Source organism: Streptococcus sp. 2022WUSS135 (genome assembly GCF_044427045.1).
GTDB lineage: Bacteria > Bacillota > Bacilli > Lactobacillales > Streptococcaceae > Streptococcus > Streptococcus hashimotonensis.
The window spans coordinates 1-57,671 of the sequence record NZ_JAOTGL010000005.1; the positions used below are offsets into that span (position 1 = coordinate 1).

The 57,671-nt window shown below is 42.0% G+C and carries 58 protein-coding genes and 1 pseudogene; 16 read left to right on the forward strand and 43 right to left on the reverse strand.

Translation table 11 applies throughout. The annotated features are described in order from the left end of the window. Positions 1 to 255 (forward strand): annotated as a pseudogene (locus tag ODU45_RS02720) (IS4 family transposase); the annotation flags it as partial. A 150-nt stretch (positions 256 to 405) separates the two neighbouring features. On the opposite strand, the gene ODU45_RS02725 reads toward ODU45_RS02720, so the two are convergent. Continuing rightward, the gene (locus tag ODU45_RS02725) at positions 406 to 1,311 is read right to left on the reverse strand and encodes an AEC family transporter (protein WP_398580717.1); all 906 of its coding nucleotides are present in this window, start codon (positions 1,309 to 1,311) and stop codon (positions 406 to 408) included. A gap of 403 nt (positions 1,312 to 1,714) precedes the next feature. On the opposite strand from ODU45_RS02725, the gene ODU45_RS02730 reads away from it, so the two are divergent. From ODU45_RS02730 to ODU45_RS02745, 4 genes are read left to right on the forward strand one after another with little or no spacing between them, the layout of a single operon-like run. Beyond that, positions 1,715 to 2,032: a PadR family transcriptional regulator gene (locus ODU45_RS02730; RefSeq protein WP_002940906.1), complete on the forward strand. Its 318-nt coding sequence runs from the start codon at positions 1,715 to 1,717 to the stop codon at positions 2,030 to 2,032. Next, the gene (locus tag ODU45_RS02735) at positions 2,029 to 3,141 is read left to right on the forward strand and encodes a DUF4097 family beta strand repeat-containing protein (protein WP_398580718.1); all 1,113 of its coding nucleotides are present in this window, start codon (positions 2,029 to 2,031) and stop codon (positions 3,139 to 3,141) included. The genes ODU45_RS02730 and ODU45_RS02735 overlap by 4 nt, the downstream gene beginning before the upstream one ends. Before the next feature lie 11 nt (positions 3,142 to 3,152). Beyond that, a complete protein-coding gene (locus ODU45_RS02740; protein WP_136670392.1) occupies positions 3,153 to 3,731 on the forward strand; it encodes a DUF1700 domain-containing protein in 579 nt (192 codons plus the stop codon). Continuing rightward, positions 3,718 to 4,572, forward strand: coding sequence for a DUF4097 family beta strand repeat-containing protein (locus tag ODU45_RS02745; RefSeq protein WP_398580719.1), 855 nt, complete (start codon positions 3,718 to 3,720; stop codon positions 4,570 to 4,572). The genes ODU45_RS02740 and ODU45_RS02745 overlap by 14 nt, the downstream gene beginning before the upstream one ends. 36 nt (positions 4,573 to 4,608) lie before the next feature. Here the strand turns inward: ODU45_RS02745 and ODU45_RS02750 are convergent, their stop codons facing one another. Both ODU45_RS02750 and ODU45_RS02755 read right to left on the reverse strand, forming a co-directional pair. Continuing rightward, a complete protein-coding gene (locus ODU45_RS02750; protein ID WP_398580720.1) occupies positions 4,609 to 4,968 on the reverse strand; it encodes a DUF1304 domain-containing protein in 360 nt (119 codons plus the stop codon). A gap of 19 nt (positions 4,969 to 4,987) precedes the next feature. Then, complete coding sequence (locus ODU45_RS02755) at positions 4,988 to 5,413, reverse strand: MarR family winged helix-turn-helix transcriptional regulator (protein WP_253212830.1); 426 nt, start codon at positions 5,411 to 5,413, stop codon at positions 4,988 to 4,990. Positions 5,414 to 5,575: 162 nt separating this feature from the next. Between ODU45_RS02755 and ODU45_RS02760 the strand changes: the two genes are divergently transcribed. Genes ODU45_RS02760 through ODU45_RS02770 form a run of 3 tightly spaced genes read left to right on the forward strand, consistent with a single transcriptional unit; the run spans position 5,576 to position 8,085 of the window. After that, entirely contained in the window at positions 5,576 to 6,334 is a 759-nt protein-coding gene (locus ODU45_RS02760) for a threonine/serine exporter family protein (protein ID WP_105151258.1), read from the forward strand. A 3-nt stretch (positions 6,335 to 6,337) separates the two neighbouring features. Then, positions 6,338 to 6,790: a threonine/serine exporter family protein gene (locus ODU45_RS02765; RefSeq protein WP_024400719.1), complete on the forward strand. Its 453-nt coding sequence runs from the start codon at positions 6,338 to 6,340 to the stop codon at positions 6,788 to 6,790. Between the two features lie 56 nt (positions 6,791 to 6,846). After that, entirely contained in the window at positions 6,847 to 8,085 is a 1,239-nt protein-coding gene (locus ODU45_RS02770) for a cation diffusion facilitator family transporter (protein ID WP_398580721.1), read from the forward strand. Positions 8,086 to 8,367: 282 nt separating this feature from the next. On the opposite strand, the gene ODU45_RS02775 is transcribed toward ODU45_RS02770, so the two are convergent. The 5 genes from ODU45_RS02775 to folE are packed head-to-tail and all read right to left on the reverse strand — an operon-like array spanning position 8,368 to position 11,953. After that, positions 8,368 to 9,678: a GntP family permease gene (locus tag ODU45_RS02775; RefSeq protein WP_398580722.1), complete on the reverse strand. Its 1,311-nt coding sequence runs from the start codon at positions 9,676 to 9,678 to the stop codon at positions 8,368 to 8,370. A gap of 50 nt (positions 9,679 to 9,728) precedes the next feature. Then, the gene (gene folK, locus ODU45_RS02780; RefSeq protein WP_398580723.1) at positions 9,729 to 10,217 is read right to left on the reverse strand and encodes a 2-amino-4-hydroxy-6-hydroxymethyldihydropteridine diphosphokinase; all 489 of its coding nucleotides are present in this window, start codon (positions 10,215 to 10,217) and stop codon (positions 9,729 to 9,731) included. Next, the gene (gene folB / locus ODU45_RS02785) at positions 10,214 to 10,576 is read right to left on the reverse strand and encodes a dihydroneopterin aldolase (protein ID WP_398580724.1); all 363 of its coding nucleotides are present in this window, start codon (positions 10,574 to 10,576) and stop codon (positions 10,214 to 10,216) included. Before folB ends, folK begins: the two co-directional genes overlap by 4 nt. Next, a complete protein-coding gene (folP, locus tag ODU45_RS02790) occupies positions 10,569 to 11,381 on the reverse strand; it encodes a dihydropteroate synthase (RefSeq protein WP_398580725.1) in 813 nt (270 codons plus the stop codon). The genes folB and folP overlap by 8 nt, the downstream gene beginning before the upstream one ends. 8 nt (positions 11,382 to 11,389) lie before the next feature. Beyond that, a complete protein-coding gene (gene folE / locus ODU45_RS02795) occupies positions 11,390 to 11,953 on the reverse strand; it encodes a GTP cyclohydrolase I FolE (RefSeq protein ID WP_002938082.1) in 564 nt (187 codons plus the stop codon). A gap of 166 nt (positions 11,954 to 12,119) precedes the next feature. Here folE and ODU45_RS02800 point away from each other — a divergent pair, with 166 nt between their 5' ends. After that, on the forward strand, positions 12,120 to 12,602 hold the full coding sequence (locus ODU45_RS02800) for an 8-oxo-dGTP diphosphatase (RefSeq protein WP_024400725.1): 483 nt from the start codon (positions 12,120 to 12,122) through the stop codon (positions 12,600 to 12,602). Positions 12,603 to 12,819: 217 nt separating this feature from the next. On the opposite strand, the gene ODU45_RS02805 is transcribed toward ODU45_RS02800, so the two are convergent. After that, complete coding sequence (locus tag ODU45_RS02805) at positions 12,820 to 13,323, reverse strand: DUF4956 domain-containing protein (RefSeq protein ID WP_398580726.1); 504 nt, start codon at positions 13,321 to 13,323, stop codon at positions 12,820 to 12,822. Beyond that, positions 13,310 to 14,053 (reverse strand): polyphosphate polymerase domain-containing protein, encoded by a 744-nt coding sequence (locus tag ODU45_RS02810; protein ID WP_398580727.1) that lies wholly within the window; start codon positions 14,051 to 14,053, stop codon positions 13,310 to 13,312. The genes ODU45_RS02805 and ODU45_RS02810 overlap by 14 nt, the downstream gene beginning before the upstream one ends. Positions 14,054 to 14,245: 192 nt before the next feature. Between ODU45_RS02810 and ODU45_RS02815 the strand changes: the two genes are divergently transcribed. Next, on the forward strand, positions 14,246 to 14,548 hold the full coding sequence (locus ODU45_RS02815; RefSeq protein ID WP_174853705.1) for a hypothetical protein: 303 nt from the start codon (positions 14,246 to 14,248) through the stop codon (positions 14,546 to 14,548). Between the two features lie 125 nt (positions 14,549 to 14,673). Here ODU45_RS02815 and ODU45_RS02820 read toward each other — a convergent pair whose 3' ends face one another. The 28 genes from ODU45_RS02820 to ligA form a co-directional block, all read right to left on the reverse strand. Continuing rightward, positions 14,674 to 14,940, reverse strand: a complete 267-nt coding sequence (locus tag ODU45_RS02820) for a DUF2087 domain-containing protein (protein WP_136581391.1) — start codon at positions 14,938 to 14,940, stop codon at positions 14,674 to 14,676. Between the two features lie 54 nt (positions 14,941 to 14,994). Beyond that, entirely contained in the window at positions 14,995 to 17,394 is a 2,400-nt protein-coding gene (pheT, locus tag ODU45_RS02825) for a phenylalanine--tRNA ligase subunit beta (RefSeq protein WP_398580728.1), read from the reverse strand. 353 nt (positions 17,395 to 17,747) lie between these two features. Next, entirely contained in the window at positions 17,748 to 18,791 is a 1,044-nt protein-coding gene (pheS, locus tag ODU45_RS02830) for a phenylalanine--tRNA ligase subunit alpha (RefSeq protein ID WP_002939760.1), read from the reverse strand. A 481-nt stretch (positions 18,792 to 19,272) separates the two neighbouring features. Continuing rightward, positions 19,273 to 20,997, reverse strand: a complete 1,725-nt coding sequence (locus tag ODU45_RS02835) for a glycoside hydrolase family 3 protein (RefSeq protein WP_398580729.1) — start codon at positions 20,995 to 20,997, stop codon at positions 19,273 to 19,275. Between the two features lie 10 nt (positions 20,998 to 21,007). Beyond that, positions 21,008 to 22,798 (reverse strand): glycoside hydrolase family 3 protein, encoded by a 1,791-nt coding sequence (locus tag ODU45_RS02840; RefSeq protein ID WP_398580730.1) that lies wholly within the window; start codon positions 22,796 to 22,798, stop codon positions 21,008 to 21,010. Positions 22,799 to 22,847: 49 nt separating this feature from the next. Beyond that, positions 22,848 to 23,648, reverse strand: coding sequence for an HAD family hydrolase (locus ODU45_RS02845; RefSeq protein ID WP_398580731.1), 801 nt, complete (start codon positions 23,646 to 23,648; stop codon positions 22,848 to 22,850). After that, a complete protein-coding gene (locus tag ODU45_RS02850; RefSeq protein ID WP_398580732.1) occupies positions 23,648 to 24,487 on the reverse strand; it encodes an SDR family oxidoreductase in 840 nt (279 codons plus the stop codon). Before ODU45_RS02850 ends, ODU45_RS02845 begins: the two co-directional genes overlap by 1 nt. A gap of 1 nt (position 24,488) precedes the next feature. Then, a complete protein-coding gene (locus tag ODU45_RS02855; RefSeq protein WP_029188531.1) occupies positions 24,489 to 25,589 on the reverse strand; it encodes a mannonate dehydratase in 1,101 nt (366 codons plus the stop codon). A gap of 13 nt (positions 25,590 to 25,602) precedes the next feature. Next, positions 25,603 to 27,003 carry a glucuronate isomerase gene (gene uxaC, locus ODU45_RS02860; RefSeq protein WP_398580733.1) on the reverse strand — a complete coding sequence of 467 codons (1,401 nt, stop codon included), beginning with the start codon at positions 27,001 to 27,003 and terminating at the stop codon, positions 25,603 to 25,605. A gap of 1 nt (position 27,004) precedes the next feature. Continuing rightward, on the reverse strand, positions 27,005 to 27,625 hold the full coding sequence (locus tag ODU45_RS02865; protein ID WP_105179492.1) for a bifunctional 4-hydroxy-2-oxoglutarate aldolase/2-dehydro-3-deoxy-phosphogluconate aldolase: 621 nt from the start codon (positions 27,623 to 27,625) through the stop codon (positions 27,005 to 27,007). Between the two features lie 122 nt (positions 27,626 to 27,747). Continuing rightward, positions 27,748 to 28,464: a FadR/GntR family transcriptional regulator gene (locus tag ODU45_RS02870; RefSeq protein WP_002938037.1), complete on the reverse strand. Its 717-nt coding sequence runs from the start codon at positions 28,462 to 28,464 to the stop codon at positions 27,748 to 27,750. Between the two features lie 45 nt (positions 28,465 to 28,509). Beyond that, positions 28,510 to 30,309, reverse strand: coding sequence for a beta-glucuronidase (gene uidA / locus ODU45_RS02875; RefSeq protein ID WP_398580734.1), 1,800 nt, complete (start codon positions 30,307 to 30,309; stop codon positions 28,510 to 28,512). A 15-nt stretch (positions 30,310 to 30,324) separates the two neighbouring features. Beyond that, on the reverse strand, positions 30,325 to 31,353 hold the full coding sequence (locus ODU45_RS02880) for a PfkB family carbohydrate kinase (protein ID WP_398580735.1): 1,029 nt from the start codon (positions 31,351 to 31,353) through the stop codon (positions 30,325 to 30,327). A 55-nt stretch (positions 31,354 to 31,408) separates the two neighbouring features. Then, positions 31,409 to 32,962, reverse strand: coding sequence for an MFS transporter (locus tag ODU45_RS02885; RefSeq protein WP_024394643.1), 1,554 nt, complete (start codon positions 32,960 to 32,962; stop codon positions 31,409 to 31,411). Between the two features lie 186 nt (positions 32,963 to 33,148). Then, positions 33,149 to 33,988: a DNA/RNA non-specific endonuclease gene (locus tag ODU45_RS02890; protein ID WP_398580736.1), complete on the reverse strand. Its 840-nt coding sequence runs from the start codon at positions 33,986 to 33,988 to the stop codon at positions 33,149 to 33,151. A gap of 29 nt (positions 33,989 to 34,017) precedes the next feature. Beyond that, entirely contained in the window at positions 34,018 to 34,209 is a 192-nt protein-coding gene (locus ODU45_RS02895) for a DNA-directed RNA polymerase subunit beta (protein WP_002936005.1), read from the reverse strand. Continuing rightward, the gene (gene murA, locus ODU45_RS02900) at positions 34,202 to 35,485 is read right to left on the reverse strand and encodes a UDP-N-acetylglucosamine 1-carboxyvinyltransferase (protein ID WP_105249204.1); all 1,284 of its coding nucleotides are present in this window, start codon (positions 35,483 to 35,485) and stop codon (positions 34,202 to 34,204) included. The genes ODU45_RS02895 and murA overlap by 8 nt, the downstream gene beginning before the upstream one ends. Positions 35,486 to 35,508: 23 nt before the next feature. Beyond that, a complete protein-coding gene (locus ODU45_RS02905) occupies positions 35,509 to 35,733 on the reverse strand; it encodes a DUF1146 family protein (protein ID WP_012775178.1) in 225 nt (74 codons plus the stop codon). 59 nt (positions 35,734 to 35,792) lie between these two features. Then, positions 35,793 to 36,209, reverse strand: coding sequence for a F0F1 ATP synthase subunit epsilon (locus tag ODU45_RS02910; RefSeq protein WP_002936007.1), 417 nt, complete (start codon positions 36,207 to 36,209; stop codon positions 35,793 to 35,795). Between the two features lie 9 nt (positions 36,210 to 36,218). Further along, positions 36,219 to 37,625 (reverse strand): F0F1 ATP synthase subunit beta, encoded by a 1,407-nt coding sequence (gene atpD / locus ODU45_RS02915; protein ID WP_024407431.1) that lies wholly within the window; start codon positions 37,623 to 37,625, stop codon positions 36,219 to 36,221. A gap of 19 nt (positions 37,626 to 37,644) precedes the next feature. Beyond that, positions 37,645 to 38,523 (reverse strand): F0F1 ATP synthase subunit gamma, encoded by an 879-nt coding sequence (locus ODU45_RS02920; protein WP_002936012.1) that lies wholly within the window; start codon positions 38,521 to 38,523, stop codon positions 37,645 to 37,647. Between the two features lie 11 nt (positions 38,524 to 38,534). Beyond that, positions 38,535 to 40,055 (reverse strand): F0F1 ATP synthase subunit alpha, encoded by a 1,521-nt coding sequence (gene atpA / locus ODU45_RS02925; RefSeq protein ID WP_044761584.1) that lies wholly within the window; start codon positions 40,053 to 40,055, stop codon positions 38,535 to 38,537. Between the two features lie 3 nt (positions 40,056 to 40,058). Continuing rightward, positions 40,059 to 40,592 carry a F0F1 ATP synthase subunit delta gene (locus ODU45_RS02930; protein WP_024400742.1) on the reverse strand — a complete coding sequence of 178 codons (534 nt, stop codon included), beginning with the start codon at positions 40,590 to 40,592 and terminating at the stop codon, positions 40,059 to 40,061. Then, complete coding sequence (gene atpF, locus ODU45_RS02935; protein ID WP_024407434.1) at positions 40,593 to 41,099, reverse strand: F0F1 ATP synthase subunit B; 507 nt, start codon at positions 41,097 to 41,099, stop codon at positions 40,593 to 40,595. Positions 41,100 to 41,116: 17 nt separating this feature from the next. Beyond that, a complete protein-coding gene (atpB, locus tag ODU45_RS02940) occupies positions 41,117 to 41,833 on the reverse strand; it encodes a F0F1 ATP synthase subunit A (protein WP_024407435.1) in 717 nt (238 codons plus the stop codon). Positions 41,834 to 41,869: 36 nt separating this feature from the next. Next, the gene (locus ODU45_RS02945) at positions 41,870 to 42,070 is read right to left on the reverse strand and encodes a F0F1 ATP synthase subunit C (RefSeq protein WP_002936021.1); all 201 of its coding nucleotides are present in this window, start codon (positions 42,068 to 42,070) and stop codon (positions 41,870 to 41,872) included. Positions 42,071 to 42,206: 136 nt separating this feature from the next. Next, positions 42,207 to 43,250 carry a diacylglycerol kinase family lipid kinase gene (locus tag ODU45_RS02950; protein ID WP_105134223.1) on the reverse strand — a complete coding sequence of 348 codons (1,044 nt, stop codon included), beginning with the start codon at positions 43,248 to 43,250 and terminating at the stop codon, positions 42,207 to 42,209. A 10-nt stretch (positions 43,251 to 43,260) separates the two neighbouring features. Then, entirely contained in the window at positions 43,261 to 45,219 is a 1,959-nt protein-coding gene (gene ligA, locus ODU45_RS02955) for an NAD-dependent DNA ligase LigA (RefSeq protein ID WP_398580737.1), read from the reverse strand. A gap of 122 nt (positions 45,220 to 45,341) precedes the next feature. Between ligA and ODU45_RS02960 the strand changes: the two genes are divergently transcribed. The 5 genes from ODU45_RS02960 to ODU45_RS02980 all read left to right on the forward strand — a co-directional run bounded on the left by ODU45_RS02960 (position 45,342) and on the right by ODU45_RS02980 (position 49,490). After that, a complete protein-coding gene (locus ODU45_RS02960) occupies positions 45,342 to 45,488 on the forward strand; it encodes an SPJ_0845 family protein (RefSeq protein WP_002936026.1) in 147 nt (48 codons plus the stop codon). Between the two features lies 1 nt (position 45,489). Then, positions 45,490 to 46,395 (forward strand): permease, encoded by a 906-nt coding sequence (locus ODU45_RS02965; RefSeq protein WP_105139844.1) that lies wholly within the window; start codon positions 45,490 to 45,492, stop codon positions 46,393 to 46,395. After that, positions 46,392 to 47,207 (forward strand): TIGR03943 family putative permease subunit, encoded by an 816-nt coding sequence (locus tag ODU45_RS02970; RefSeq protein ID WP_398580738.1) that lies wholly within the window; start codon positions 46,392 to 46,394, stop codon positions 47,205 to 47,207. The genes ODU45_RS02965 and ODU45_RS02970 overlap by 4 nt, the downstream gene beginning before the upstream one ends. 77 nt (positions 47,208 to 47,284) lie before the next feature. Then, positions 47,285 to 48,772, forward strand: coding sequence for a glucose-6-phosphate dehydrogenase (gene zwf / locus ODU45_RS02975; protein ID WP_024407440.1), 1,488 nt, complete (start codon positions 47,285 to 47,287; stop codon positions 48,770 to 48,772). Positions 48,773 to 48,815: 43 nt separating this feature from the next. Next, positions 48,816 to 49,490 carry a DNA alkylation repair protein gene (locus ODU45_RS02980; RefSeq protein WP_105148362.1) on the forward strand — a complete coding sequence of 225 codons (675 nt, stop codon included), beginning with the start codon at positions 48,816 to 48,818 and terminating at the stop codon, positions 49,488 to 49,490. 45 nt (positions 49,491 to 49,535) lie between these two features. Here ODU45_RS02980 and ftsY read toward each other — a convergent pair whose 3' ends face one another. The 5 genes from ftsY to rnc are packed head-to-tail and all read right to left on the reverse strand — an operon-like array spanning position 49,536 to position 56,642. After that, the gene (gene ftsY, locus ODU45_RS02985) at positions 49,536 to 50,810 is read right to left on the reverse strand and encodes a signal recognition particle-docking protein FtsY (RefSeq protein ID WP_398580739.1); all 1,275 of its coding nucleotides are present in this window, start codon (positions 50,808 to 50,810) and stop codon (positions 49,536 to 49,538) included. Position 50,811: 1 nt separating this feature from the next. Beyond that, complete coding sequence (locus ODU45_RS02990) at positions 50,812 to 51,624, reverse strand: Cof-type HAD-IIB family hydrolase (protein ID WP_105212150.1); 813 nt, start codon at positions 51,622 to 51,624, stop codon at positions 50,812 to 50,814. Continuing rightward, positions 51,614 to 52,423 carry a Cof-type HAD-IIB family hydrolase gene (locus ODU45_RS02995; RefSeq protein ID WP_398580740.1) on the reverse strand — a complete coding sequence of 270 codons (810 nt, stop codon included), beginning with the start codon at positions 52,421 to 52,423 and terminating at the stop codon, positions 51,614 to 51,616. Before ODU45_RS02995 ends, ODU45_RS02990 begins: the two co-directional genes overlap by 11 nt. After that, complete coding sequence (gene smc / locus ODU45_RS03000) at positions 52,420 to 55,953, reverse strand: chromosome segregation protein SMC (protein WP_398580741.1); 3,534 nt, start codon at positions 55,951 to 55,953, stop codon at positions 52,420 to 52,422. The genes ODU45_RS02995 and smc overlap by 4 nt, the downstream gene beginning before the upstream one ends. Positions 55,954 to 55,955: 2 nt before the next feature. After that, entirely contained in the window at positions 55,956 to 56,642 is a 687-nt protein-coding gene (gene rnc, locus ODU45_RS03005; RefSeq protein ID WP_012028264.1) for a ribonuclease III, read from the reverse strand. 188 nt (positions 56,643 to 56,830) lie between these two features. On the opposite strand from rnc, the gene ODU45_RS03010 reads away from it, so the two are divergent. After that, positions 56,831 to 57,265 (forward strand): acyltransferase family protein, encoded by a 435-nt coding sequence (locus ODU45_RS03010; RefSeq protein WP_238143058.1) that lies wholly within the window; start codon positions 56,831 to 56,833, stop codon positions 57,263 to 57,265. The last annotated feature ends 406 nt before the right edge of the window (positions 57,266 to 57,671 follow it).

The window sequence follows — 57,671 nt, forward strand, 5'->3', positions numbered from 1 at the left end:
CGCTTTATCAATTTTAATGTTTGTAAATGGCTAACCTCATACGTTGCTATTAAAACATCAAAGTTAAAACAGGCTTATAAAATTTGTTTTTCAGACGCTGTTTATGCCTGTCGAAAATTTCTTAGAGAAGAACTTACTTCCTTCCAATTAGAAACCTACATTGCTAAGCATTTATCCATTATTCGACCCAATCGAACCTTCCAAAGAAAGATAAAAAGCCAGGCTCCCGTAAGCTTCACTTATAGAATATCATAATAGTTAAAAAATTGAGTTAAAAACTTCCTTTTTGTGCGCCCTAAATACAAAAACTATTCCCGTCTTATCATCAACTGCTCGGACGGGAATAGTTTCTTTAGCTACTTAAATGCTTAACTTAATGACATTGCCGCACACGCGGAGGCTTTTTTAAACGAATAGAAAAATAAGAAGAACCATCATGACTAGGCTGACCAAAATAGATAAGGAGTTAACATTGGCAGGTTCAGCTGAGCGACTACCTAACTTTAATGCATAAATTGGGGACATGACTGAAATCGGAGAGACTAGACAGACCAGCAACATGATTTTCATCGTTTTATCAATAGGTAGAAGAAAATAAATGACTCCTGCTATTAGAATATTCGCACCCAGCCTCAAAGAGAGAAGATGGACCAATCGACTAATTTCTTTCCAATTCAATTTTAAATCAAGCAAGATTCCCAACATGAGCATGGCTAAAAAAGGATTAGCGTTACTGGCTATCGTCAGCGCAGAGATAAGTTCGCGTGGAAGTTTGATAGAGCAGATTGCTAACGATAGGCTAACTAGATAGACTACTAGTGGAACTGAGCGTGAAAGACTCTTTATAAAAGTTGCAACGGTCATTCTTTCCTGCTCTTCATCCACACCAGCTGCGATACTGTAATTCCCACCTAGAACCATGATTGCATTCCCCGCATCAAATACGATGACGCTTAGTAGACTAGAGAGCGGAAAAAAAGCTTGCACAAATGGGAGTATAAAGGTTCCGATATAATAGCCTGATAACTGCATAAGACCGACGGAAGTCTGTTGACCAGACTTCTTTGCCTCCCAGTATCCCACCATATCCAAAAAAAGATTACAAAGAATCCCTAATAAAAAGGGAACGTATAAATCTATAGATACTTGGGCTGTCGCTGAAGCTACAAGGAGAGAAGCTGGTAGCGTAATATTCATCACTAAGCTAGAAAAGATTGTCGCATCCTCCCTTCGAACAATCCCTTTGACTTTTAATGTATAACCTAAACCGATAACAAAGATAAAACCAAGAGCACGAGCTATTATAGTCATTTAGTTTGCTTTTAGTACAAGGCAACGAGCTGCAGGCTGTACTGAAGTACGGCAAAGCGAGTTCAAACAATCCAGTGGAGTGTTTGAAGTTGGAAATAAGGAAACGGAGTTTCCTCTTACGTCGAAGTAATCAAAGATAAACTAGTGACTATAATTCAAGTTCATTCATGAAACTAGTCCAGCACATAGAAAAGAATTTTGATGATATATAAAAATTTTATATAATCGCTTGATTTTGCCAAATAATAGGTATATAATTTATATATAAAATAATTATACATAACCTTTCAGTTTGCTTTTAATACGAGGCAACGAGCTGTAGGCTGTACTAGCGTACGGCAAAGCAAGTTAACGAAGTAGTAAAAGATAAACTGGATGGCTATAAAGATAAAGAGGTGAGTTTATGTACTACCCCGTATCCTCTATCTTGATAGAATTTCTGGTCTTAGCCATCGTGGAAAAGCAGGATTCCTACGGCTATGAAATCAGTCAAACCATCAAGATAGTTGCTGATATAAAGGAATCCACACTCTACCCTATTTTGAAAAAATTGGAAAAGGCTGGCTATGTCACCACCTATACCCAAGAATTTCAAGGGAGAAAGCGGAAATACTATACCATCACTCCTGCTGGACGTGAGCACATCCCCTTCCTGCAGGGTGAATGGAATAGCTACAAAGACCATATTGACGGAATTATAGAAGGGAGCTTACGAAAATGACACGCGCAGATTATTTGAACCAACTGGAACAAGCATTATTTCAACTTCATCCAAGTGCCAGACAGGAGGCTTTAGACTACTTCAATGAATATTTTGACGAAAAGGATAACGATGAGGAAGCTATTATAGAGCTAGGAACACCTGATGAAGCAGCAAAAGAAATCATTGCCAATCTACCTGAAGATGCCCTAATCACCGAGAAAGACCAAGCAAGTCCACATTCATCTAAACCATTTGATTTCAACTTTGATTTTGACTTTCAATTTGACTGGGAGAATTTTTTCAACAATTTCAAACATTCAGCCTATCAAGCTAGAGAAAGGATTGAATTGAAGGCGAAGATTGAAGAATTACCTGATTTTTCAAATCTACAGATTGTTCTCGAAAATCAGGCTCTTAGTGTTCAAAGTTACGACGGAGAAGCTGTCTTATTGCACAATCCTGTTTCAGAAGATGGCAGCTACCAGGCTTTTGACTATCAACTAGTCCAAGATAGTTTGTACCTATCTAGCAAGCCACTCCCAGACCACCTCTACTTTTCCAACCAGCAAACCAGCTCTGCTATTCTCAAAATCCCTAAAAGACTCCTGCCCCTTACTAGTCTCAATCTGAGAACGACAGATAGCAGTCTGACGATGGCGGCTGTGCAGGCGAGCGAACAGCTAGTCATCAATGCTGAAGATAGCAGCATCAGCATGACGAAACCGAGCTGTCCAAGCTCTGCTCTACGTTTAGAAGACTCTACACTAACTATCTCAGATGGACAGCTGAGCGAGTTAAAATTGGAAGCCAGCGATGCTGTTATCACTCTCTCAAGCATGAGCCTTTCACATGCAAGGATAACATTAGAAGACTGTGTCTGGAAGTTGAAGGATTTTGTCCTTGAAAAGAGCCTTAACTGCCAGGCTGAAGATTCTGTCCTAACCTATCAACCAAGTACGGATATCAGTTTGGACATCTGGGAGGAAGATTCTAGCCTTAAACTTCCAAAGGATAAGGCGTTTACAATGATGAAAGAGGGTGACATCACTCATCTCAGCTACAAGCAAGAAAATAGCCCTGCTCAGCTAGTTATTCATTGTCAAGACTGCCAGCTTACTGTAGGATAAAGGAGGTTCCTATGAATCGCAAGGAATATTTACAGAAACTTGAAAAACATCTCAAACACCTACCTAAAGAAGATTTTCAAGATACCTTGGACTATTTCAATGAATATTTTGACGAAAAGGAAAACGATGAGCAAGCTATTCAAGAGCTAGGCAGTCCCAAAGAAGCAGCCCGTGAAATCCTAGCAAATCTCTATGATAAAGAGAGGATTGAAGATAAGCCAAATACAAGCAATATGGTCTGGTTGACCATCCTCGCTATCCTTGCCGCACCAATCGGCGTCCCCCTAGCAATCACTTTGGTCGCCCTCTTCATCACCCTACTCCTGCTCATCCTCAGTGCCTTTCTACTCCTAATATCACTTTGGATTGTCCTCCTCAGTCTAGCAATCGCCCAGCTTCTCCTCGCCTTCGACCTATTCACACTCTCATGGTCATCCTCTCTCCTCTTCACAGGCCTCGCCTTCATCTGTTTGGCACTCACCCTCTTGGGTAGTAAATTCACTCTAGACCTTGGAAGCAAAACCTTCTTGCTTGTTTTACACTGGATACAAAGAACGATCCGCAAAGGAGGCTATCATGAAACAGCTTAAGCCATTTACGAAAATCAGTCTGAGCCTGCTAGGTCTTGGAGCCATTCTAAGCCTCATCGGCTACTTTGCTGGCGGTTGGACAAATATGAAAACTGTTGCAGAAAACTATTTTCAGCCCCAAACAGCCAGTTTTAGTAACATTAGGGCTATAGAAGTTAATGAAAAACTGTCCATTATGCCCTCGCCTGACAAACAATTTCACCTCCACTATTACCGAAATCAGCACAAAGGCATTGACCTCCTCAGCCACCAAGTTCAAGATGGAAAATTAACCATTTCTAGTGCCTATCAAGGCATCGTTACTTATGATGGTTTACTCGAACCTATCTTAAATCTTGTCAATGACCAGAATGTTGCCTACTACCAACCTGTCTTACAGGTCCCTAAAAATAGCACAATCGAAACACTCTCAGGGAGCATTCAAGGAGATGTCTATCTGGATAAAGTGACTATTCAAGATTTCCAACTCTTTGTTGAAAATGGGGACATGTTGATTGAAAACAGTCAAATCAGCCTGAGTCGTCTATTACACATCAATGGAGAAGTAGCAATCAATCATTCCACATTAACAAGTCCAGCGGACATCACCGATACTACCGGAAGTATTCTAACTGTTGAGGATGGGGATTTTAAAGCTGAAAACCTAAAACTAGAAGGAAGGCATAGCATCAGCAATTACGATGGCTCAATCGATATTTCTCTTCATTCACAAACAAAAACAGACATCTACATAGATGCCAGTCAAAATAATAGCGGAATTGACCTTCCAAACTATATTATTCCCAAAGCTACAAATTACCTCTATATCTCTACACTAGATGGGGAACTGAATATTCGGTAATTGCAAAAAGCCCTCCTCAACGGAAGGCTTTTTAACTTATTTAAACAACAAAATAGAGATCAGTGCCAAGATGGCTGGTCCACCTTGGGTCAAGATAATTTTTGGACTAGATGTCACAGCTCCATAACCTGCTGCTCCAATAACAAACAAGACAAAAATAGTTGTAATTTCCAGGTTTCCTGTGAAAATTCCATATAAGAGGAAAATAGCCAACAAACCATTGTAAATACCTTGGTTTTTGAAAAGTGTCGTCACAAACTTACGTTGCAATTCATCCTTTGTCATATTAAAGACACGACTAGTAGAATCTGAATGGGTCGCAAAGGTTTCCAAATACATGATATATAGGTGCTCAATAGCTACGATACTAGCTAGAATAGTGGTAAAAATAGACATAATGTCTCCTCTCAAAAAATTATATAGGTAGATTTTGCAAGCCAATCAACAGTTTATCAAGAGTGGCTAGGAATTGCTCGCTCTCCTCAACGGTTAGAATCTGATTCATCGAAGCTTTAATAGCTAGGTGGTGAGCAGAAGGACTCGTGACTAGCACTTCCCTAGCCTGCTCAGTTGGCCAGACAAGTACTTCTCTCTGATTGTCAGGATTTCGCTTGCGAATGATATAGCCGTTCTCCTCCAACAATTTGAGATGACGTGTAACCGCTGCGCGGTCTATCTGAAGCCTCTCCTGCAAAGCCAACTGATGCAGGGGTGCATCTTTTAATAATGCTTGCAATATTGAATAGCGTGTCAAACTGATTCCCAACTGCTTTTCAAAAAGATTGGAAATCGTCTCATCTGCCACTTTCAGTCTGTATAACAAATCTTCCATCTCTTGCATTATCTACCTCTTTTTGATTGATTAATCAATCATTGATAAGTCAATTATACTACAATCCGAACAATTTTCAACTATTTTGCCTATCTATTAAAAAAATATGTTGCCTACACCTATATTTTGTTATAATTAAGAAAATAACTAGCAGAGGGATGGGACTTACTTATGGAAAACACTCCTAGACTAAACTTGGTCATAGATGTGCTCATGCTCGCTGGTGCCATTTTGGCACAAAGCGGTGCAGAAATTCACCGAGTTGAAGATACCATGATTCGGATTGCACACTCACAAGGAATTGAACAGGCCAATGTCCTTGCCATCCCTGCTGCTATCTTTTTCTCCATCGACCATACGAATATTTCGCGTATGAAACGCATCGTAAATTCAAATTACGACATGCAGAAAGTTTGTGACGTCAACCAAATCTCCCGTTCCCTAGCCAATAAAGAAATCAGCCTAGAAGACGCTTGGAGCCAATTAAATGCAATCAAACAACAAAAGCCACCTTATAACAATATCCAAATAACCTTAGCTGCCGTAGTAGCCGCACCATTTTTTACCATTATGTTCGGAGGTTCTCTTTTAGATGCAGCAGGTGCTGTCCTCGCAACGGCTTTGGCTTTCCCTATCTCACTGATTGTCGAGCGCTACGTTGGAATTGATTTTGTTACCACCTTCGTTGGCGCCTTTATCTTCTCACTTACCTCTTACTTATTAAGCGCAACCACTACTCTCCCCATTAATCCCAACTTAATTAACGCAGGGGCAGTCATGCCTTTTGTACCAGGGATTGCTTTTACAAATGCTGTAAGAGACCTTATGACCAATCATATCAATACAGGGATGACCAAATTTTTCCAAACAGCGCTTATTATTTTATCGCTCGGTGCAGGTACAACTGTGGCCTTTATGCTTGTGAGGTAATCTATGACACCAGTTAACTTCTTATTACAGGCACTCGCCTCTTATATCGCTATCGCAGCCTTCTTAATTGTTCTCAATGTTCAAAGAAAAATGCTAGTCCCTGGTGGACTCCTAGGCATGCTAGTCTGGCTCATCTATCTTTCATTATTAGGACCAACTAATGTACTGATTGCAACCTTCCTTGCAGCAATTATCGGATCTTGCATTAGTCAAATCATGAGTATTTTACTTAAAACACCATCTGTTATTTTTTCACTTGCTATCCTAGCACCGCTTGTTCCAGGCTATCGAGCCTACATGACCACGACTTATTTCGTTTCTGGTGACCACGCTCAAGCCCTAACCAATATCACTACCGTCTTAACTTTAGCCTTAGTCATTCCCATCGGTATGGCCAGCGGAACAATATTATTACGCCTTTATAAGGTTCTTCGAACAGGCAAAAAAACAGCCTAACCCCTTGAAAATAAGGGGCCTTTTTGTTAAAATGAAAACTTATCAAAGGAGATGCTATGAACCAAAACGTAACCAATTTAAAACTTGCTGAACGTGGTGCCTTGCTATCTATCGGTGCCTATATTATCTTATCAGGTATCAAACTCGTTGCAGGACAGCTCTTTCATTCAGATGCCTTACGAGCAGATGCCTTCAATAATATTTCTGATATTATCGGTAATATCGCTGTACTTATTGGACTAAAAATGGCACAGAAACCAGCTGATACCGATCATAAATTTGGACACTGGAAAATGGAAGATTTAGCAAGCTTGATTACATCCTTCATCATGTTTGTCGTTGGTTTCCAAGTACTCTATGATACCCTCCAAAAACTAATCAGCAATTCTTCTATCGAAGTAGACATTATGGGGGCCATTGTCGGAATCTTTTCTGCACTAGTTATGTTAGCTGTTTATTTATATAATAACCGCTTGGCAAAAAAAGTACGTTCCAAGGCCTTAGAAGCAGCTGCCAAGGATAATCTATCCGATGCAGTCACTTCCATAGGAACTTCTATCGCAATCTTTGCTGCAGCTTTCAACTTCCCTATTGTCGATAAAATTGCAGCCATCATCATTACCTTCTTTATCCTAAAAACAGCCTACGATATTTTTATGGAAAGCTTCTTTACCCTATCTGATGGATTTGATGAAAATTTATTGAAAAAGTACGAGGAAGATATTCTCAAACTCCCAAAAATCGTTTCTGTCAAATCACAACGTGGTCGGACTTATGGAGCCAATATCTATCTTGATGTTGTTTTAGAAATGAATCCAGACTTATCCGTTTATGAAAGTCATGAAGTGACTGAGCAGGTTGAGCAACTCCTAACACTCAAACATGGAGTTTTTGATGTGGATATTCACGTAGAACCATCTGAAATTCCACACGATGAGATGTATGAGCATGTGTACGATAAACTCTTCCGTTTTGAAACAGAGATACAAGCGCATGCTAATGGGTATGAAGAATTGATTGACGACCAGTATCTCTTAATTGATGCCAAAGGCCGCTACCGAAATAAAACTCAGATGCTTGCCGACCACCCCATCCAAACGACGTATTTATCCAATTACCAAATGACCTCCATTAGCCAAAATTCAAAATTAGTTACGTTTGAAATTGGTGATTATGTTCATACATCACTTTGGCGCCGTCATGAAAATTGGACTGTTATTTTCCATCAAATTTCAAAGAAGCAAGCCTCTCAGAACGAATCTACTGAAAAAATCTCTGATTTGCATAATCCATAATAAAAAATAGGAATTTTCCCTAAATTATAGGAAGAATTCCTCCTTTTTTAACCTTCCTTTTGAGCTATTATAGTCTTTTATACTCAATTTGTAGTTATTTAGTTTTTATTTAGTATATGATAAAAGCTAAATAACTATAGAAGATTAGAGCTTACTGTTTTTGGATTTCATTGATTATTATATTATAAAGAAAAAGCCTCTACCCGAATAAATATTGGAGTAGAGGTTTTAACTGAATGATATTGCCCATTGGCAGGGCTTTTATTTGTTTGTTAATCAATTCTAATATAGCAAAGGCGCCAACAGTAAAATCACAAGTAAGGCTAACAAATGCCCAACTGTCACTAGGATAAACGAATACTTGAGGCCACGTTTCATACTTAATTTCGAAAGATTGTGGAAGGTAATCATCACACCAGACTGAGGCATAACTGTCAAGATAGCCGATGCAACAACTACTACACGATGCAACAACTCCGGATTAATCCCCATTTCCAAATAGGCAGGAAGGAAATTACTTGAAGCAATACCTACCGCACCAGAAGATGAACCGATAATGCCACTAATCAATGCTGTCGAAACAGATAAACTGATTAGAGGTGATCCTGGTATTTGTTGAATCCATTCTTGAATGACTGCAAAACCTGCTGACAAGGTTAACACCGTCCCAAATGCTACGGTACTAGAAGTTGCAAAAGCAGGCACTATAGATGCTGTTGTCGCAGCATTCAAAATTTCTTTTTGATTTGGCAGATATGGATAAAAAATCAAGGCTGATAGAAGGATAGAAACCAACAAGCCAATTGCTAGGACATTCGGAGTTTTACTCATTAGGAAAATCGTCCCAATAAGACTGAATAGAGGCAAGACTGATAAAAATAGATTTGGTGTCTTATCAACTACCACTACTGCAGTTTCATCCTCTTCTTCCGTATACGTCTCTCCATTTGCTAGACTTTTCTTGAGGCAGTAGGCCATGTAGAGCAAGCCAAATACTAATAGCGTCAAGCTGGCTGCCAAACTGATAACGGGGGCCGCGGTCAAGCTAGTTCCCAAAACTTTTGTCGGAATGACATTCTGGATGGAAGGTGCCCCAGGAAGAGTTGTCATCGTATAGGTACCTGCTCCCAAAAAGACAGGAATCGGAAAAAGTGCCCAGTTGATATTCAACTCTTTAAAGAGTGGGCGTGAAAGGGGAAGCAAGGTAAAAATGACTACAAAAATACTCACACCACCATAGGTCAGAATGGAAGCAATCAAAGTGATGGCTAACAAGCCCTTATAGGGACTATCTTTTCCCATTACTTTCAAAATGCTATTGGCAATCGTCTGCGTAGCTCCACTTGCCTCCATATAACGTGCCAATATAGACCCCAACATAAAGATGGCAAAATTATTAATCAAAAAAACTGCTAAGCCCGCCATATAAGACTGCTCTTTGCCCAACATAACTTCCAAAACATTCATCTGATTGGTCAGAATGATGATTAAACTAGCTAGTGGTGCAGCAATGATAACATGTAAATTTTTTGATGTCCAATAAATAATGGCTACAATAGCCAATAAAACTCCTAAAGTTGCTAAAATTGTCATAAAACTCCTTTATCTATTCTATCCTCTAATAAACCTAGTATCAGAGGCAACTATTTGAAAATTTTTATATCTTTTTGTTCCCCTAGTTCTGCAAGTAAGTCCGATACCACTTTTTTCAAAATTGGGTGACGGTAATCAGAAGCAATCTCAGCAAGAGGCTTGAGAACAAATGCTCTTTCATGGGCGTAGGGATGAGGAACAATCAGATTCTCTTCTTGAATCTTCTCCTCATCCCAAAAAATAATATCCAAATCAATGGTCCGTTGTCCCCATTTTTCAATCCGTACTCGGTCCAACTCTTGTTCAATGTTCTGGCAAACGCTTAGAAAATCCTGAGCAGACAAATCAGTATACACTTGACAGGCTAGATTGAGGAAATCAGCCTGATCTGTCTTGCCCCAAGCTGGAGTTTCATAAATTTTAGAAACTAAGCCAAGCTGGCAACCTGGATGACTGGCTAATTTGTCTAGGGCTGCCTGTAAATAGGCTTGCCGATTCCCCATGTTCCCTCCGATACTGAGATAGGCTAGATGCTTCATGGTCGTTCACGCTCCAATTCAATTCCGACAGAATCATAGTGTCCAGCAATGGGCGGATTTTCCTTGTAAATGGCCAAGCGAATCTTCTCCACCTTTGGAAATTGTTCAAAAATTTCCTGACAAATAACACCTGCTACCTTTTCTATAAGGATGTAGGGCTTGCCTTCCACAACTGCTTTAATGGATTCAAAGACCATACCGTAGTGAACTGTGTCTTCTAAATTGTCAGTTTGTGAAGCTGCTGTCAGGTCAACAAACAAATCACAGTCAACTGTGAAAATTTGACCAAGAACTTGTTCTTCTTTGAAGGCACCATGGTAGCCGTAAAAGCGACATTTATTAAGAGAAATCTTATCCATGTTGACCTCCAGAAGTCAATTGGTCCCAAACTTTAACGATGTCACGGTTGGCAGCAACATTGTGAACACGGACCATTTTACAGCCTTTTTGGACTGCCCAGGCAGACAAGGCTGCCGTTGCTTGATCGCGGTCAGTCGGTAAGCTATTTCCACCAAGCAGATAATCTACCACGCGCTTACGAGATATTCCAAATAGAACGGGATAACCAAGAGCAGTAATCTGTTCCAGACCTTGCAAGAGGTCCAGATTATGTTGGACATTTTTTGAAAAACCAAATCCTGGGTCTAACCAAATCCGGTCTGCGGAAACACCAGCATCAAGTGCTGCTTGGGCACGCTCGGCTAGAAAGTTTTTGACCTCTATGACAACATCCGCATAGCTTTCTTCTTTCTGGTTGTGCATGAGAATAATTGGTACCTTGTACTCCGCAGCCAGGGCTAACATATCTCCATCATAAAGTCCTGCCCAGACATCATTTAAAATATCTGCTCCTGCTTCCAAGGCTGCACGTGCTGTGCCTGTTTTATAGGTATCGATGCTGACCAAACAATCGTAGTTTTCTTTGATAGCGCGGATAATCGGAACCACGCGAGCAATCTCGTCTTCTTCAGACACAAATGTTGCACCTGGACGAGTGGACTCCCCACCAACATCAATGACGGTAGCACCCTCAGCCAACAACTTTTCTACTTGTATCAAGGCAGACTCCACCTCATTATAGTGACCACCATCTGAAAATGAATCTGGCGTCACATTGAGAATCCCCATAATGGTTACTTGATTCGCTAACTGTTCGATTGACATAGAACCTCCTATTTATTGTGAATCATGGACAAGAGTTCACGGCGCAAGATGGCATCTTCCTTGTATTTGCCAAGGGCAACTGTGGTCACTGTCTTACTACCTGGCTTGCGAATACCACGCATACTCATGCACATATGCTCTGCTTCGACCATGACAAAAACGCCTTCTGGTTCAAGGGCATCTTGAAGTGCATGAGCCACTTGATGAGTTAAGCGCTCCTGCAATTGAGGACGACGGCTCGCCACCTCTACTGCACGCGCCAATTTACTAAGACCTGTCACACGCCCCTTACTCGGAATATAGGCTACATGTGCAATACCATAAAATGGGACAAGATGGTGTTCACACATAGAATGAAAAGGAATATCCTTCACCAAAACAACCTCTTCATGTCCCTCTGAAAAGACAGCTGTAAATTGGTCTTTGGGATCCTCTTCTAGGCCGTTAAACATTTCTAAATACATCTTAGCGACCCGTTTAGGCGTATCTAATAAACCTTCACGATTCGGGTCCTCACCCAATAATTCCAATAATTGATAAATTGTTTGTTCGATTTGTTCTTGTTTTGACATAGTGCATCCTAAATAGTTTGATGTTCTTATTATACCTCAAAAACTGTTTTCAGAAAAGGGCTTTCAATATTCTAATCCCAAAACTGTCCCCTACCAGAGCACCAAGCAGGTGTCCCTACTACCACCTTTGTGGTATAATAGGATAAATCAACTACAAGGAGCCTTTATGACCAAGAAACCCGTCCAACTCGCTACGATTTGCTACATTGATAATGGTAAGGAATTTCTTCTCCTTCATCGAAACAAGAAAGAAAACGATGTCCATCAAGGAAAATGGATTGGAGTTGGTGGTAAACTAGAACCTGGCGAAACACCACAGGCTTGTGCCATTCGAGAAGTCTTTGAGGAAACTGGGCTTACTGTAACAAAGCATGCTCTAAAAGGAGTGATAACCTTCCCAGACTTTACTCCAAACACAGACTGGTACACCTATGTCTTTAAGATAACTGGTTTTGAAGGAAGTTTGATTGATTGCAACGAAGGCGATTTAGAATGGGTTCCTTATGACCAAGTGCTCTCCAAACCAACTTGGGAGGGCGATCGCCATTTTCAAGCATGGCTATTAGAGAACAAACCCTTCTTTTCCGCTTGCTTCCGCTATGACGGGGATAGCTTGCTGGATTACAGCGTTGATTTTTATGAGGAGTAATTCTATAAATAGAAAAAGCCTTGGTTTTCAAGGCTTATTTTCGTTATAAGAATTTTTTCTTAGGCATTTGCTTGTTCAATACGACATCCAAGGGACCAGCTGATAATACTGTATCTACCAAACGTTTGTCTGTAATCTTCTTATCGAGGAGAACTTGATATTCTAAAATTAGTGCTTCTTTTTTCTTCTTGTATTTGAGGGAAATTAAGTCGGCTTGCTAGCAAGATTTACCAAATTGATTTTCAAAAAATTGATCATAGTCAAAATTCATTGGCACTGTCACCAAGAGATGACGACGATTTTGATTGACTTGAGCAAAGCTGATGTTCTCAAAAATCAAGATACAAGCAGATAGGATGACCGTCATAAAGACAGCCAAACCTAGGAAGCCCATTCCTGTCGCTAGACCGATAGCCATCGCTAAGAGGACTGCAAGCATTTCCTTCGAAGAACCTGCTGCTGAGCGGAATTTAATTAGACTGAAAGTCCCTGCTACCGCAACACCCGCTCCCAAGTTACCATTAACTAATGCAATGATAACAGCAATCAAAGCTGGCATTAAACTTAGTGTGATGACAAATTCCTTTGTATAATTAGATTTATATTTATAAACAGCCGCTAAGAGTACCCCCATGGCTAGACTAACTCCAAAAACCATGGACATCTGCGCTAAGGTAATATTGCTATTTGCCGTTGAAAAAATGCTATTAAACAGCTGCATGTTGGCTTACTTCCTCTCCAGTGATGTTGTGGGCAAGCTTATAGGCATTGCCATATTTTGAAAATGATTGTTTTTTGATCTGGTATTTTTCAAGCAAGGCTACTAACCATTCTGGTCGCTCTTCTGGAACTTTTACTTCCATGATTACTTTGGTTAGGTCTAATAGGTTCTTACCAAATTTACCTTCCACTGCATCCACATCGTAGTCTCGATACAGTAAGTTCTTATCGATTGTGAGACGAACTTTTTTGTCTTCGATTCCTTTATAGGATACGCGATCGTAGTAGATATACATCTTCGGCTTAATAGTCCCGTAGCGTTCTCTCAACATTTCGAGTTCTGAGGTTACCTTATCATCCTTGATTGTAGAATCAATCACTCCATTTTCGATATAATTTGTTACAGAAACAGGGTTTGAAGTTAAACGGTATTTATAGCCAATTTTATTTTCTTTTTTCTTGATTTCAAGAAAGGCTTGACTCGATTCAGATGGTGTCGCATCATAGACACGCATACGAATTTTCTCACGTCCATTCTTTTTGGCAAGTGAATCTTGAATCATATCAAAATCTTCATTATCAAAGTAGATATTGGTAATCGTTGATGTCGCAAATTCATCTGCCATCATGTACTGACGAAGTTCCTTTTCTAAAAATTCAAAAGTTTTTTTATCAACGATATATTTAGTCTCTTTACGCTTAAACTGCTTTTGTACGATTCTTGTTTTCATTATTGTGCCTCTTCTATCCTAAATTTTGACAGGTCCCTGTCTTGTTTACAAGATATAGTTTACCGACCAAGCTTTAAATGAAACTGAAAATAAAATTAAACAAAACTTAAACTACAATAAAGTTGAAATTCTTTTGTCACATTCTAATCTATGCTACAATAGTCCTATCAATAGTAAGGCAAGGAGAAACCCATGTACGAATTTGTCCTAGAATACGGCTCTTTTCCCGTAAAACTCATCGACGGTTTTGTCAACAATCGCTCAGAAATTCCTGATTTTCTCAAAGAAGACGAAGAAATGATTGCCCGATTGAATGAGATTAACGAACTCTTCCACCAACTTTTCTTAACCATCGAATGCAAGTTTGACTACATCGGCAAGCAATTCCCTGACAAGATTGAACAACTACGAGCACTCTATCATCCCCTGGCAGACGATTTACTAGCCAAGTATGGAAACCAGATAGAGTTGAATATTGAACCTTTTATTTTGTAATACTCAATGAAAATCAAAAGTAGCCTAGGAAACGAAGGCGAAGATAGAACTAGAGTTCATCAAGGCAAGTTGACAACGGATAATTTTGATTTTCGAAGAGTATAAGACAAAAGAGATGACCGCAATCATCTCTTTTTTTCTATTCTGTATTCCAAACCATACTGATCACGCGATAAGTAACCATAATCCACCAAGTAGCGTCTCAATATAGCATAGTCATCATAAATCTCAGCTAGAAAGGCATTAACCTCTTTTTCGGTGAATGTTGAACCTTTCTTAGCTAATTCTTCTTGTAAATAAGCAAACAAAACCTGCTTACTTTTCAGCTTTTTCGGAATGACAAGCAATTTCCCATCTCGGAAAAATTTTTCTTGAATATCTTGAGTACTCATATCTCCCTCCCAAAAATCCTAGCCCGCAGGCTAGGATTTCATAATATATACAAATTAACGAATCTCAGCACCAAGTGCTTCGAGCGACTTACTGATTTTCTCCATGTACTTCGCCACTTCTTCATCCGTCAGGCTGTCCGCAGGATTTTGGAAGGTCAGGTTGTAAGCCATAGACTTTTTACCAGCCTCAATATTGCTACCCGCGTAAACGTCAAAGAGGGTCACCTTGGTCAAACGATTGACACCGGCACCAGCAATCGCATCCAGGACATCCTGATGCTTGACATCACTGCTCAAAAGTAGAGCAATATCACGGCTAACCGCTGGGAATTTGGAGATTTCGGTAAATGGCTGAGCAGGCTGGAGAGCTTCTTCAATCGCATCCAGATTGATTTCAGCAACATATGTTTCAGGAATACCGTAGTCCTTAGCCGTTTGAGGGTGTACCTGACCGACAAAGCCGATTACCGCCCCATTCAAATGAATTTCAGCTGTACGACCTGGGTGCAGGGCAGCAATCTCACTGGTTGCCACAAAGTCAACTGCCAACTTATAATGACCAAAGATAGCTTCCAAGATACCTTTGGCATGGAAGAAATCAACAGGTACTGCTGGTGTCTGGAAGTCTTTCTCAGCCACCAAGCCAGTCAAGACAAGGGCAAACTTATTGATTTCTTGCGGCAGGTCCTCTTTTGGATTGCCAGACTGTTCAAAGATTTTACCGATTTCATAGAGGGCCAAGTTCTTGTTCTTACGAGCCACGTTGTAGGCTACCGTTTCCAGCATACCAGATACCATGTTCTGACGAAGGGCAGAGCGGTCAACGGTCATCGGCCACATGAGTTCGGTCACTGTGGTTGGACGAGCCACAAACTCCACAGCCTTTTCAGGCGTTGTCAAGGCATAGGAGATGATTTCTGTCAGGCCTGCACCTTCTGCCAGGCTACGCACTAGGCGACGGATTTTCTGGGTCAGGGTCAACTCACCTGCTGTTCCGTCCTCTTTCGGAAGAGTGGTCGGTAGATTATTATAGCCATAGATACGAGCGATTTCCTCTACCAAGTCTGCTGGAATGCGAATGTCCCAACGACGACGCGGTACTGCTACTGTAAACTGACTTGCATCGCCAGTTGTTTCCATACCTAAACGACGGAAAATGTCTGCGATTTGGGCATAGTCCAGATTGGTCCCGAGCGAGCGGTTAACGTAATCAATGGTCGCTGTGACTGGGACATCAGAAGTGTCCACGCTACCCGCAGAAACGATACCAGACAAGACCTGACCGCCAGCTAGTTCCGCAATCATAGCGGCTGCTGTGTCCATAGCCTCCGTCAAGGTTGACACGTTGATGCCTTTTTCAAAGCGAGAAGAGGACTCTGAGCGAAGGTTGAGACGACCTGAGGTCTTGCGGATAGACTTGCCGTCAAAAAGGGCAGCTTCCAGCACAACCGTCTTAGAGTTGTTGTCAATTTCTGTGTTGGCACCACCCATGACACCACCAAGGGCAACTGCCTTGTCCGCAACGGAAATGACGATGTCATCAGTAATCAAGTCACGCTCTTCGCCGTCAAGAGTTACCAAGTTTTCACCCTCTTTTGCCTGACGAGCTACGATTTTCTTACCGCCAAACTTGTCAAAGTCAAAGGCGTGCATTGGCTGACCGAAGTAGAGCAAGATGTAGTTGGTGATGTCCACCACGTTGTTGAGCGGGCGGATACCTGCGTTCATGAGCAGGTTTTGCAACCACTGTGGGCTCGGTGCGATAGTCACATTTTCTATGACACGGGCTGTGTAGGCAGTCACCTTGTCTGACTCAATGGCCACTTCAATCACATCGCTGGCCTTCTTGTCGCTTTCCTCCAAGGCTACAGGCTTGAAGTTGACCTTGCTGTCATAGATAGCAGCCACTTCGTGAGCCACACCACGCATAGAGAGGGCGTCGGCACGGTTTGGCGTGATAGACAGCTCGATAATCTCATCGTCGAGGTCAAGATATGAAAAGACTGGCTCACCTACGACTGCATCTTCAGGCAGGTGGTAGATTCCGTCCGCATAGACTTTTGGCACCACAGAGTCGGACACGCCGATTTCGCTCAATGAGCAGAGCATCCCCAAGGACTCAACTCCGCGGATTTTGCCTTTCTTGATCTTGTAGTTTCCAGCGATACGCGCACCTGGCAGAGCGACGATCACCTTGATGCCTGGCTTGACATTTGGAGCACCGCAAACGATTTGCGTAACTTCCTCACCGACATTGACCTGGCAGATGTTGAGGTGGGTATCAGGAATTGGCTCAGCAGACACAACCTGACCCACAACCAACTTAGACAGGCCAGCACTCTTTTGCTCAACCCCTTCTACCTCAATCCCTGTTGTTGACATTTTTTCAGACAAGTCATGGCTTGTCGCATCAAAGTCAACGAGTTCTTTTAACCATTTGTAACTTACTAACATAACTTTTCTTTCTTTATTTTTTTAGAAAACACTACTTTTTCAGCTGTAAACCTAGTGAGAGGAGTAGGTAGACCGCTATGGCAGCTACCGTTTCTCTCAAACAACAATTTACTAATTTTATCGAATTACGACGGATTTCAAGCAAAACGATATTTTTTGCTTGAAATCCTAGTAAGGTAACTAGGAAAGTCGCTTAATACGATTTCCTTCTACTCACTCCTGCGGAGTTACGACGTTCTAAGGTTGAAAACGATACTTTTTCAACCTTAGAACTAGTGAGGGGAGTAGGTAGACCGCTATAGCGGCTACCGTCCTGTTTCTAGATACTTTCAGTATCAGAAACAGGGCTCACATCAAAATTGCTCCGAGAATCGTACATCGCCTTGATAGAATCCACGAATATCGTTGATACCGTAGCGGAGCATGGCAATGCGTTCCTGACCAAGACCGAAGGCAAAGCCAGAGTACTTGGTTGAGTCAATGCCGCTCATTTCCAATACTTGTGGGTGGACCATGCCGGCACCGAGGATTTCAATCCAACCTGTTTTCTTACATACGTTACAGCCGTCACCACCACACTTGAAGCAGGAAACATCCACCTCAACTGAAGGCTCAGTGAATGGGAAGTATGATGGACGGAGACGAATTTGACGCTCTTCACCAAACATTTTCTTGATAATCATTTCAAGCGTACCTTTGAGATCGCCCATGGATACATTTTCACCGACAACCAAGCCTTCAATCTGGTGGAACTGGTGGCTGTGGGTCGCATCGTCCGTATCACGACGGAAAACACGGCCTGGCGAAATCATCTTCAAGGCACCTTTTGAGAAATCATGCTGGTCCATGGTCCGTGCCTGAACAGGCGACGTATGGGTCCGCATAAGGATTTCTTCTGTGATGTAGAAGGTATCCTGCATATCACGTGCTGGGTGGTCTTTTGGCAAATTCATGCGCTCAAAGTTGTAGTAATCTTTTTCCACTTCAAATCCGTCAACGATTTGGAAGCCCATGCCCAAGAAAATATCTTCGATTTCTTCAGAAGTCTGGGTCAAGACATGACGTTTTCCGACCTTGACCTGACGACCTGGCAAGGTCACATCAATAGTTTCTGACGCTAATTGCTGTTGAATTTTTGCGGCTGCAACCTTCTGAGCGGTTTCTTCAAAGGCAGCCGTCAGCACATCACGCACCTCATTGACCTGCTTACCAACGATTGGTTTCATGTCGTTAGATAGGTCTTTCAGACCTTTCAACAAGTCAGTCAAGGACCCTTTTTTACCCAAAACCGCAACACGCAGGTCTTGTAGTTCTTTTTCTCCTTGGTGCTGGATTTCTTTTAACTTTTCAAGTGTAGTTTGGCTTAATTCAGCTAACTGTTGTTCAATGTTTGACATAATTCCTCCAATAAAAAAACGCATGACACCACTCGTATCGGAGCGTTGTCACGCGGTACCATCCGTTTTCATCTGCTAGGCAGACCTTAGTTCCATGAACCAGTATTCACAAGTGAAGTGTCGCACGGTGAATAAAGGTTCTAAGTCCTTGCGTGAGTGAATTCGACCAACTTTCACTGATTGAGCTTGCAGTCACGGCTCAACTCCCTGGGCAGTTTCCATAGGTGTACTAGTCTCACAGACTTCTATTCAATTAAGAATATTCTATCAAAAATAAGAAAGTTTGGCAAGAAATCTTCCCATAAAAACTCCTTCTATCTAGGATAGAAAGGAGTTTACATTTAGAATATGTATTCACAAGCGAAGTATTTTAAATAAGAACTAGTTTTTCGATCATAAAGATAGTATTTTGAAGGAATTCTGACTGTATTTTGAAAAAAACTAGCCTTAGATGGAAGTACTGAACTGTTGATACAGGTTCTTATAGTTTTGCCTGCCATTTATTGGCCCAAACATTCTCATTTGGCACACCATAGAATGCAGCTTTTCCTTCTAATTTATCAAGGAGGGATTCAATCGTGTTTTTATTATGATGGTAGGCATTGATAGCAGTTTTGACCATGGTAACATCGTGAAGGTGAGTTGTATAGTTTAGTGAAACGAAAATAGTTGGAACTTCATGTACATACCAAGGAACTTCATTGGACATGGCTGTTCTCCACTGGATGCGGTAATTATTCTGCGCTCCATATCCAATGACATTGGCAACAATCAAGGCTAAATCAACTTCTTCTCGGTATTGCAGCGTTTTTCCTTTGATTCGAGTCGTACCATCATTGACGGTCACTTCATAACCACGCGCTTCCAAGGCAGCTTTAAGGTTATCAACCACTTCTGTACTTGCCGCCATAATCCCTTCTTTTTCACCTTCTAGGTAATACAAACGGATTCTGCGATGGGTTTCTGGACTGATTGGAAGATTTTTCTGTGTATCTTTCAACAGCGTAATTGCTTTGTCTGCTGCTTCACGTTGCCAAGCCAAGTGTTCTTCACAGCCGATAATAGCCAATTCATCGGCTGATTTTAGTAAGGTTCCTTCTGCTTGCTTGATATGCAGATTGAGTTTGGCTTTCAGACCTAAAATGCGACGAAGAGCATCATGAAGGCGTTCTTCAGTAATCACTCCCTTGCGGTAGCCATTGAGCATAAATTCAAAATCTTCTTCTAAATTATTGAAGAATAAGAACATATCGCAACCCGCAGCAATGGCTGCAGGTACGTAGTCTTCACGACGCATCGCTGCTGTCATCCCCAACATGTGGCTGGCATCTGTTATGACCAAGCCATTGAATTCCAGTTTTTCTTTCAATAAATCTTGAATCAATTCGGGAGCCAGCGTTGCAGGCAAAATATCTTCATCTTTCAAACTTGGATTCAATGTTTGTTGATAGTAGGGCAAGGCTATATGACCCGCCATAATCATCTCAACACCAGCTTCAATATGATGACGATAGACACGACCAAAACTCTTGTCCCATTCTTCTGGAGAGAGCTCATTGACACCGAGGACTAGGTGCTGATCACGTTCTTCTGTACCATCTCCTGGGAAATGCTTGATACATTGAATCACATCTCTTTCAGCAGTCAATCCTTCTAAATAGGCACTGGTATAGGCAATCACATCATCAGCATTGGTGCCGTAGGCTCTGGTATTGACAATAGTATTGCGCCAATTCTGAACAATGTCCACGCAAGGGTCAAAGTTGACATTTACACCTAATGCAGTCTCCTCTCGCGCAGATACGAGACCTGCTAGGTAGGGAATACGAGGATCCCGACTGGCTTCCGATTGAGCGCCTGAGGAAATATAGGTTCCTCCTTTCACAGCTCCATCTCCACCTGAGTCACAGTTCGCTGCAACTAAGAGAGGTACTTTTGAATAGCTTTGCAACTCGTTAATCAGTCCTTGTACCTGTTCTGGACTGCCATTCATATAGCGGGCGCCACCTATGTGGTATCGATTAATCAGTTCCTGATTACTCAGATTATTTCCGCTAAAAGCGTCTCCTCCGAAGAAGAATAGATTGACAAACAATTGACCGATTTTTTCTTCATCAGTCAGATGAGCCAAGGTATTTTCCACCCAAGCAATCTGCTCTTCATTCAAACAATAGGGTTTCTTCCGCAAATCAACCAATCTAGGCATTATTTCCTCCTTATTTTCCTCGCCAAATACGTGTATCTAGCAAACCACAGTAGGCATCTACAGGCGATACCCCTGTAAAGGATGACTCTCCTACTAGTTTGGCAACCAAGGCTTCTAAAGTGACAGGCAAGCCATCATAGGCATTGATATAGGTTGCAACCTGTGGCATATCTGCAAGTGCAAATGGGTGCTGAACAGAGACAACAATGGTTGGAATTTCGTGAACATAGAAAGGCTGGTCTGGTGTTCCCTTGGCAGCTGGCCAAATAATCCGCTGAGTTGTCCCGCCAGAATTTACATCCACCAAATTGATAATCAAATCATAGTTATCTGTGACTTCGGCAATAGGACGCTTGGAAGCATAGACATTTGCAATCGCTGCTGGTCTTTCTTCTTCTGGCAATTTGGCAATCCGTGCTTCTGTATTTTCCCAGATAGATACTTGGTGACCTCGAGCTTCTAATAGTTCTTTCAGCGTATCGGCTGCTCTCTTCTTGCCAGCATTGATCATGGCGCCAAAACCACCCTTATAGCCATCTACTTCTACCAACAAAATACGTTCGTAGCGTTCTGGATTGACAGGGAAAATTCCTTCTTGTTTGGCTTTTACCAAGGTAATCGCCTTATCAGCTACTTCTTTGGCAAGCTGTTTCGCCTCATCTCTACCAATCAAATCCAGCGCTTCTTCTTTTGGCAACATGATTTCCTGACGACGACCTTCAAACAAGTGAAGACCGAGTTTAGCTTTCAAGCCCAAGGTACGACGAAGGGCATCATGGAGGCGTTCCTCAGAAAGCAGACCATTTTCCAATCCTTCTTTCATCCATTGCAAATCTTCTTCTGGATCATTGAAAAAAAGGAAAAGATCACATCCTGCCTCAATAGCTGTAGGCAATAGCTCACGACGCGGCATAGAGGCTGTCATACCAATCATGTGACTGGCATCCGTGACGATGGCTCCATTGTAACCTAACTCTCCACGAAGCAATTCATCCAAGAGGGTTTTATTCAGCGAAGCTGGCAACATGTCATCCAATTCACGTTCTGGATGCATTTCTTTCTCAACATTTGGCAAATGAATGTGCCCCGCCATAATACCTGGAAGACCTGCGTCAGCCATCTCACCGTAAATTCGTCCGAAAGTCTCCATCCATTCAGACTTGGTCATGGGATTCGAAGCAAAAGAGAGATGATGGTCACGTTCATCAATGCCATCGCCTGGGAAATGCTTAGCAAACGGCACAATGCCGTGTTCCATAATGCCACGCATGTATTCTTTGGATAATTCAATGACTTGGTCTACATTAGCTCCCCAAGTTCGGTTTGCAATGATTGGATTGCGCCAATTACGGCTGAGGTCCATAATCGGTGCAAAGGAGGCATTGCAGCCTACCGCAGCTGCTTCAAGTCCTGCAACTTTCCCCATTTCATAAGCATAGCGGGGATCGGTTGTCGCAGCAATCTTGATTTCATCCCCAATTTTCGTTCCATCCGTAACAGCTCCATTCCCACCAGATTCGGTATTTGCTGCAATCAAAAGGGGAATTTTAGACTTGGTCTGCAAAATATAGTTTTGCTCCCAAATATCTGCAGCAGGTCCAGGATTGTAACGAACAGCAGCAATCTTATAATCATTTAATACTCCAGTCAGATATTCTTCCGTCCGCTGGCTCCCCATGTTGATAAAGAGATGACCGATTTTTTCATCCAAGGTCATCTGAGCAATGGTTTCTTCAATCCAAGAAATAGCCTCTTCGTCAAGGTTGTAAGGTTTCTTCCGTAAATCTACTAAATGTGTCATGTTTGGCCTCCAAAAAAGCTAGAGGGCATAGCGCCTCTAGCCCTTCTCTCTAGTCGTCTAAATTATTCCAAAATGCCTGTGTCAATTCTGTTTCTTTCTCATCTGTGAATGCTTGATGAGCAAATTCATCTGCAATCGTTTCTGTCAAATCTGTCCAAGATTGCATCTCTCGTCCTACTAAAATAGGATAGAAATGGACACCGTTCAATTCCGCCGCCTTCAAATCACCAGGCGAGTCACCAATCATCATAATCTTATCAGGACAATACCCTTCCTCTATTAACAGTTTGATGACATCTTCTTTCTTACCACGGTCTTGACAGTACAATTCTGTAACATAGTCCATCAAACCTTGGTCTGTCCACTCTTCTTCTACTGCTTCCTTATTAGCAGAAGAAACCACGTAGACTTTTCCTAACTGGCTCAATTTTTCCAAGCCCTTGTGAACGCCGATGAAGGCTAAAACAGGACCGCTATACTGCTTAATGGCTTGATTGACCTGATTGGACCATTTTAAGGCTAATTCCAAGTCTTTTGACGGCTGCTCCTCTATCAATCTTTCCAGAGAAGCATTTGACAAAGAATCTGTGGTCGCAACCCAATTTTTCAAGTTGTCTATACCAGTCACACCTGCAAATTCTAGGCCTTTAACTAAGCCTACAAAACGGTTAATACCACGTTCTCGCGAGTACAGATTAACTCGATTCCATTCAGCTAAAAACGGTTCTTTATCTTTGACATCAAAAACATCTGCAGCCAAGGGGCCGAAAAAAAGTTTATGTTTGTAGGTCATGGTGTCCATGGCACAGCCATCAGAGTCCACACAAAATACGTATTCCATCTTCATCATCAGACTCCTGAATAGGCTGAGAAGCCACCGTCAATCGGTAAAACAACACCATTGACAAAACTTGCCAAATTCTCATCTGCCAAGAAGAAGACCCCTCCGACCAACTCTTCGGCTTCACCAAACCGTCCCATTGGTGTATTGGTCAAAATCTTGTTGGCACGTGAAGTCGGTTGACCTGACTCGTCAAATAGCAAACCGCGGTTTTGGTTGGTAACCAAGAATCCAGGCGCAATAGCATTACAACGGATGCCAACTTTTGAAAAATGGACTGCTAACCATTGGGTAAAATTACTAATAGCAGCCTTGGCACCTGAATAGGCTGGAATTTTTGTCAAAGGAGTAAAGGCATTCATGCTAGAAATATTGATAATATTTGCTCCCAAGCGACCGATCATATCCTGTGCAAAGACCTGTGTTGGCAATAGGGTACCTAGATAATTCAAATTGAACACAAAGTTGATACCTGCTTCATCCAAGTCAAAGAAAGTTTTGGTATCAGCTGGCAACCCAATCTCATGGAACTCATTGTCCGTTGTCGCTTTGGGATTATTGCCTCCTGCACCATTGATTAATATGTCTACAGGACCAAAATCTGCTAGGACTTGCTGGCGAACTTCTTCCAAATTTTCCTTAGAAAGAACGTTAGATTTATAGGCTTTTGCAACGCCTCCTGCTGCTGCAATCTCATCAACGAAGACCTGAGCCGCAGCCTCATTCAAGTCCAAAAGTGCAACCTTTGCACCTGCCTTAGCAAATTCTTTTGCCAAATAGCCACAAAGAACGCCTCCTGCACCTGTAATAACAACAACCTTATCCTTAAACTCAATAACACGTGACATATTAGCTCTCCTTATTTCCAACTGTTTTGACTGTAATTCCAAAATCTGGCGTCTTGCCTGCTGCTCGCATATTGGCTTCATAGAGACCGTTAAAGTAGGTTGCCCCAAGGGCTCGGTCATACAGACCATAACCAGGTGTCTTGGTCTGGTCTCCCCAGATACGACGACCGTGGTCTGGACGCAAGGCACCAGTCCAGTCATAGTCTACCAATAATTTAACAACAGCGTTCATGTCAATGTCACCAGCCTGTGACAAATGTGCAGTTTCTTGGAAGCCCCAAGCACCTGCCGTCACATTGCGCGTATGCATAAAATTGATGCGATTGCGTTTGAGAGCATATTCTGTCATGGCAAGGACATCATTTTTCGGATCAGAAGCATAGGATCCGACACACATGGTAATTCCATTGTGCTCTGAATCATAGAGATTCAAAAATCGTTCAACGGCTTCTTGACCAGTGATGATGCGAGGTAAACCAAAGATTCCGTAGGGAGGATCATCAGGGTGAATGGCCATTTTGACGCCAGCCTCCTCAGCCGTTGGCATAATCGCCTTGATGAAATACTCCAAATTCGCCCATAAATCTTCTTCAGAAATATTCTGACGATAATTTTCGATAATAGCCTTCATTTCTTCCTTGGAATAGGATGAATCCCAACCTGGTAAGTTCAAATCATCCGCCACAGGATCAACCCCTGCTAAATCAGACTTGAGGAAAGCTAAGGAAGTTGAACCATCTGGAAGTGGGTGGTGCAAGTCTGAACGAGTCCAGTCAAACACAGGCATGAAATTGTAGCATACAACTGGAATACCTGCAGCCCCGACATTACGGATGGACGTTTTATAGTTTTCGATTAACGCATCACGATTTGGCTTCCCTTGTTTGATGTCTTCATGGACAGGAATGGATTCAATAACAGTAATTTCAAGTCCTGCTTCTTCTACCATTTTTTTCAGCTCTAGAATGTTTTCAAGGGGCCAAGCTTGACCAACTGGCACATCATAGACAGCAGTCACAATCCCCTGCATACCAGGAATCGCCTTAATCTCTTCAAGTGTCACAGGATCCTTTTTCCCATACCATCGAAATGACATTTTCATGATTTACTCTCCTTTATTGTTCAAAAAATTCTTTGGCATTATAATAGGATATGGCTTCTACAAACCGCCCTAAACGATTGTAATCTTCAGGCACTTCTTCATCAACAATCCATTGACCAACATAGGTCGCTAAAATGCGTCTGAAATAATCATGCCGTTGATAGGATAAAAAGCTACGTGAATCGGTTAACATCCCAACAAAATTAGCAAGCATGCCCTGTTCTGCATAGGCATTCATCTGGTCAATCATGCCCAACTTGGTGTCATTGAACCACCAACCAGCACCAAATTGTAGCTGGCTACGAAGCCCTTCCTCATTGGACTGGAAATTCGCCAAAGTATTGGCCAGAGCAATGTTGTAACTTGGATTGAGATTGTACCAAATCATTTTTGGAAGGGCATTTTCCTTGACCAAGTTATCTAACAAACGATTCAAATTCACAGTCAGACATGTCTGGTCTCCAATCGAATCCACACCTACATCTGCTCCAAGTTTTTCAAACAGTCCTGTATGGTTGTTCCGTAAGGCACCAAAATGAACTTGTGTCACAAAACCATGTTTCTTGTACAGTCGGCACAGTTCTCTAAAGATGGCCGTCTGCCATTTATTGATACTGGATTGGCCAGCCTCTTTACCTGCAAGTCTTGCTAGTAAAATATCATCAAGCTCTTCAAGGCTTGCTTCTTCGTATGAAATAGCCGTAAAACTGATGTCACTTGCTCGGCAACCGTGTTGAGCAAAATAGGAAACGCGCTGACCAAGTGCCTCTACAAAACTTGCAAAGTCTCTTACTGCTACCCCTGTTACTTCCTCCAAGCGTTTAATAAATGGATTGAAATTTCGATGTTCTATAAAGGCTTCATCTGGGCGGAAAGTTGGTGCCACTACAGTATCTATAGTTGGGTCCTCAGCCAAGCGCTTATGCCATTCCAAGCTATCTAGTGGGTGGTCAGTTGTCCCAATAAAGGTCACCCTAGCATCCGCAATCAGCTTCCGTGGACTCATTTGATGTTCTTGCAAATAGGCATTGAGCTGATGATAGAGTCGCTCTGCATTTTCTTCGGTCAACAATTCCTCAACACCGAAAACCTGTCGCAATTCCAAATGACTCCAATGATACAGAGGATTTCCGAAAGCCCGTTCCAAGGTGCTTGCCCAAGCCTTAAACTTATCTAGTTTACTTGCTGAACCTGTGATTTCTTCTTCTGAGATACCATTAGCCCGCATCAAGCGCCACTTATAATGGTCACCCCCCAGCCACAGATCAACAATATCTTCATAAACCTTATCTTCAAAAATTTCCTTAGGATCCAAGTGGCAATGGAAATCATAGATAGGAAGCTCTGCTATTTTCCCATAAAGCTCCTTAGCAGGCTCATTTTTTAGCATAAAGTTTGTATCATTAAAACTCATTTCATCCCTCCAAAGCTGCAACAAAACTGCGAGCAATCGTCGTTACACTTTCATAGCCTTCAGCCTGCACTCGACTTGCCAGAGCCGAACCGACTCCAACAGCACAAGCACCTGCCTTTTTCCAATCTGCAACATTTTCAACCGATACGCCACCAGAAGGCATCAAATCCACTTGGGGTACAGGACCGTGAATATCCTTGATAAATCCAGGCCCCAACACGCCACCAGGGAAAAGCTTAATAATAGGACATCCCGCCTGACTAGCTGTGACAATCTCTGTTGCAGTTGCACAGCCTGGGAAGTAGAATACCTCAGCCTCTTGAGCCAAGTCTTGAATTTCTTTATCAAAATGAGGACTGACCAGGAAACTAGCCCCTGCGTCAATGGCCTCTTGTGCCAGCTTAAGATTCATTACTGTTCCCGCCCCGATGACTACGGAAGAATCGTCTGAGAACTCTTCTTGTAATTCTTTGATCACTGTCGCAGCATTTGGAGTCGAAAATGTAATTTCAATATTTCGAATACCTCCCAAAATCGCATGGCGAGCGATTTCTTTCGCATCTTCTTCATCTTTTCCGCGAATCACTGCAAAAAAGTAATTTTCTTTTAATTGCTTTAACATCTTGACCTCCAATTAGAAAGCGTTGTCATTTATAGCTATAGTATACAATTCATCAGATGATTTGTCAATGAAAAAGCAAAAAATACCCAGAAGAATTCTTCTGGGCAGTATATTTTGTATTTCTATTTATGATCATTGAGACCATGCAAGGTCATATCTTTATCGAACCATTCGCTTAAAACAACCTGTCTTACTGATATAATATGTGCTAACATGCTATCATATGCTGCAACAGGATGGCGTTGCTTGATAGCCATTAAGATATTCCTGTGGGCCTGTAAACTATCCGATTTCATCTGACGATTTGAATAGTTTTCATTGATCAGATGAATAGATTGATTAATGACAGGCATCAGACTAGTCATTGCCAGATTCCCACTCATCTCAGCCAGCATACAGTGGAATTTCACATCCAACTCCAGATGCTTCGTGTCTCCAGCAGCAACGGCCTCTTCAATAGCAAGGACAATTTCTTCTAGTCGAGCAATATCTTCGTCCGAGGCAAACTGAGCGACACGCTCCGCAATTCTCGGTTCAAGCAAATACCGCACTTCAAATAAATCTGTCGTCAACTTTACACGGTCTCTTACCAAAGAAAAACCTAGGGGATCCTCTGATACTCCTTTTTTAGAGCTGATATAGGTTCCCGACCCTTGGCGCACCTCCAGAATATTTCGAGTAGCTAAACTTCGAACAGCTTCACGAACAGTCGAACGTCCAACTTCTAAATCTTGGGCCAATTCATACTCATTTGGAAGCTTGTCACCAACTTCATATCCTCTTTCCAAAATCAATTCCAATAAGCGTTCCGATGCTTTTTCTACCAAGGGTTTCGCCATGTGCTTGGTCCTCCAATACAACTTTCTATTTGCTACTATTATAGCTCATTTCCTCTTATAATGGTAGTTTGGAATGGCAGTCCAACGTTTCTTTATTTCTCTAACAATTTGCTTCGGTTGACGATTCCGTGAGAATAACCCCTTATGATTTCCTTGAATCCGAATAATACCAACCGTGGTTTCAAAATCAGCAAAATTCCAAACCTGCTCACCAACCAAATTAGAAATAGAATCAAAGACTCGATGGTTCATCTCATAGTAATCCACCTGAAATTCCTCTGTATAAGGAATATCCCACATCGAATGCAAACCTGGAAGAGTATCTGCACCATATTCCGTAATCAAAATCGGCTTGTCAGGATAAAGTTTTTGCCAAGTCTCCAACTCTTGACGGAGCCCTTTCTCTGCCGCTTTCAAGTCACCATGAGCAACATACCAACCATAGTAACGATTGAGACAGACAACATCGACCAAATCCATAACCTCATCCTTATCAGGCGTTGCTGTCATAATATTGACCAAGGTCACAGGACGCTTAGAAGGATCCCTGTCCCTCATGCGCTGAATCAGAGGTTCAAAGTAAGCACGTGCTCCCTTTTCATGCCCTGCCGGTTCATTGGCAACAACCCACATCACTACAGATGGATGATTCTTATCACGCGCTATCAATTCATCAATCACCAGCTCATGAGCCTCCTTGGTTTGCATAACTTCCCAAGTATTTTTTACTTCTTCAGAATCACCTGTCAAATTCAAGGCTGCATTGAAAAGCTGGAACAGGCCAACTGCTGGCACTTCATCAAGGACAACGATTCCCAAACGATCTGCCAACCGCATCATTTCCTCAGAATAGGGATAGTGAGATGTCCTAAAAGAATTTGCTCCAATATCCTTCAGTAAATTCAAATCCATCAGATTGGCCGCTTCATTGAAACCACGACCATTAATAAAGGTATCTTCATGTTTACCAAATCCCTTGAAATAGAAAGGTTTTCCATTGATGAAAAACTGCCCATTTTCAACCGCAACACTACGAATACCGAATTGTTCTGAGTAGGTATCTAGCAAGTTTTCTCCGTCAAATAATTCAACTTTAGCAGTATAGAGATAGGCATCTAAGACCTCCCAAAGGCATGGATGTTCAATGACCATTTGTCCGTTTTCAAGAAGACCTACTTCCTGTCCCTCTTGATCTAAAATAGACATACGGATGGAATCGTACTGCCCAACTGTCTTCACATCAACATTCACTACCGCCTGAGTCAAATCTTGATTTAGCTCCGTCCGAATAACAATATCCTCAATCCTATTTTTGGGACGTTTATAGAGATGAACCGTCCGCTGGATACCAGAATAGTTGAAAAAGTCAAAATTCTCCTTGACGGTCTTCACAATTTGACCATTCTCATCCACTTCTTCGCTATAATTCCCTACTGGAAGGGTTGTGTAATTCAACTCATTATTGGCACAGACTGTCAAACGGAATTGGTCAGCGTCGTATAAGTTTGATGGAATCAAGCATTCAAAAGGGGTGAAACCACCTTTGTGCTCCCCGATTAGCTGACCATCTGCATAGACTTTGGCCTGATGCGTTACCGAACCAAAACGCACAACCAACTCCTCATCAGCTGATACGACAGGAAGAGCCACCGTGAGTTCATACCAATTATCTCCGACAAAACTGCGCTTTGCTTTATCGACAACAACATCATTAAAGGAACTCGGTACAACCATTACTTCATCTGTATCTAACAGACTATGAACATCATTGCTCCCTTGCTTAAAAGCCCATATTCCATTTAAAGAATAAACTGAGCGTGTTTTTGTTTGTATAGGATACAACATACTTTTTCCTTCTTTCTATCGTTTTATTTCACGTGAACCCTTTTTCAATAGCAAATCAATATCTGATTGACTGATGACATTAATGTCCCCTTCAATGGTGTGCTTGAATTGAAAACTAGCCATCCCCAAGTCGACTATTTCCTGTGGCATTTTTTCCTGCAAATAACCCAAAATAATTCCTGCTGTAAAGGCATCCCCTGTCCCAACTCGGTCCAAAACTTGAATGGATTCTTTTTCCGTTTCATAAAGAATACCATCTTGATATAAGTATGCTTTCAGCAAATATTCATTATTGTAGGTCATTTCCCTCTGGGTAAAAGCAAGACTTTGCAAAGAATAAGTCTCCGCCAGACCTTTAACCACCGCCAACAAGACTTCTTTATTTTCATAAGGGCGCTTCAACTCCAATTCATCCTTCACATCTTTACCAGATTCATTGAAAAGTTGAATAGGCTCTAGACCAAAGCAAATATCTGCTAAACCTACAAAAGGAGATAATTTCTCCCTCGCTTCTTCAAAAGAAGACCACAAACTTTCTCGATAATTCAAGTCAAAGGAAACCTTAACACCCTGCCCCTTTGCCATTTCCATCAAACGAAAGGCCAGTCGATAAATATCTGAATTCAAAGCGACCGTTATACCACTCACATGAAACCAATCGACACCGTCAAACATCCCCTCCAAATCATAGTCTTCTTCCTTGGATAAGCTGAAAGCAGAATAATCACGGTCGTAGGTCACCTGGCTAGGTCTAAGGGAGAAACCCTTTTGATAATAATAAAGACCCAGCCTTCCCTCTTTTCGAATCACATATTTCTGTCCAATCTGCCGTGCAAAAAGAAAGTGTTCTGCCATTTTTCCCACTTCATTCTTAGGCAGTGCCGTCACCAACTCGACTGAGTGACCAAGCTGAGCCAAGCTGGCTAACACATTCAACTCCGAACCACCAAACTGACAATCCAAACTCGTAGCCTGTGTTAAGGTCTGATAATGAGGAGGAGATAGCCTCAATAAAACTTCTCCAAACGCTAAGATTTTTTTCATACCGCCTCCTAGATGAAAGACCCAGCTGGAAGCCTCCAACTAGGTCGTTAATGTATTATTTATCGTCGTATTGATCAACCTTATATTGAGTTACATCAACATAATCCATATCAGATAATGGAACATTTTTTGCAATCGCACGCACACGTTCTTCATCTTTTGCCGCTTTCATAACATGGATTTTTTCTTGAATGCGAGCCATTTCTTCACGGTCTAGTTTGTAGAATTTCATCAAGAACAAGGATACGCTCAATACCGCTGCTGGAATCACTGTCAACAGGACAATCAGTGCCATTCTCAAATCTGTTGAGAATGCTGTTTCAACAGTTGGGTACTCTTTACCAAAACCGATACCTGCTAATACAAATCCAACAACCATTGGGGCAAATGAAGAAGCAATTGAGTCTGTCAATGAGAAGATAGTCCCAATCATACCTGACAAGTAACGACCAGATACTGAAGTTTCATAGTCTGTAATATCCGCACCCATGGTCAATACCAAACCAGATGGAGCACTAGATGCGTAGCGAGCAATGATATAAACAACAAAGAAACCGATTGTGTAGAGATTCCAATTTGTCAAATCCAACATACCTGGTTTAGCTGAAAAGAGCATTGCTGCCAAGGTTACAAGACCAGCAATCCCAAGTTGAAGCGCTGTAATATAGGCAAAACGTAAACCTTTACGACGAGCCAATTGCGCAGCACCAACTGTTACAAGAATACCTGGCAAAATCAAAAGCATAGACATTTTTCCAGAAAGAGCATAGTCACCGAAGATAATACCATACAGCATAACTCCGATAACGGAATCTCCAAACAGTTGAGCAACAAATTTTACAAAGGCTGCAGAGATTGAAAGAACCTGCAAAGGTTTGTTTCCTTTGATAACTTTCCAGTAATCTTTCAACTTCGTTTCTTGTGTCTTCTCACCAAGACCAAAGTATTTCTTATTGTCTTTCTCCCAAATACCGATAATAGCAAGAATACCCAGAACAGCTGAAATTACTACTACACCGAGGAACAATTCTTGGAAGAAACTTGGGGTGAAACCGCCATGTTTCGGAACCAATGTCCCTGACACAACAACCTGACTACCAGTCATCAACACAGTTGTGGCAATACCATCAACAATATTAAAGATTGGACGTTGCTTTGGATCATTGGTAAGCGCAACTTGTCCTGCTTTTGTAATGGTCTGTTGCAATGAATAACCAATTTTATGGATAATCAAAACAAGGATGAATAGAGGAAGACGGAGACTCTCACTAACTCCACTTAAACCTAACATCATAAAAAGAGAAGCTGCTGTAATGATATTCCCCAAAACCAAGATAGGACGATATTTACCAAACTTAGTATCCGTTTTATCAATGATAACTCCGATTGTAGGATCAATGAAACCATCAAAGATACGAATATAGCCCATGAGTTGACTAACAAACAGGGCTGCAAGACCAAGCACACCTGTCGATAAATAAGTCACGAAAGTAAAGGCAACCAAGTAAATATTCGTCGATGAATTGTTCATCGCAAATAATATGATTTGCCATAACTTGGCTTTGTTATAAGTAACGTCTTCGACACGTTGCTCAACATGTTTTTCCATTGGAAATTCCTCCTAAATGTTTTCTACGACAAAGTCGTAAGCGTTTTCTTTAACTATATTCTAATATTCGTCAGATGATTTGTCAACTGTTTTTGTAAATATTTTTAATTATACGCAAAAAAAGACGATTTTACGTGAAAATCGTCTGATATATTTGATTTAGCGAGGGAGAATTCGTCTGACTATTTATTGATTTACTACAATTTCCCCACTATGATAGTTGATACTGAGACCACTCTGCACATTTGGAGCGAACACATTGAACTCTAGGCTACCATCTGCTGCTTTTGCCTCTAGATGGCTTCCGACTGGAACAAGGTCTTCACTCTCAGCATACACCAAGGTCACACGATAGCGGACACGCTTATTTTTATCCAAGGCCCGCCGAATCTGACTTTCAAAATAATTCTGCCCAGTTGAAGTTTGGTCATTAGCTTGGTTGGACCAAGCTGTTTGAACTGCAATATTCTTAGGATTGCTGGTTGAAGCATCAAAGCCAGACAATCCACCAATCAAAGCATAACCTAGGAGGTGACCACGGTCCACTGCATGGTCATATTCTCCAGTTAAATCATGGACCTGGTGCCAACCCGCAGGTGTCCAAGAAGTCCGACCATTTCCTGTTTCTTCACGGTCCTTATACTGACGTGTAGATTTGGCTAAAAGCGCATTGGCTACTGTTGGAACCATTTCTCCCTGGACTGTTTTTGTCTTATTATCACCATAAGGAACACTGGCAACCGATGCATCTAAATCCGTTTTATTCCCGTTAATAATAAATGCTCCAGCACCATTCCATTCAATCGAATTCCCCAGTTGTTTTTTTACATCTTCTGTCAATACCGAACTAGCCAGTTCCTGACTAGGTGTGCTCTCACTTGTCTTAGACTGATTGACATAATAGGAATATTCAGCAACCTTACTGCTCTTGTTATCACTTAAAAGATAGCCACCCGCCACTACAACAATCGTAGCCAATAAGCTGAGCAGACTCATTGCTTGTTTTTTTACATTTTTCTTCGCCATTTTCTCTCCATCAAAAAAGCAGGTCCAGCCTACTTTCCTGTAAATTTACCGATTAGTTCTTGCCACTTAGCTGGTGACAACACCGCAAATACATTGTCTCCATCTCCTATGACACCGTAACCAACCATTAATCCTAAAACAAACACCAAAATAGCAATCAACAAAACAACTGCTACTAAGATTAAATTTTTACCAACATAGCTAAGATTATCCTTATCCATTTTCATCTTCTCCACTCACACGTTCAATCGTTGCACCTAAAGCAGCTAACTTCTCATGAAAACGATAGTAACCTCGGTCTAAGTGCGTTAATTTACCTACAATCGTCTCACCTTCAGCAACCAAACCAGCCAGAATCAAAGCGGCACTTGCTCGTAAATCAGTAGACATAACCTGAGCACCTTGCAGAGCTTGTCCTCCCGTGATGATAGCTGTATCTCGTAAAATTTCCGAATGCAAATCCATCCGACGCATTTCTTCCAAATGCTGGAAACGATTCTCAAATACCGTTTCAATCATGGTAGATTCACCCTTTGCAACTGCCATTAGGGCTGTAAATTGAGCCTGCATATCCGTTGGGAAGCCTGGGTGTGGCAAGGTTTTTACTGTTACAGGTTTAAGCTTATCCACTTGCGAACAAACTCGAATCCCTTCAGCTTCTTCCGTCACCTCAACTCCCATTTCCAACATCTTAGAAATGAGTGGACGGTTGTGCTCCCAGACCGCATCTTTCACCAAGACATCGCCACCAGTCATTGCTGCTGCCACCATAAAGGTACCCGCTTCGATACGATCTTGCACCACTTGGTGTTCTGCGCCAGTCAATTCTTCTACACCAGTAACCGTAATAGTCTCTGTGCCTGCCCCCTTAACTTTGGCCCCCATTTTGTTTAGGAAAATAGCTAAGTCAACAATTTCAGGTTCTCGCGCTGCATTTTCCAATACCGTTGTGCCCTGCGCCAGAGTTGCAGCCATCATCAAATTTTGCGTTGCCCCAACACTTGGGAAATCAAGATAGATATGAGCTCCCTGCAAGTTATCTGCACTCGCTTCAATATAACCAGCTCGTTGTTTAATTTTAGCCCCCATAGCTTGCAAACCTTTTAAGTGCAAATCTATTGGACGACTACCAATTGTACAACCTCCTGGCATAGAAACCTTAGCATAGCCATTGCGTGCCAAAATCGGACCAAGAATAACAATAGAGGCACGCATTTGACTCACATACTTATAAGGAGTTTCACTACCAAGTTTACCTGTTGCGTCAATATCGATAGTCTTTGTTTCCTCGTCAAATTTCACACGAACTCCCAGACCACGTACAACATTATTCATTGTATAGACATCAGACAAAATAGGAACCTGAGTCAATTTGGTTTGCCCTTGACTTGCTAGAACTGTTGCTGCCAATAAAGGCAGAACGGCATTCTTCGCCCCCTCAATCTCAACCTGTCCTTTCAAACCGTTTTTACTACCTGTAACAATAATTGTATCCATTTCTTATCCTTTTCTTACTTAAATCACATATTTGCAAAAGAGCGTCCCATCATCAACAATTCTAAAAAGAAAGTCGAGACCAAGTACCCCAGTGCTATTGCCAGAAAGAGAATCAGCAAATTGATTTTACGCTGATTGTCCCCCGTTACCTTCAACCACCGTGACCAATCAACTGTTGTAACCAAGAGATGATGAGCCAGATAGATAAACAATATATGACTAAAAAACTGTAAAATTGAAATTACCATGTTTCCATTATACCATGAAATTAAAAAATGGAACTGAACCAAGTTCAATCCCATATAGATTAATGTTTCCCAACACGAATACGATTTATCGCACGTTGGAGGGCGACTGTTGCACGCATCTCCATATCAATATTACGAGCAGTCTGTGCTTCTTCCAATTCACGTTCCGCGCGCAATTTGGCACGTTCCGCACGACTAATATCAATATCCCGTTCCCGCTCAGCGGAATCAGAAATGACCGTAATAATATCCTTGTTGACTTCAATGATTCCACCATTGACCGCAATCCAGTCCACATGGTTTTCATCATCAACACGACGCACTTTCATTTCACCGATTTCCAAAACTGCAATCAGTTCTTCATGTCCAGAATAGACCCCCATCTCACCATCAACCGTTTTGACCAAAACAAATGCTGCATGATGGTCATATTTGATACCGTCTGGTGTTACGATTTGTACAGTCATTTGTCCCATAAGCCACCTCTAGAATTTCATTTTAGCAGCTTTAGCGACCACATCCTCAATTGAACCAACATTTCGGAAGGCATCTTCTGGTAGATGGTCGTGTTTGCCGTCCAAGATTTCCTTAAAGCCTTTCACCGTTTCAGCTACTGGCACATAAGAACCTGGCATACCTGTAAATTGCTCCGCAACGTTGAAGTTTTGAGAGAGGAAGAATTGGATACGACGAGCTCGACCAACCAAGGTCTTCTCTTCATCTGACAATTCGTCCATACCGAGAATGGCAATAATATCTTGCAATTCTTGGTAACGTTGAAGAACACGTTTTACTTCCATAGCCACTGCATAGTGCTCTTCACCAACGATTTGTGGAGAAAGCGCACGAGATGATGATGCCAATGGATCCACCGCAGGGTAGATACCAAGCTGAGTCAACTTACGTTCCAAGTTGGTAGTCGAGTCCAAGTGAGCGAAAGCTGTCGCTGGAGCTGGGTCTGTATAGTCATCCGCAGGTACGTAAATAGCCTGAATAGATGTAACAGAACCCTTCTTGGTCGAGGTAATACGCTCCTGCAATTGTCCCATCTCAGTTGCAAGTGTTGGCTGATAACCAACGGCTGATGGCATACGGCCCAAGAGGGCAGACACTTCTGAACCAGCCTGAGTGAAACGGAAGATATTATCGATGAACAGAAGAACATCCTGCCCTTCCACATCACGGAAGTATTCCGCAATGGTCAAACCAGTAAGAGCAACACGCATACGAGCTCCTGGTGGCTCATTCATCTGACCAAATACCATGGCCGTTTTTTCAATAACACCTGATTCTTTCATTTCCCAGTAAAGATCGTTCCCTTCACGGGTACGCTCGCCAACTCCGGTAAACACAGAGATACCACCGTGTTCTTGGGCAATATTGTGAATCAATTCTTGGATAAGAACGGTTTTACCAACACCGGCACCACCGAAGAGACCAACCTTACCACCTTTTAGATAAGGTGCTAGGAGGTCGATAACCTTAATCCCTGTTTCCAAAATTTCGCTTGAAGTAGATAATTCGTCAAAAGCTGGCGCTTTCTTATGGATAGGCTCACGTTCAAAATCTGCCGGAAAAGACTCTTCAAGGTCAATGGTATCTCCCAACACATTGAAGACACGACCCAGCGTTTCTTTACCGACTGGAACTGAGATAGGACGACCTGTATCGAGAACTTCCATCCCACGTGTCAATCCATCCGTTGATTCCATGGCAATGGTCCGTACAACGCCATCACCAAGTTCCAAAGCCACTTCAAGCACGACTTTTTGTTTGGAATCATCATTTTTATATACAACGAGTGCGTTGTTAATCTCAGGAAGTTTATCTTCTGCTGCAAACGCAACGTCTACAACTGGTCCGACAACCTGAGTAATTTTGCCTGAACTCATTCTATTTCCTCTATTTCTATTACTCAAGGGCTGAGGCACCAGCTACAATCTCAGTAATTTCCTGAGTAATCGCTGCCTGACGAGCCCTATTGTATTGGATTGTCAAATCGTTAATGACATTCTTAGCATTATCCGTTGCTGTCTGCATGGCTGTCATACCTGCTGCATTTTCAGCAGTTTTGGCATCCAAAATCGCTCCATAAATAGTTGATTCTGCATATTGAGTCAAGAGTTGTTCCAAAATAACCTCACGGTTTGGTTCCAACTCAAAGGTAGCTGTATAACCATCTGCTTCATTGTGGTCCAAATCTTCTACAGGAAGCATCTGTTGTACACGCACCTGACTGGTCAAACTATTGACATGGTGGTTATAACAAACATACAACTCATCAAAGAGTTCATTCTTGTACATCTCAACAGACTTAGAAATGATTTTTTGAACCTCTTCAAAACTTGGGTTGTCTGCTAAACCGCGCAATTCAAAGACAGGATTGATACCACGAGCACGGAAAAAATCTGCTCCCATACTACCAATAGCAATAATCTCATACTCATCTTTCGAGTCATGGTCCTGTTCAATCATCCCCATCACAGCCTTCAAAATACTGGAATTATAAGAACCTTTTAGTCCACTGTCAGAGGTAATGACAATATAACCCGATTTTTGAACTGGACGGCGAATCAGCATTGGATTGCTTGTATCTGAAGCCATCAATTCTCCACGTAAGAGATCCGTTGTAATCTGACGAACCTTACTAGCGTAGATCTGAAAGGATTGCGCTAATTGCTCTGATTTGGCTAATTTAGAAGCCGAAACCATCTGCATGGCACCGGTGATTTGACTGGTTTTCTTAGTTGATGCAATTTTTGACTTGATTTCATTGAGAGAACCTGCCATTATTCACTCCTTTACTTAAAGACAGACTGGTCTTTGAAAGCTTGAATTGCAGCGTTCAACTCATCTGTATCAGGTAGATCTTTGGTTGTACGAATGACATCCAAAAGATTATCATAATGCAAATCAAAATAAGCATACAACTCTTCTTCAAATGCCAAGATATCATCAATCGGCACTGAGTCAAGATAGCCATTTGTCAAAGCATACAAAATCAAAACTTGTTTTTCAACTGGAAGTGGCTTATGCAATGGCTGTTTCAAGACTTCCACAGTTCGACGACCGCGGTTGAGTTTTGCCTGAGTTGCCGCATCCAAATCTGAACCGAACTGCGTAAAGGCCTCTAATTCACGATAAGAAGCTAAGTCGATACGAAGGGTACCTGCAACCTTTTTCATGGCCTTAATCTGTGCAGAACCACCTACACGTGATACAGAAGAACCCGCATCAATGGCTGGACGGATACCAGAGTTGAATAAATCGTCCTTCAAGAAGATTTGTCCATCCGTGATAGAAATCACGTTGGTTGCGATGTAAGCTGAAATATCTCCCGCTTGTGTTTCGATAAATGGTAGAGCTGTAATGGAGCCACCGCCCAATTCATCTGAAACCTTGGCTGAACGCTCTAGCAAACGACTGTGCAAGTAGAATACATCCCCTGGATAGGCTTCACGACCCGGAGGACGACGAAGCAAGAGAGATAATTCACGGTAGGCTACCGCTTGTTTTGACAAATCATCATAAACAATCAAGACGTGTTTGCCTTCATACATGAACTCTTCTGCCATCGCAACACCAGCATAAGGAGCCAAGAAAAGCAATGGAGACGGTTGTGAAGCAGATGCAGTTACTACGATTGTGTAATCCAAAGCACCATATTGACGAAGCGTTTCAACCTGAGTACGAACAGTTGACTCTTTCTGACCGATAGCGACATAGATACAAATCATGTCTTGGCCTTTTTGGTTGAGAATAGCATCAATAGCTACAGATGTCTTCCCTGTCTGACGGTCACCGATAATCAATTCACGCTGACCACGACCAATCGGAACCAAAGCGTCAATCGCCTTAAGACCAGTTTGAAGCGGTTCATTAACCGACTTACGTTGCATAACACCTGGTGCTGGATATTCAATCGGACGAGTCTTACTAGTACGAATTTCACCAAGACCATCCACAGGTTGACCAAGTGGGTTGATGACACGACCAATCAAAGCCGAACCAACTGGTACTTCCATAATTTTACCAGTACGACGAACAACTGACCCTTCACGAATATCGGTAAATTGTCCGAGAATGATGATACCAACATCGTTGGTTTCTAAGTTTTGTGCCATACCAATGGTGCCATTTTCAAATACCAAAAGCTCTCCACTCATGGCATTGTCAAGACCTTGCGCACGGGCGATACCGTCACCGATATAGGTTACGACACCAGTCTCTGTGTAGTCAAAGTCAGGCTGAAAGCCTTCAATTTGTTGTTTTAGTAAAGCGCTAATTTCTTGTGCATTAATCAAAAGAACACCACTTTCTATTTTCTAAAGTTTTTTTCTAACGTCCTTCAACTGTGTCCGAACGCTTGCATCGATTACCTTATGGTTAACCGTTACAATAAAACCACCGAGGAGACTTTGATCAAGTTCTTCCGTGATATTGCGTACACGCAAGGAAAATCGTTGTTCTACCAAGTGACGGAGACGCTCTTTTTGAGCTTCTGTCAACGGATAGACCGAAACCACACGGGCTTCAAATTCATTTTTAAATTTACTGATTTGTAATTGGACACGCTCAAGGGTTTCAAGAAGCAAATCTGCATGACCATCACGAATAACATCTTCAATCAAGTCATTGATTTGCCAGAAACTAGATTGACGTACCGTCCTTACAAAGTCAGCCTTTTCTTCTCTCGACACTGTCGCTGACAGCAAGAGTCGATTCAGCTTACTATCATGAATGATGGAAATCAAGTCAGAAATCTGGTCATACATATCCCAAATATCTGCATGATCACTGACTTTTTCAACAAATGATAGAGCATATTTTTGCACGATGGCATTTTCTCTAGCGTTCATCTACTTGTCTCCTAGTTTGTCCAAATAACGGTCAATCAAGTTACTATGAGCTTGTTGGTCCAAATCTTCCAAAATAATTTTGCTTGCAAGATCAACTGCCAATTCAGCAACTTGAACACGCAAGTTTTCTTGTGCTTCACGTTTTTCAGCTTCAATTTCCAATTGAGCTTTTTGCTTCAATCCTTGAATTTCAACATCTGCTTGCTCAAGAATACGTTTTTTCTCTAGTTTTGCGCGTTCAACCGCGTCTTGAATAATCTTTTGACTTTCAATACGTCCCTGTACCAACTCATCTTCACGTTGTTGAACAAGGTTCGCTGCTGCTGTTAGTTTTTCTTCTGCAGCATCAATATCATTTGCAATCTTATTGGCACGTTCTTCAAAAATACCTGTAATTTTATCCCATGCAAAAACACGAATAAGAATAATAAGTATTGCAAATGAGGCTGTTACCAAGATAAAGTTTCCAAGAATGGTACTAGATTGCATTGTAATAGTTGTTGCCATAGTTGTCATTCCCTTTCCTATTCACTCTCACCACTAATTTTTTTATTTAAGTACATAGATACCAACATGATAAATACATATCCCTGCAAGCATGAAATGAATACAGAAAATGCTGTCCAAACAACGTTTAGAGCAAAGGCAATTGGATATGCAAGTGCACTTTGTTGAGATAATTGTAGAAGAAGAGAGACAAGCACTTCACCAGCATAAATGTTACCGTACAGACGAAGAGCAAGCGACACAAGGTTGGTCACTTCTTCCAAAATGTTCATTGGAGCCATAGCCCAGGGTGTCACAAAAGATTTGAGGTACGCCTTGAAACCGCGACGACGAATACCTTCAACATGACAAAATACTGTTGCAATTGTTGCCAAACCGAAATCGTAAGCCATATTGGCCGTTGGAGAAGTCCACAAATTATGTCCTTCTGCTGTTTCCAATTTGGTCATCAAACCTAGATTATTGGCAACCAAAAGAAAAGTAAAGACTGTAAAGAAGAACAAGGAATACCGCTTTGCTTCCGCATCGCCAAGATTCCCTTTTGTAAAATTGATGGTCAATTCGTAAACGTACTCCAAAACATTCTGTTTTCCTTTTGGCTTGAGCTCCATCCGACGACTAGCCCAAAAAACAAGTAAGAAAATAATGGAAATGGTAATGACAGAAACCAATACCATGGTCAGGTCAAAGGTTACGGGACCAAGGGTAAGGGTTGGACTTAAATGTTCTTCCAATGGAGGTTCCCCCCTTTTCTATTTCTCTATTTTCTACTATTTCAAGACAAATGTCATAGCCAAGGTTACGAAGAAAGTTCCCTCGATAAAGGCAACACCCAAAAATACACCAGCCATCAATTTACTTTGCATTTCTGGTTGACGTGCAGTCGAACTAAGGTATGAAGCCACCAACAGTCCCTCACCGATACTTACACCAAGACAGGCCAATCCAAGGGCCAATGCGCCTAAACTCATAACGAATTCTCCTTTTAAAATTTAATACCATGTAAGGATACTCCTAAAACATCTATTTGTCAAGAAAATACCGTCATTGTAAGCGTTTAATTCGTTTTTACAAAATAAAAAGAAAAGACGGTTTCATCTTTTCTTCCTATTTAATAGCTTCATCAATATGGTCTGTTTCTTCAATGAATCGTTTGGCCATATCTTCTCGATTCATCTGATCAGTATCAAGAGTGATTGCATGGTCAGAAACCAGATCTGTATCTGCGAAAAACTCTATATGGTTTGATAGGTTGTACAGACTTACAGGAGCTTCCCCACCAAACTCTCCATCTAGATTGAGCAGTAGACGGTTATCTGGGTTCAGATTTTCGATGGATAGGCTCTTGGTTTTTATGTATTCAACTAAATCACTATCAATGTGTTTGCCACCATCTAAGACTTGACGAATCAGATGCAGAATTTCAAATAAATTCCCTGTTTTAACCATCAATAAGGTAAAATTACCATCATCTAACTTAGCATCTGGAACGATCTGTTCAAACCCTCCAATTGAATTGGTTAAGGCAACAAAAATCATTGAAACCGAGCCTTCAAACACGCCCTCGTCATGCTCTACACGAACAGGTGTAAATTGTACTTGTGGCAGGAGTTCTGCTCCTTTTACCACATAGGCCAAATAGCCAAACATGGTCTTAAGTTGACTTGGAACACTGTAGGTCAATTCCGTAAGTGTACCTGCCGCAGCAATGTTGATAAAATAATGTTCTTGATAAAAACCATTTTTTTGATTTTTGGCTAAACCAATATCCATTAAAATGGTCTGCTGCTTACCAATAACCTTAGCTGCTTCTACAGGATTTCCCCTGGGCACTTTTAATGCACGCGCATAGTCATTGGTAGTGCCAGTCGGTATGATGGCCATCTGCGGACGTTTTTCAAGCGGAGCAATTCCATTGACGACTTCATTGATCGTTCCATCTCCACCAGCCGCAATAATCAAGTCAAAGCCCGCAAGTGCCGCACGTGTAGCCTCATTTTTTGCAGAGTCTTTCTCAGCAGTTGTTTGGAAAGCTGAAGTTTCATAACCGTAACCTTCCAAAATGTCCAATACTTCGGCCACATTTTTCTTCATGATTTCTTGACCTGAGGTCGGATTATATATTAGTCTAGCACGTTTTCTTTCTTCCATCGTTTTACCTTTACAAGCTCTCCAACCAAGCCTCATCTTTTATTTCGATACCTAGTTCCTGTGCTTTGGTCAATTTACTACCTGCATCTGTTCCAGCAACCACAAGATTAGTTTTTTTAGAAACTGATCCTGCTACATTTGCCCCTAAAGCTTCTAATTTGGCCTTGGCTTCGTTTCGTTTCATTCGCTCCAATTTACCAGTCAGTACAACTGTCATACCCGATAGCGCAGCATTTTCATCTACTACTTGTCCGAGATAGGTCAAGTTTACCTTAGCTTCCTTAAGTTCAGCTAAAAGTTGCTGCGCACCCTCACTAGCAAAAAAAGTTGTCAAGGACTTAGCAATAACCTGACCAAGGCCTTCTAGCGAAGCAATTGCTTCTTGATCAGCAAATGCTAAGGTTTCTAAATCGCCAAATTTTTCTACTAAAATCTTACTTGCCTTACTGCCGACATGGCGAATACCTAGACCAAACAGGAGGCGTTCTGCTGAGTTGCTCTTAGAAGTTTGAATGGCTTGATAGAGCTTGTCAGCTGATTTTTCTTTGAAACCTTCCAAAGTCAATAGGTCATCAACAGTTAATTTATAAATATCAGCAACATCGTGTACCAAACCTGCTCCAAAGAGTTTTTCAACGATTGAACTACCCAGTCCCGCAATGTTCATGGCATCCCGACTTGCAAAATGTTCCAACTTACTCATCAGCTGACTAGGACAAATAGGGTTGATACAGCGGAGGGCAACTTCATCCTCATAGTGTTGTAGGTCGCTCTGACAAGACGGACAATGACTAGGAATGGGCATGATTTCTTGCTCTTTTCGATATTTATCCACCACTTTCAGAACTGCTGGAATAATATCTCCCGCCTTATAAACAATGACCGTATCGCCAATACGAATATCTTTTTCGGCGATATAGTCTACGTTGTGCAAGGTCGCTCGACTGACAGTCGTTCCTGCCAGTTGAACAGGACTAAGGTTGGCAGTTGGTGTCACAACACCTGTCCGGCCAACAGTCCAATCAACCGACAAGATTTCTGCTTCTTTTTCCTCAGCTGGAAACTTGTAGGCTACTGCCCATCGTGGCGCTTTTACTGTAAATCCTAGTTCTTCTTGTATAGCTAAATCATTTACCTTGATGACAACACCATCTATCTCATAGGGTAAATCATCTCTACGCTCTGCTATTTTTTCAATAAAATCCCACGTGTCATCAATCGACTCCGCCAAGCAATATTCGTGGTTGGTCACAAATCCCAGAGCATCTAACTTGCGAAGCACATCGGACTGACTAGTCGCTTCAGACGGACTAGCCTCTTGGTAAAGGAAGGTTGCAAGTCCACGCTGGGCCACGACACCTGTGTCTAATTGGCGAAGAGTTCCTGCCGCTGCGTTACGCGGATTAGCAAATTCAGCTTCACCAGCCTCCTGACGCTGTTTGTTGACACGGTCAAAGGAAGCCTTTGGCATATAACACTCACCTCGGACAGTGATGTCCACAGCTTCGGGTAGGGTCAAGGGAATATCAGCCACTCGTTTGAGATTTTCTGTGATATTTTCACCGACACTACCGTCACCACGTGTAGCACCCACGACTAAATTACCCGCTTCATAGGTCAGGGAAATAGATAGACCATCAATCTTCAATTCACAGATATAAGTTGCTTGAGGAAATTCCTTGCGAACTCGCTGGTCAAAAGCTTCTAATTCTTCACGAGAAAAAGCATCCTGCAAACTAAAAAGAGGATAAACATGACTATATTTTTCAAATCCGTCTAGCACCTTTCCCCCGACCCGATGGGTAGGACTGTCTGGTAAAATCAGTTCTGGATGAGCTGTTTCCAGTTCTACTAATTCACGATAAAGCGTATCATATTCTGCATCTGATACGCTAGGTTGGTCCAATTGATAATACTCTTTAACGTATTGATTGAGCACGCTAACTAATTCTGATATTCTTGTTTTCATAAGAATATTATATCATGATTTGAAGGTGCGAACTATATTTGCGCTTCAATAAAAACAGATTCCTTTAGATAATTTTTAGTAAAAAATGTATAATGTGTATATAAAATTTTTGGAGGTGCCCTATGGCTGTAACCTATAAACGACAAGATGATTTAGAAAAGATGCTGGAAGAATTTGCTTCATTTGAAAAATTGGAAGAAATTGAGTATCCTGATCCAAAATCAAAAGAAAATTCCGAGAAAAACAACTTGAATCAGGATAAAAAATAATATGTTCGGTCTTGATCAATTACCTACCTCCGTCCTACAGGCAGGGGCTATTTTCTTGTCTATCATGATTGAAGCCTTGCCCTTTGTGTTGATTGGAGCATTGATTTCTGGCTTTATTGATGTGTTTATCACCCCTGAAAAAGTCCATAAACTCCTTCCCAAGAACAAGTTTCTTGCCATTCTATTTGGAACCTTTATCGGCTTCATTTTTCCGTCTTGCGAATGTGGTATTGTCCCTATTGTCAATCGGCTATTAGAGAAAAAAGTACCTAGTTATACTGCTGTTCCCTTTTTAGTAACGGCTCCTGTGATTAATCCCATCGTCCTTTTTGCAACCTTTACTGCTTTTGGCAATTCCTTACTTTTTGCCTTCTATAGAGCCCTAGGAGCCATCATTGTATCCCTAGTATTGGGAATCATTCTTGGTTTTTTCATAAAAGGACCAATTCTTAAAGGAAGCAAGTTTGACCATCACCAGCATGATTATTCAGATAAAACCAGCTGGCAAAAAGTTGGCTTCGCACTTATTCATGCCATTGATGAATTTTTTGATACGGGACGTTACCTAGTCTTTGGTTGTCTCTTTGCAAGTCTCGTACAGGTCTATATTCCAACTGCTGTCCTGACTACCATCGGTCACAGTCCATTAACAGCTATTTTACTGATGATGTTGCTGGCCTTTCTTCTTTCCCTATGTTCTGAAGCCGATGCCTTTATTGGTGCATCACTACTATCCAGCTTCGGATTCGCCCCAGTAATGGCTTTCTTAGTTATCGGACCCATGGTAGATGTTAAAAACTTGCTCATGATGAAACATTATTTCAAGGGGAAATTTATAGCCGGTTTTATCATTACTATCACTCTCGTTATTTTGGGATATAGTCTGATACTTGGAGGTGTAGTATGATTCGTTTTTTAATTCTTGCAGGTTACTTTGAGATGACCATGTATCTTTATGTCTCTGGAAAATTAGACCAATACATCAATCTGCACTATAGCTATCTAGCCTATCTATCCATGGTTTTATCTTTCATACTTGCCATCGTACAATTGTATGTCTGGGTAAAAGAAATTCGAGTACATAGCCATTTAAAAAGCAAAATTGCCAAACTATCAAGCATTGGACTATTGCTCATTCCTCTTGCTATAGCCTGGCTCTTTCCTACGGTAAGCCTGGATTCAACAACTGTTGCTGCCAAGGGCTATCATTTCCCACTAGCAGCAGAAAACGATGCTAATACACAAAACCAAGAAGGGACGACTGTTCAGTATCTCAAGCCTGATACTTCTATTTATTTTACGAAATCTGCCTATCAAAACCAGATGCGTGAAATTGCTGATAGATACTTGGCTGAAGAAACCATTGTCGTTACTAATGAAAACTATATGGAAGTGATGGAAGCAATCTACGACTATCCTACGGAATTTTCAGGAAAAACGATTGAAATGATTGGATTTGTCTACAATGACCCTAACAATAGCCAGCAATTTTTCCTTTTCCGCTTTGGTATTATTCACTGCATTGCTGATTCTGGGGTATATGGCTTACTCTCTACGGGGGCTACCACAGAATTTCCTAACAATACTTGGGTAAAAGCCAGAGGAACAATCAAGGTTTCCTACCACACATCGTTGAAACAAAATCTCCCAACACTTGAATTACAATCGATGGTTCAGATTGAACAGCCAGATTCCCCGTACGTCTACCGTGTTTTCTAATAATTCCAATTCAAAAAGTGAATTTTCTGACAATTTATGCTATAATAGTGTCTATACTCAACAGATAGGAATGAATTATGTCATCACATGTATTGTTTACAATTTTTGGTGCTAGTGGCGACCTTGCCAAACGCAAACTTTACCCATCTTTATTCCGCCTCTATAAGGCTGGACACATCAAAGAAAACTTTGCAGTAATTGGTACAGCTCGCAGACCCTGGACCAAGGAATTTTTTGAGCAAACCGTCATTGAATCACTAGGTGATCTACCTGACACACCACGTCAAGCACATGAATTTGCTAGTCATTTCTACTATCAAAGCCATGATGTCAATGACACGGAACATTATGTAGCTCTTCGAAAATTACAGGACGACTTGTGTGAAAAATACGATACCCAGCACAACAAGGTCTTCTTCCTGTCCATGGCTCCAGAATTTTTCGGAACCATTGCCAAACACCTCAAATCTGAACAAATCGTTGACGGCCAAGGTTTTGAACGTTTGATTATTGAAAAACCATTCGGAACTAGCCTTGCTACAGCTACCAAACTCAATGATGAATTGGCAGCAGCCTTCAATGAAGACCAAATCTACCGTATCGACCATTACCTAGGCAAGGAAATGGTGCAAAATATCTTTGCGGTTCGCTTTGCCAATATCATTTTCGAGCATATTTGGAATCGCGATTACATTGATAACGTCCAAATTACATTTGCTGAAGCGATTGGTGTTGAGGATCGTGGGGGCTACTACGATCATTCTGGCGCCTTAAAAGACATGGTGCAAAACCATGCCCTTCAAGTTCTTTCCCTTCTAGCAATGGATAAGCCAGCCAGCTTCAAGGAGGAAGATGTCCGCGCTGAAAAGATCAAGGTCTTCCAACACCTTCGTCAGCCTTCTGATGAGGACCTCAAACGCAACTTTATCCGTGGTCAATATGCAGCAGGTTCCATCGACGGAAAAGACTACGTTAGCTACTTGGATGAACCAAATATTGCCGAAGCTTCTCAGACAGAAACCTTTGCAGGAGGTGTCTTCTTCGTTGATACTGACCGTTTCCGTGATGTCCCTTTCTTCTTCCGTACAGGTAAACGCCTGACAGAAAAGGGCACACGCGTGACCATCACCTTCAAGCATGCGGAAGATATTTTTGGTCAACCTTCTGAGGCCAATGTCTTGACCATTTTCATCCAACCAACCGAAGGCTTTATGCTCTCTATCAACGGTAAGGAAGTTGGTTCCCACTTTGCTCTTACTCCTGCCAAACTCAACTTCCGCCACAATGCAACTGCTCTTGGAAATTCACCTGAAGCCTACGAAAAACTATTTTACGATGTCCTAAATGGTGATTCTACTAACTTTAGCCATTGGGAAGAAGTGAAAGCAAGCTGGAGCTTGATTGACCGCATTGTTGATTTGTGGGCAAGCAACCAAGTCCCACTCCACACCTATCCAGCTGGAACTATGGGACCTGAGGCTGCCTTTGATTTGCTAGAAAGCTACGGTTGCAAGTGGGTTTGGACTCCAGACGTCTGGTATCGTGAACGTGGTTTGTTGAAATAAAAATATGAAAACTGGAGCAATCCAGTTTTTTTCGGAGATATTCATGACTGAAATAAACACCATTCTCACCCAACTTGAAGCAGCCAGCCATGCTGGCACCCTCAAGCGTTATGAAAAAATTGGCGAAACCAAGCCCTACTACGGCGTTCCGATGGGAGCTATTTCTGACATCGCCAAGGCCTATAAAAATCGACTGGACTTGTTTGCTCCACTCTGGCAAACAGGTTTCCTTGAGGCACAATATTTAGCTATTCAAATTGCCAAAACAAAACCTAACCAACTGACTTCTGCTGCTTTAGAAGCTTGCCTCAATGAACAAGTTTCGGTCAATGTCCTCGATAAGCTAGCTTCCATCATTCTTAGCAAACGTAAGGATAGCAAAGACTGGGAGGAATACTTACTCATCCAAGACCAAGCTATTTTTCAGCGACTAGGTTGGTTCCTTCGTGCCAAATACTTTGCTGGAAAAACAGCAACAAATCAAGAAATTAAAGAAACTCTAGACCATATTCGCAAGCATTTACAGAATGCAGACCCACTTGTCCAATGGACCATGAACCAATGCTTGGTTGAGATTGCCGTTGCTTACCCCGACTATCTAGAACAAGGCCTTGCAATCGGTCAGCAGTTAGCTGTCTATGCAGACATGAAAGTACCAAAAGGCTGTACTTCTGCCTACGCACCAGACTGGATAGAAGCTTTATTGCGGAAAAAATGAAAACACAAAAGTAGCTAACTGTCACAGTTAACTACTTTTTTCATTCTACACCAATCCCTCCAAGAGCCCACGCATGAACTCTTCGGATTTGAATTCTCCGATGTCATCAATTTTCTCACCGAAACCAATCAGTTTAACAGGAATATCCAGTTCCTGACGGATGGCAAGAACAACACCACCTTTTGCAGTACCATCTAGTTTGGTCAAGACCAAGCCTGTCAATGGGGTAATTTTTGCAAATTCCTTGGCTTGACTGAGGGCATTTTGACCTGTGGAGGCATCCAGTGCTAAAAGGGTTTCATGCGGTGCATCAGGCAGGGTCCGTTTGATGATGCGACCGATTTTTTCCAGCTCTGCCATGAGGTTTTCTTTATTTTGCAAACGACCTGCTGTGTCAATCATGAGAATATCCACACCTTCTGCCACGGCACATTTTACCCCATCAAAGACCACACTAGCTGGGTCTGACTTTTCTGGACCTGTGACCACAGGCACATCGACACGGCGACCCCACTCAACCAGCTGGGCTACTGCACCCGCACGAAAGGTGTCCGCTGCGACCAACATGACCTTCTTGCCAGCCTGCTTGTACTTGTAGGCTAACTTACCGATAGAGGTCGTCTTCCCAACGCCGTTGACACCGACAAAGAGCATGACTGTCAAATCATCTTGAAAATTGATTTGCTCGCTGAATTGACCATCTTTTTCGTAAATATCCACCAATTTTTCGATGATAACACGACGGAGTTCATCTGTCTTCTTGGCATTTTGTAGCTTGGCTTCATAGCGGAGCTCCTCTGTTAGAGTAGAAGCAACTTGCACACCTACGTCTGACAAAATCAGCATTTCTTCCAACTCTTCGAAAAATTCTTCATCAACCGAACGGAAATTGGCGAAGAATTCATTGAGCCTTGCCCCAAAGCCTGTACGGGTCTTTTTCAAGGTACGCTGGTACTTGTCCTGCTCACTTTCTTGCTCTACTGGAACAACTTCCTCAACAGGCTCTTCCTTGACCTTGGTTTGAATAGCAGGGTCAAAGCCTTGTTCCTGCGCTTCCTTCACTCGAGCCGCAGCGGCTTCTTTGGCTGCATAATATTGAGCCATCATGTCTAAGGTCCGTTGTTTCTGAGCTTCCTGCTCGGCAGTCAATTCAGACTCTACTACTTCAGACTGGAACTCTTCCTTTTCTTGACTAGCTGACTCAACTTCAGTAGGTGCAGTATCTTCGCTTGAAGCCGACTGCTTCCTTTCCACTTCTTCAACAAGAGCAACTTGCTCCTCTTGTTTTTCTTGTCCAAATAATCGATCAAATAATCCCATACTAGTCCTCATTCAATACATAGTGCTCGATGGCCCAAGCAATGCCATCTTCATCATTGGTTTTTGGCAGGACAAGGTTGGCCGAAGACTTGATTTCATCAGTCGCATTCGCCATGGCAACACCCAAACCAGCCCATTCAATCATGGAAAGATCATTTCCTTCATCACCACAGGCCATAACTTCTGACTGATCAATCCCCAGATGTCCAATCAACTTAGCCAAACCATTTGCCTTGTGGACACCTTTTGGACTCCATTCGAGCAGAATATCACGCGATTTGAAAATCTCGAAGCGCTCGTGAAGTTCTGCAGGAATTTTTGGAATTTGTCCATCTAGAAATGCTGCATCTACTGCTGAGACTGCCTTATTGTAGACAAAATCTTCTGGCATTTCCTCATCACTTGCCACAATTTTATTAAGCAATGGATTACAAGTTAGATAAAGTGATTCATGGGCTGATGGTAGAGAATAGACATCACCACCATAGAGAACATCCAGAGGCAGGTCCAAATCATTTGTCACACGACGGATGGTGCGCACATCTTCAATAGTGAAGCCAACCTTATCCAAAACCCGACCTGTATTTTCCTGGACTAGACCACCGTTAAATGTAATCGAATATTGATTCTCCCCTAGCAGATCTAGTTCTTCTAGAAAAGTACCGATAGCTTGTAAAGGACGCCCTGTTGTCAGAACTACATAAACTCCACGCTCACGCGCTGCCTGCAAGGCCTTTTTATTAGCTTCTGAAATCCGTTTGTCCGATGTCAGAAGTGTTCCATCTAAATCCAATGCAATCAACTTAATTGCCATTTACTTCCTCCTCTAAATAGGCTAATACTGCTCCATCATTGCAATGACCAATCATCAAATCTGCCCGAGCTTTCACTTCCTCTCTTGCATTTTCTGTCGCAAGAGCTAGACCTGCAAAGTCAAACATATCCAAATCATTTTGATTATCACCAAATACCACTATATCCTGACGGGCAATTCCAAAATGAGCACAGAGATGACTCAATCCAACTGATTTATTTGAACCATTTGGAATTATATCAATATTGTCAAAACCAGTTGTCATGGCTGTTACACCTTCAAATGTATCATTTAACCATCGTCTGGCATCGTCCATTTCCTCAGGAGAAAATTTGGCATTGATTTTTATAATCTCTTCTCCAACTTCTTCAAATGTGTCTACCAATCGAAAATGTGCATAATAATTCGTCATCGCTTCTAAAAACTGAGGCTCAGCATTTTTTAATAAATAAAAGTTTTCGAGACCAGACAGCACCATGGACCGACTGCTACCAAAGGGACCTGCATCAATACCCGCGATAATCGGCAGATAGATTTCAGGACTAATTGGATCATCCATAAAGATAGTCTGCCCCTGGTATTCAACGATTGAACCATTTTCTGCAACAAAACCGATTTCATCTACAAAATCTTCAAAAACAAGTTTCAGGCTTTGCATAGATCGCCCACTTGCTGCCACAAATAAATAACCTTTTTCTTTAAACTGATTCAGTATACGACGAAACCGGTCCTTATCAAAACTATGGTCTTCTCGTAAAAAGGTACCATCCATATCACTGGCGTAAATTTTGTTAATCATAATTTCTCCACATCTTTCAGCTTAACGGAAACAATCTTAGACACGCCAGATTCCTGCATGGTCACCCCATACATGGCATCCGCTGCCGCCATGGTCCCTTTACGGTGGGTCACGACGATAAACTGACTTTCCTTATCAAAACGGTTGAGATAGTCACCAAAACGTTTGACATTTGCCTCATCCAAGGCTGCCTCCACCTCATCGAGAATTACAAAAGGAATGGTCTTAACACGGATAATGGAAAATAGCAGAGCGAGGGCCGAAAGGGCTTTTTCGCCACCTGACATAAGATTGAGAGATTGAATTTTCTTACCCGGAGGTTGAACTGAAATCTCCACACCCGCAGTCAATAGGTCACCTTCTGTCAAAATCAAATCCGCTGAACCACCGCCAAACATTTGTTTGAATGTCTGCTTAAAGCTTTCACGAATAGCTTCAAAAGTAACCTTGAAGCGCTCTTTGACTTCATCATCCATCTCGTGGATAGTATCTAGTAGTAAATCACGCGCCGACAAAATATCTGTCCGTTGCTCATTGAGGAAGGTAAGGCGATTATTAACCTCGTCATACTGCTCAATAGCATCCAAATTGACTGGACCCAAAGCACGAATAGCTCTTTCTAAGTCTTTGAGACTTTGTTCAGCAACTGCAAGATTCTGAACTTCCTTGGCCTGAGACTGGGCAGCTTCAAAACTCAATTTAAAATGCTCGGTCAAATTACCAAGTAAAGCCCGTAATTTATCGCCCGCTTGCTCACAATCTGCCTCCAACTTAGCCTGCTTACGAATCAAATCATCATTCTTAGTCCGAGCTTGTTGCAGTCTTTCTTCCAAGTCTTCAAACTGCCCATCAATATCTTCCAATTCAAACTTTAAGCGAATTAGAATCTGATTGGTCTGGTTTTGCTTATCAGATGCCGCCTGCAATTGTTCTTCAAGAATCTCAATACTAGTATCTTCAAGAGCTTCTAGCTTCTGGTCAATCATATCCTCTAAAAGAGAAATCTCCTTATCTGCAACCACTTTTTCTTCTTGCAGACGTCTCAGATCTGTCTGTTCAAAACGAAGTTGGCTAGTGAGTTCAGCCTGTCCCAAAGTTAGTTGACTCTTCTGAGTCTGTAGTTTCTGCAAGCTTTCTTGAATACTGTCGCGATTATCACGGACTTGATTGATTTGTTGATCCAAGGCTAGTTTTTTCTCATTCAAGGCTTGGATATTTACTTCTTCCTTAGTAGCAGCCTCTTCTAGCTCAGTCAAAATGGTCGGACTAACCTGACTCATTTGCAGGTCATACTGGGCTGATAGCTGAACCAGTCTATTTTCTGCCTGTTCCTGATGAATCCTTGCGCTCTGCTGGTTCAATCTAGCTTCTTCCCCCTCAGCCTTAATCGTTTCCAAGGCTTCTCTGGTCTGGTCTAAGCTAGTTTTCTTAGCTGCAACCAAGCTTTCTTGCTCCTGCAACTGGCTGGACAGCTCTGCTATTTCTCCTAAAAGAGCATCGAGTTCTGGTTTGATAAAGGTCGTGCTGTTATTTCGATTGCTACCACCAGCAAAGGCTCCACCAGGACGGATTTCCGCTCCATCCATGGTCACCATACGCACTTGAAACTTGGTTGCCCGCGCTGCCTGATTGGCATGGTCAATGGTGTCAAAAATTGCGATAGTGCCTAGCAAATTTTGGAAAATCGTATCTAAATTTGGCTGATAAGTCACCAAATCACTTGCAAGCCCCAAAAATCCAGCGGAAGATTCTAGTAAAGTGATTTGCTGTCCAGAAAGCTGACGTGGCTTGACAGTTGTCAGAGGTAAGAAGGTTGCCCGCCCTTGCCGTTTTTCTTTCAAAAATGCGATAGCTCGTTTAGCAGTCGCTTCATCTTCAACGATGACGTTTTGACTAGCACCACCAAGAGCAATTTCCAGGGCTGTCTGGTAGCGAGTATCGAAGGTCAGTTGTTCACTGACTGCTCCAATAATTCCTCCTAAGCTTGGTGCCGCCTGTAAGACAGCCTTGACCCCCGCGTAAAAATTGGAGTGATTTTTCAAGATAGCTTCTAAACTAGACTGGCGAGCCTGTTTGCCTTTCAACTGATCCAGCAAATCAAACAAGCGACCTTGCTCAGCCTGATAAGCAGTCTGGGCTTGTTCCAATTCTGTTTTTTGGGTCTGATAGCTCTCAAGTAACTGGCGTAAAACCTGATCAGCCTCTTCTAAGCTTTTCCGACTCTTATCAAGTACTTCTTGAGCTGTTTGTTTTTCCGTCTGCAAGCGTGCCAAGTCTTCAGATTTACTCTCAGAAAGACTGATTTGATTGGCAATATCCTGCTGAATCTTGGTCAGACGGTTTGAAGCTTCTGCCTCTTCCTGCATCAGAGCAACATACTGTTCTCGCAGATGATCTAAAACCTGATCAGGATCTTCTGAAAAGTAGGAAATTTCTTTGTCTACCGCAGCAATATCGTCTTTCAAGCTTGATAAGGAACTATCTAATTGCGCAAGTGTTTCTTGCTTTTGCTCAATCTGTTCTGCCAACTGCTCTCGTCTAGTCAACAAGTTTTCCAAACGCGCCTGCGCTTCTTGACGACTTGATTCGTTTTGACTAGATTCCAGTTTATGGACCTCAATTTTTCGCTCCAAATCACTGATTAACTTGGTCAAATCCAACAAAACTGCCTGTTCACGCTCCAATTGTTCTGACAGGCGGTGGCGCTTCTCTTTCAAGTTCTGATTTTCTTGCTCCAGCTCAGAACGCTGTTTGTAGTAGCTAGTCAATTCAGTTTTGACAGACTCTAGTTCGGCTTCTTTTTCCGATAACTTTTCCTTACCAAGCGACAACTGAGCCACCAAAACATCTAAGTATAATTCCTTACGTTGACCATCTAATTCTAGAAATTTCTTAGCAGTTTGTGCCTGTTTCTCCAATGGCTTGACCTGATTATCCAGTTCATAGATAATATCATCCAAGCGGTCCAAGTTGCCCTGGGCCTGTGCCAGCTTACTTTCTGTTTCTTTCTTACGAGTCTTGTATTTTAAGACCCCTGCCGCCTCTTCAAAAATTGCACGGCGTTCCTCAGGCTTGGAATTAAAAATGGCTTCAACCCGCCCTTGAGAAATAATGGAGAAAGAATCCCGACCCAAGCCAGTATCCATGAAAAGGTCATGAATATCCCGTAAGCGAACCTTTTTCCCATCAATCAGGTACTCACTATCACCAGATCGATAAATGTGGCGTTCAACCTTAATTTCCTTAGCCTTATCCGCGATAAATCCGCTAGAATTATCCAAGGTCACCACTACCGAGGCATAGTTAAGAGCCTTACGGCTTTCCGTTCCTGCAAAGATAACATCGGGCATCTTGCCTCCACGTAGGCTTTTAGCAGACGACTCTCCCAAGGCCCAACGTAGACTTTCTGTAATATTGGACTTGCCAGAACCATTCGGCCCTACAACAGCAGTCACTCCACGGTCAAAGACGACTTTGGTCTTATCCGCAAAGGACTTAAAGCCCTGCATTTCAATTGATTTTAGATACATACCTATCCTCTAGCCTCCACAGCATTTTTGGCGGCGGCTTGTTCAGCTAATTTCTTAGAGCGACCACGACCACGACCAATCACACGCTGATCAGCAGATACCTCCACTTCAAAGGTCTTATCATGGGCAGGACCAGACTCAGCTATTACTTGATACGAAATAGCAATCTCACCATTGACCTGCAAAATTTCCTGCAAAGCAGTCTTATAGTCGGTCACGCGCTCAAAATTCCCTTTTTCCAAGCGAGGAATCATGACCTTATGGATAAATTCCTCCACGGTCTTTTCCCCCTTGTCCAATAGCAGAGCTCCTAAGAACGCCTCGAAAGCATCTCCTAGAATGGTATCGCGATTGCGTCCGCCAGATTTCTCCTCACCCTTACCAAGACGAAGAAACCGATCAAAACCACAAGCACGCGAAAAACCAGCCAAAGACTCCTCACGTACAAAGGTCGAACGCAACTTGGACATCTCACCTTCGGGTCTATCAGGATATTTTTGATAGAGATATTTGGAAATCATCAACTGGAGAACAGCGTCTCCTAAAAATTCCAAGCGCTCATTATGTGAAATTTTTAGAAGGCGATGCTCATTGGCATAAGAAGTATGGGTAAAAGCAGTTTCTAATAAATTCAAATCCGAAAAATCAATCCCAAAATCAGCCAATAATTTTGCATGTAAATCTTTCATCTATATGCTCCTTTCTAACTTAAACGAAATAGATGGTTTACATTTACTCCGTCCTAACATTATACCATATTTTCCACTGGACTTCTCTTGTCAACTAAGTTTCAGCCAGCACCTCTCCACATCTTTTTGCAAACATTTACATATTCATCAGATTTCGATAAAATGGAAGAAAAAAGAAAAATATTAACATGCAAAATAAGACAAAACCACTCAATACATCCCTGCTCTCCCTCATCCAGTTCACCGGAGCTATTTTAGTCATCGCCCTCCATTGCCGCAGACTATTTGAAGCAGACCAGCTCCACTTCATCCAAAAATCCATCTTTAGTCGCATGGTCGTTCCCTACTTCATGGTCACAGCCAGCTTCTTCCTCAGACGTAACTATCCCAGCCTCTCCAAGCAATACCTCATCCGCTACAGCAAACAGTACCTGACCTGGTCCGTCCTCTACCTCCCCTTCTACCTCATCTACCTAACACTCCAAGAAATCCCCTTCCCCTACTATCCCCTCGCACTCCTAGTCGGACTAACCTACACCGGCACCAGCTACCAACTCTGGTACATGCCCGCCTTCTTTCTAGGTCTTGTCCTCGTCCATTTTTCCTTGGAGAAATGGGGCTGACGCATCACAGCTTGTCTAGCCTGCCTTCTATATCTTCTAGGCTCAGTCGAAACCTACTCCTCCTACCTAGCAGAATCGATTTTCCTGACCGCATTTGACAGCTACAAAACCTTCTTTTTCACCAGCCGTAACGGCCTCTTCTACGCACCGATTTTTGTCCTGACAGGCTTTTACCTAGCCGACAAACTCAATCAACCCATTTTCCAATACAGACAAAAGACCAAACTACTTGTCTGCATAGCTCTTTTAACTGTTGAGGCTACAATCATCTATCTCAATCAGGGCTACGATAAGAACTTTCTATTTAGCCTGATTCCATTCACAGCCTATCTAGTCGCCTGGACCCTGACCACAGACCTCTTCCGCCAAAAAAAATTCCAATTTCTCAAAGAATACGCCAGCTATT

Excerpts from the sequence above, each read along its gene's own strand:
- ODU45_RS02835 (WP_398580729.1), bottom strand. The coding sequence starts at position 20,997 with ATGCCTAGATTGGTTGATTTGCGGAAGAAACCCTATTGTTTGAATGAA.
- uxaC (WP_398580733.1), bottom strand. The coding sequence starts at position 27,003 with ATGAGTTTTAATGATACAAACTTTATGCTAAAAAATGAGCCTGCTAAG.
- zwf (WP_024407440.1), top strand. The coding sequence starts at position 47,285 with ATGTCATCACATGTATTGTTTACAATTTTTGGTGCTAGTGGCGACCTT.
- ODU45_RS02740 (WP_136670392.1), top strand. The coding sequence starts at position 3,153 with ATGAATCGCAAGGAATATTTACAGAAACTTGAAAAACATCTCAAACAC.
- ODU45_RS02995 (WP_398580740.1), bottom strand. The coding sequence starts at position 52,423 with ATGATTAACAAAATTTACGCCAGTGATATGGATGGTACCTTTTTACGA.
- ODU45_RS02725 (WP_398580717.1), bottom strand. The coding sequence starts at position 1,311 with ATGACTATAATAGCTCGTGCTCTTGGTTTTATCTTTGTTATCGGTTTA.
- ODU45_RS02730 (WP_002940906.1), top strand. The coding sequence starts at position 1,715 with ATGTACTACCCCGTATCCTCTATCTTGATAGAATTTCTGGTCTTAGCC.
- ODU45_RS02865 (WP_105179492.1), bottom strand. The coding sequence starts at position 27,625 with ATGTTAAAGCAATTAAAAGAAAATTACTTTTTTGCAGTGATTCGCGGA.
- ODU45_RS02910 (WP_002936007.1), bottom strand. The coding sequence starts at position 36,209 with ATGGGACAAATGACTGTACAAATCGTAACACCAGACGGTATCAAATAT.
- ODU45_RS02775 (WP_398580722.1), bottom strand. The coding sequence starts at position 9,678 with ATGACAATTTTAGCAACTTTAGGAGTTTTATTGGCTATTGTAGCCATT.
- ODU45_RS02950 (WP_105134223.1), bottom strand. The coding sequence starts at position 43,250 with ATGGAAGAAAGAAAACGTGCTAGACTAATATATAATCCGACCTCAGGT.
- smc (WP_398580741.1), bottom strand. The coding sequence starts at position 55,953 with ATGTATCTAAAATCAATTGAAATGCAGGGCTTTAAGTCCTTTGCGGAT.
- ODU45_RS02840 (WP_398580730.1), bottom strand. The coding sequence starts at position 22,798 with ATGACACATTTAGTAGATTTACGGAAGAAACCTTACAACCTTGACGAA.
- ODU45_RS02965 (WP_105139844.1), top strand. The coding sequence starts at position 45,490 with ATGTTCGGTCTTGATCAATTACCTACCTCCGTCCTACAGGCAGGGGCT.
- ODU45_RS02895 (WP_002936005.1), bottom strand. The coding sequence starts at position 34,209 with ATGGATAAGGATAATCTTAGCTATGTTGGTAAAAATTTAATCTTAGTA.
- ODU45_RS02755 (WP_253212830.1), bottom strand. The coding sequence starts at position 5,413 with ATGCAAGAGATGGAAGATTTGTTATACAGACTGAAAGTGGCAGATGAG.
- ftsY (WP_398580739.1), bottom strand. The coding sequence starts at position 50,810 with ATGGGATTATTTGATCGATTATTTGGACAAGAAAAACAAGAGGAGCAA.
- ODU45_RS02805 (WP_398580726.1), bottom strand. The coding sequence starts at position 13,323 with ATGCAGCTGTTTAATAGCATTTTTTCAACGGCAAATAGCAATATTACC.
- ODU45_RS02815 (WP_174853705.1), top strand. The coding sequence starts at position 14,246 with ATGTACGAATTTGTCCTAGAATACGGCTCTTTTCCCGTAAAACTCATC.
- ligA (WP_398580737.1), bottom strand. The coding sequence starts at position 45,219 with ATGAAAACAAGAATATCAGAATTAGTTAGCGTGCTCAATCAATACGTT.
- ODU45_RS02850 (WP_398580732.1), bottom strand. The coding sequence starts at position 24,487 with ATGTCACGTGTTATTGAGTTTAAGGATAAGGTTGTTGTTATTACAGGT.
- ODU45_RS02770 (WP_398580721.1), top strand. The coding sequence starts at position 6,847 with ATGAACCAAAACGTAACCAATTTAAAACTTGCTGAACGTGGTGCCTTG.
- ODU45_RS02885 (WP_024394643.1), bottom strand. The coding sequence starts at position 32,962 with ATGGAAAAACATGTTGAGCAACGTGTCGAAGACGTTACTTATAACAAA.
- ODU45_RS02920 (WP_002936012.1), bottom strand. The coding sequence starts at position 38,523 with ATGGCAGGTTCTCTCAATGAAATCAAGTCAAAAATTGCATCAACTAAG.
- ODU45_RS02855 (WP_029188531.1), bottom strand. The coding sequence starts at position 25,589 with ATGAAAATGTCATTTCGATGGTATGGGAAAAAGGATCCTGTGACACTT.
- ODU45_RS02810 (WP_398580727.1), bottom strand. The coding sequence starts at position 14,053 with ATGAAAACAAGAATCGTACAAAAGCAGTTTAAGCGTAAAGAGACTAAA.
- ODU45_RS02765 (WP_024400719.1), top strand. The coding sequence starts at position 6,338 with ATGACACCAGTTAACTTCTTATTACAGGCACTCGCCTCTTATATCGCT.
- murA (WP_105249204.1), bottom strand. The coding sequence starts at position 35,485 with ATGGATACAATTATTGTTACAGGTAGTAAAAACGGTTTGAAAGGACAG.
- ODU45_RS02990 (WP_105212150.1), bottom strand. The coding sequence starts at position 51,624 with ATGGCAATTAAGTTGATTGCATTGGATTTAGATGGAACACTTCTGACA.
- pheS (WP_002939760.1), bottom strand. The coding sequence starts at position 18,791 with ATGTCAAACATTGAACAACAGTTAGCTGAATTAAGCCAAACTACACTT.
- atpD (WP_024407431.1), bottom strand. The coding sequence starts at position 37,625 with ATGAGTTCAGGCAAAATTACTCAGGTTGTCGGACCAGTTGTAGACGTT.
- rnc (WP_012028264.1), bottom strand. The coding sequence starts at position 56,642 with ATGAAAGATTTACATGCAAAATTATTGGCTGATTTTGGGATTGATTTT.
- ODU45_RS02980 (WP_105148362.1), top strand. The coding sequence starts at position 48,816 with ATGACTGAAATAAACACCATTCTCACCCAACTTGAAGCAGCCAGCCAT.
- ODU45_RS02800 (WP_024400725.1), top strand. The coding sequence starts at position 12,120 with ATGACCAAGAAACCCGTCCAACTCGCTACGATTTGCTACATTGATAAT.
- ODU45_RS02845 (WP_398580731.1), bottom strand. The coding sequence starts at position 23,648 with ATGATGAAGATGGAATACGTATTTTGTGTGGACTCTGATGGCTGTGCC.
- ODU45_RS02750 (WP_398580720.1), bottom strand. The coding sequence starts at position 4,968 with ATGTCTATTTTTACCACTATTCTAGCTAGTATCGTAGCTATTGAGCAC.
- ODU45_RS02960 (WP_002936026.1), top strand. The coding sequence starts at position 45,342 with ATGGCTGTAACCTATAAACGACAAGATGATTTAGAAAAGATGCTGGAA.
- ODU45_RS03010 (WP_238143058.1), top strand. The coding sequence starts at position 56,831 with ATGCAAAATAAGACAAAACCACTCAATACATCCCTGCTCTCCCTCATC.
- folP (WP_398580725.1), bottom strand. The coding sequence starts at position 11,381 with ATGTCAATCGAACAGTTAGCGAATCAAGTAACCATTATGGGGATTCTC.
- folB (WP_398580724.1), bottom strand. The coding sequence starts at position 10,576 with ATGGATAAGATTTCTCTTAATAAATGTCGCTTTTACGGCTACCATGGT.
- folE (WP_002938082.1), bottom strand. The coding sequence starts at position 11,953 with ATGTCAAAACAAGAACAAATCGAACAAACAATTTATCAATTATTGGAA.
- ODU45_RS02890 (WP_398580736.1), bottom strand. The coding sequence starts at position 33,988 with ATGGCGAAGAAAAATGTAAAAAAACAAGCAATGAGTCTGCTCAGCTTA.
- folK (WP_398580723.1), bottom strand. The coding sequence starts at position 10,217 with ATGAAGCATCTAGCCTATCTCAGTATCGGAGGGAACATGGGGAATCGG.
- ODU45_RS02870 (WP_002938037.1), bottom strand. The coding sequence starts at position 28,464 with ATGGCGAAACCCTTGGTAGAAAAAGCATCGGAACGCTTATTGGAATTG.
- ODU45_RS02880 (WP_398580735.1), bottom strand. The coding sequence starts at position 31,353 with ATGAAAAAAATCTTAGCGTTTGGAGAAGTTTTATTGAGGCTATCTCCT.
- ODU45_RS02945 (WP_002936021.1), bottom strand. The coding sequence starts at position 42,070 with ATGAGTTTAGGCGCATTGGCCCTTGGATTGGCCTGTCTTGGTGTAAGT.
- ODU45_RS02970 (WP_398580738.1), top strand. The coding sequence starts at position 46,392 with ATGATTCGTTTTTTAATTCTTGCAGGTTACTTTGAGATGACCATGTAT.
- uidA (WP_398580734.1), bottom strand. The coding sequence starts at position 30,309 with ATGTTGTATCCTATACAAACAAAAACACGCTCAGTTTATTCTTTAAAT.
- atpF (WP_024407434.1), bottom strand. The coding sequence starts at position 41,099 with ATGGCAACAACTATTACAATGCAATCTAGTACCATTCTTGGAAACTTT.
- ODU45_RS02735 (WP_398580718.1), top strand. The coding sequence starts at position 2,029 with ATGACACGCGCAGATTATTTGAACCAACTGGAACAAGCATTATTTCAA.
- ODU45_RS02930 (WP_024400742.1), bottom strand. The coding sequence starts at position 40,592 with ATGAACGCTAGAGAAAATGCCATCGTGCAAAAATATGCTCTATCATTT.
- ODU45_RS02905 (WP_012775178.1), bottom strand. The coding sequence starts at position 35,733 with ATGGTAATTTCAATTTTACAGTTTTTTAGTCATATATTGTTTATCTAT.
- ODU45_RS02760 (WP_105151258.1), top strand. The coding sequence starts at position 5,576 with ATGGAAAACACTCCTAGACTAAACTTGGTCATAGATGTGCTCATGCTC.
- ODU45_RS02745 (WP_398580719.1), top strand. The coding sequence starts at position 3,718 with ATGAAACAGCTTAAGCCATTTACGAAAATCAGTCTGAGCCTGCTAGGT.
- pheT (WP_398580728.1), bottom strand. The coding sequence starts at position 17,394 with ATGTTAGTAAGTTACAAATGGTTAAAAGAACTCGTTGACTTTGATGCG.
- ODU45_RS02820 (WP_136581391.1), bottom strand. The coding sequence starts at position 14,940 with ATGAGTACTCAAGATATTCAAGAAAAATTTTTCCGAGATGGGAAATTG.